Origin of the sequence: Aliivibrio sifiae (assembly GCF_002954705.1) — a bacterium.
In the GTDB taxonomy this organism is placed as follows: domain Bacteria; phylum Pseudomonadota; class Gammaproteobacteria; order Enterobacterales; family Vibrionaceae; genus Aliivibrio; species Aliivibrio sifiae_A.
In genome coordinates, this window is sequence record NZ_MSCO01000002.1 from 673,950 (window position 1) to 731,620 (window position 57,671).

The window sequence follows — 57,671 nt, forward strand, 5'->3', positions numbered from 1 at the left end:
AATTGTTGGATAATCAGAAAAAGTAATCAGTCTTTGATACATAACTTCTGATGATTCAATATTTGGTTTGTTATAAAAAAGAACAGCAAGGACGATTAAGAAAATAATGCATATTGGGAAAGCAAAATATTTATTATAGACTTCACGATCATTCATGATTAAAGATCCAAGCTAGAAGCAATCGAAACAGGAGAGCATTCAACAGTATGAACAAATACTTCTTTATTTAGCGATTGAAGCTTATCAAAACAAGAACGCGCGTCCTCAAGTAGAAACAACTTAGCTCCAGACAAACACCAAGCAGTAAGAACTCTATTTTTCTTTCCAAAACCAGAAAAGAAACGAAGACCTCTAGATGTATTCACCATGATTACTTTTGATGAGTAAACGAATTTGCGAACACTTGGATGTTCTTCGGTTGTTTCTACTAATTTCCTAACAGTTATTGTTGTCATGATTAAACCCCGTAACAGATTGTGTAAGTTTGGAGGCCCAGCTCAACCGAGTAGTTACGGTACAGAGCCAAGCCGAGCCAAATAAAAACCGAAACGCTGAATGTTGACAAGATTGTGTTTGCGAATCGGCAATAACCAGATTTGGTTAGTAGATTAAACACCAAAGTTGGTTAGCGCAAGACACCAAAACTGGTTAGTAATGAGCTATTATTAGGGAAACGGAGGATTTGCCATGTATCAAAATGAACTGTTAGATGCCTACAAAAAGGCGCAGAGCTACGTACAAGACAAGCAAATAGCTATGGATATGAACATTCCACAGCAAAGAATTACTGATTTCAGAAAAGAAAGACGCCATCTATCTGATTCACAAGCTATTTTTCTTGCTCAAGGTGCAAATATTGAACCTGAATTAGCATTACTAGGTTGTCAGGCAGATCGAAATGAAAATCCCATAATCAAAAGCATGTGGGAAAGCATTGCAAAAAAGTTGAATAGCCACGGATTACAAAGAATATCAATGGCTTGTGGCGGTTTAGCGATGTGGGTCGGCACCCCTAAAGAAGCCATGGCCAAGTGCGCATTATATATCTTATGTTAAATATGGTTTGCGTGGCTAGATAATATCTATATATATGCTTCCCCATTCTCTATTTCATCTATCTATTTAACCGTAATAGTATTTACCATAAAATAGCTAATAATCATTAAATAATACTTCGTATTTATCCATTGATTATTAGCGTTCATTTAACTCTTTAAATTAACCGCCAGCAAGTTTAACGGTATGGCCTTGCTTAGTTAAAAAGTCTTTAATCTTTTCACGGTTATCACCTTGGATTTCAATGTCGCCATCTTTTATAGCACCGCCACAACCGCATACTTTTTTAAGTTGTGCGGCCAGAAGTTTAAGCTCTGTGTCTTCCATATCAAGTCCAGTAACTACGCAAACTCCCTTGCCTTTACGGCCTTTGGTTTCACGTTGAATACGAACAATACCATCACCTTTAGGGCGTTCTTTTTTTACTTCTTCTTGTTTAATTCGACCGACATCCGTTGAATATACTAAAGACATAATTAATCTCGTTTTTTTTAATGATGTGGAATTGTAAATTATTTTTCGTGTTTATCCAAAAACCTTTTTATTGCAGGTAATGAGCCCTTGGCTAATTTTCCATGATATAAACAATACCAATTCTTTGCTTCGTCAGTATCATTTTTAATAGCAAAGCCTTTGTATTCTTCAACTTGGCTTTTACTTTTTTGCTCATTAACTGCAGTTTCGCCCATATCACCGAACTCTTTAGGCTCAATGATCGATCCGGTATCGTTCCACCAATCTATGCTTTTTTTTACTGCACTTAAGTGACCATGTAATACTTTGTTTTTTATCAATACTTTCCAATCATCAGGAATGTCTGTTTTATTCTCAATAAAGAATCCTCTGTATAATGATTTCTTCATACTTATTACTCTTTGTTGTGTCCTGATTACTAGTACTAGGTTCAATTATTTCATTCTTTTATACTAGTTAAAAACTTAAGTTTCGTGATCTTATGTCAATTTTATTATGGTATAGTTTAGCGTATAAAGCTAAGTTATGGTGCATTAGAATGGTAAAAGACATATTCCTTTCAACTGAATTAGATATTGGGACATTAGAGGCTCATTTGAGCAAACGGTATTCACATAATAGCTTGCTTTCATTTAAAAATGATTGGAATAACTTTGTTCTATTTTGTCAGTTACATCATGTAGTTGCTCTGCCCGCCTCTACAACAGCAATTAGAATCTTTATAGAGAAACAAGCAAAAGAAAAAAAACTTGCCTCGATTAAACGTTCACTCGTTTCCATCTCAAATATACACACTGCATTTGATTTTAAAGACCCAACCAAAACCGCACAGGTAAAAGTCGCTTTAGGTAAAATCCGTTTAGATAAAAAAGATGACAACAAGCAGACTGAAGGTATTACAGTGCAGATGCTTGATAAGTTAGAAGCTTTGCTTTTTCATTCTATTGAGCTAAAAGATATTCGTGACTTGTGTATTTGGCATTTAATGTTTGAATTATTACTAAAGCGTGGAGAACTCCGAGATTTACAATTGGATGATGTGTGCTTCGATGAATCTAACAATGGAATGATAAAATTACAGCAATGTTATTACCCACTCTCAGAAAGCACAAACCACCTTCTTTCCAATTGGATTGATGCATCACAAATAAGGAATGGGTATTTATTTAGAGCGATTGATCGTCACCAAAACGTATCAGATAAGCATTTAAACGATTCGTCAATTTATCGTGTTTTCCGCCGTGCAAATGAATTACTGAATTTAGACATTCAGTTTTCAGGATTATCTGCACGTGTAGGAGCAACCAAAGAACTTGCTAAAAGTGGTTATTCAATCCATGAGATCCAAGAAATGGGGCGCTGGGTAAGTCCTGCGATGCCAAACCAATATATAGGTAATATTGAACGCTCTGAGAGGCAAAAGTCGCGTTTTAAAACTAAAAAAGCCTGATTAAGTATCAGGCTTTAACTATAATTAAAGCAAATTAGTCTTATTTTATTGCGTTTAAAATCGCTTTTTCTAAGAAAGTTTTGAAGCAATCACCGTTATGTTCTAATAATTTCGGGAACATAGAAATCGGCGTCATCCCTGGGAAGGTATTCACTTCATTCAAGAATATTTCGTTATCTTCAGTTAAAAAGAAATCAATACGAGATAAATCTTTTAATTTCATTTTAGTGAAGACTTTCTGGCTGTACTTATTAATAAGAGTTACTTGCTCATCAGATAAGTTAGTTGCTGTTAAGCTTGTTGTTGAATGACTGCCACTGCCATATTTCTCATCATACGTATAGAATGCGCCATCAGGAGCCATTACTTCACCTGGAGGTGTTGTGAATAACTGCCCATCAATTTCATAAGCGGCAACTTCCAACTCTCTTGGTTTTATTGCTTTTTCAACTAATACTTGGTGAGAATAACCAAATGCATCATCGATTGCTTGTGATAGTTCACATTCAGAAGTTACCTTGTAACAACCAACTGACGAACCTTGGCAAGCCGCTTTAACAAACAACCCGCCCCATTTCTTAAATGCTGCTAATGCCGAGCTATGTGTCTCTTCATTATTTTCAGTTAAGAATAAATAAGGCGTATTTGGAATACTAAGTGCATCATACCAAAGCTTAGATGTGATCTTATTAAAACTGTTCGTACTTGATTCTGCGTCACAACCTAAATAAGGAATGCCAAACATATCAAGCATTGATTGAATGTCACCAGTTTCCCCCGGATAGCCATGAATACAAGGAATAACATAATCAACCAATCCCAAATTATCATCACCACAAAGTAATGATTTATCAGAGCGTAACTCATGTTTTAAACCTGATTCAATATGGTACCAAGCGCCATCTTTGATTTCTAGATGCGTAATTTGAAAGGTATTTAATTCTGAAAGTTGTTGAGAAATGTATTTTGAAGAAACCAATGAAACTTCGTGTTCAGTACCACTACCGCCACAAAGTAAAAGGATATGAGTCATAATATTCACTATAAAAATCAATCGGTGTACTTAGTGCACACCGATTCAATATTAATTTAATTTATGTAGCTCAGGGTTATCTGAACTTTTAATGCTATTAATGCTGCGGACAAACGGGCCATATGCTTGGATGTCTGCTGGCAATTGTTTAATTGCTTCACGAGCTTCTGCTGGCGTAGCGAAATCACCGTATAAAATAGTATACCAAGGCATATTATTTACTGTTTTACGGTTCATCCATACAGGCTGTTCACCTGCAAGTTTTTCTGCATAAGCAGTAAGATCTGTTTTACGGCTTAATGCTAAAATTTGTAATGTGTAACCATAACGGCTATGCATTTCTTGTTGTTTTTGCGTTGGCGGTAAGATCTTAATTGCAGCATCAGATTCAGCAACGGTTGTTGTCTCTTCTGGTGTTAATTTAACGACTGGTTTTTCTGCATCAATTTGCTCAACTACAGCAATTTCAGTTTCTTGGAAAGTAGTGTCTTCTTGCTCAATAGGTTGAGTTACTTGATACACTTCTTCCGAAGATTCTGCCGTAATGTTTGTGGTATACGAACTGCTTGAACATCCTGCTAGCAGTGCGGTTAACGTAATAGGAATGATTCTTTTCATTTTTAATTCACAATTTATAGTCCTGCTGATTTCCTAATTCTGCACCTGATATAACTGACAATCAAGTCTTTAGCCTTGTAACTGTTCAATTACTCCAGAATTTATACTCAATAAGCGATAAATGATGTGTTTTTGTGCGCTAGCTTTTGTTTATATTACTCCAAAGAGCCAAATTATTTGATCTCGGCTATCTTATTCTTATATAAGGATTAAGGGAGTCACAATGTCTGATTTGAAAACACTGTTACGGCCTCGCTCTATTGCGGTAATTGGCGCATCAATCCATCCAGATCGAGCTGGGCATATTGTTATGCGTAATCTACTTGATGGGGAGTTTGATGGTCCTATAATGCCAGTCCATCCACATTATCATTCTATTTGTGGAATATTAGCGTATAACGACATTGAATCACTTCCAATTACTCCTGATTTTGCAATCTTGTGTACTCCAGCAAGAGAGAATATAAAGATACTTGAACAATTAGGAGAGAAAGGCGTCAAGCTTGCCATTATTCTCTCCTCTGATATGAATTTGCATTGTAGTGGTATTGGAGAACCCTTACCTTACGAAGCTGCTCGTATTGCAACTAAATATAAAATGCGTATTTTAGGACCGAACAGTCTTGGTATCATCCTTCCTTGGGTTAATCTTAATGCCTCTTTTTCACCTATTAATGCGAATAAAGGGAACATTGCTTTTATTTCACAATCCGCAGCAGTTTGTACCACTATCTTAGATTGGGCTAAAGAAAAAGAAATTGGGTTTTCAGCCTTTGTTTCTCTTGGTGATGGGATTGATATTGATTTTAGTGAATTACTCGATACCTTATGCACTGATTCTAAAACCGATGCTATTTTACTTTATATTGATTCAATAAAAGATGCGCGTCGCTTCATGTCTGCAGCAAGAGCTGCAGCTCGAAATCGACGAATTCTAGTTGTAAAAAGCGGCCGCTCTATTGCAGGAAGTAAGGCTGCGCAACTGCATACCAATGGTGAAATAAGTTTAGATGCTGTTTATGATTCAGCAATAAGACGGGCTGGGATGCTAAGAGTATCTAATACACATGAATTATTTGCTGCAGTAGAAACCCTTGCTCATCCCATACCTTTTCGAGGGCGTCGTTTAGCCATCGTTACAAACGGTGGCGGACCTGCAATCATGGCCGTTGATAGTTTAATGCAACAAGGTGGGAAATTAACACAATTAACAGAATTATTAATTGAGCAACTTAATCAAAAATTACCACAAAATTGGTCGCATTCAAATCCTATTGATATTGGCGGTGATGCTGATGCACAGCGTTATTGTGATGCCGTCAATGCTCTATTAGGCAGTGACGATTGTGATGCGATCTTAATAATGCACAGCCCTTCAGCAATATCTAATGCAGCGAGAACTGCCTCAAAACTGATCGAATTAATTAAAAACCATAAACGAAAATCAAAGTTTACTATATTGACTAATTGGTCTGGAGAAACCTCTTCAAAAGAAGCGCGATTAAGCTTTACTCAAGCAGGAATCCCTACTTATCGAACACCAGAAAGTTCGGTATCTGCTTTTCTGCATTTAGTGGAATATCACCGAAATCAAAAACTATTAATAGAAACCCCCGTTTCCTCTGGTCATATTAATAAACATGATGCGCAAATGGCAAGAGAATGGCTAGATGATTGTGTGTCTCACGATCTTGTTGAATTAGACACGCATGAAACACAAGCACTTTATTCGTGTTATGGGTTTAAAACTCTAGATACTTGGATTACAGAAGAACCGGTCGAAACTGGCTATATTTCTGAAAGTATTGGCTATCCCGTTGCAGTCAAGCTTCGTTCACCTGATATTGCTCATAAATCTGATGTTCAAGGGGTAATGCTCAACCTAAATACTAAAGAAGAAGTCATCTCAGCTGCACAGTCTATTGTTGATCGTGTTTCTCTAAGTTATCCAGCAGCAAGAATCTCTGGGCTTAGTGTACAAAAGATGGCTCAACGAGCAGGATCACAAGAATTGAGAATTAAAGTGTGTCAAGATCCCGTCTTTGGTCCTGTGATCTTGTTGGGTGAAGGTGGATCCGAGTGGGATCTCAATAATAATGCTGCTGTAGCCTTACCACCACTGAACATGGCACTTGCTGAAAATCTAATAAAATACGCAATTAAAGAAAATATAATTCAAAACAGAAACTCTCCAACTAAGATGAGTCTATTTGATTTGAGTGCCTTTCTTGTGCGTCTTTCCCAAATGATACTTGATTGTCCTGAGATCGTTGAGCTTGATATTCATCCATTGCTCATTTCTGGTATGGACCTCACTATTATTGATTCATCAATGAAGGTACAACACTTTACGGGAGATATTCATAAACGTTTAGCGATTCGTCCTTACCCTAATGAACTCGAAGAGCTTACATTGTTAAAAGACAGCAGCACGATATTATTGCGCCCTATTCTTCCCGAAGATGAACCAAAACACGCTGATTTTATTTCTCAAGTATCACATGAAGATTTGTATAAACGATTCTTCTCTGATGTTGGGGAGTTTAATCACGAAGCGTTAGCAAACTTTACGCAAATTGATTACGATCGTGAAATGGCTTTTGTCGCGACAAAACAAATTGATGGCGAAGAGGTAATATTGGCAGTCGCACGTGCATTATCTGACCCTAATAATAACAATACTGAGTTTGCTGTATTAGTTAGATCGGATCTAAAAGGATTAGGCTTAGGCAAAATTCTGATGGATAAAATCATCCGCTACTGCCGTGAGCAAGGCATTAAAGTAATGACTGGAATGACAATGCCATCAAATCAAGGAATGATAGGTTTAGCTCAACACTTTGGCTTTGATATTGATGTTCAAATGGCAGATGGTGTTGTAGAGATGTACCTTCGATTAAATGATTAATCTTAAATAAAAAAACCAAGATAAACATATGATTTATCTTGGTTTATATATAGATATAAAGTGTTTAAAAAAGGGTTATCTATATTATTTAGATTGCTCAGATTTTTCTTTTTTTACCATAATTGCACCAGCAATAACGAATGCAACTAACAATAAAATTTCCATTAACCTATCCTAATTAAGTGTAAAATAATCAACCTGCTTAATATACCATCAATAAAAATAAGTTAAATAGATTTAATTCAACTTTGTAAACATTTTTTCACTATTATGAAAAACGTATTGACCTTTACCTGCAAGTTTTGCTTGATACATAGCACTATCTGCTTCTTTTAATAGACAATCGACCCCTTTTTCATCGCTATATTTCGCAATAGTCATGCCGATACTTGCACCAACAGACAATCTATTATCTTGATAATAAATAGGTTGTTTAATTGATTCTATAACTCGATTTGATAATTCAATAAGTTGAGTTTCATTAACAACTGAATTTATAAAAAGAACAAATTCATCCCCTGCTAATCGGCACGCTAGGCCTTTTTCTTTTATAGAGTGATCAAGACGTTTTGCGATCGCTTTTAGTACTTCATCTCCCGCATCATGGCCGTAAGTATCATTCACATCTTTAAATCCATCTAAATCTAAATAGCACAAGCCAATATGCCCTATTGACTCTTGATTCATCGTGATGATTTTATTTGCTGTTTGATAAAATTTAGAACGATTAGGCAAACCTGTTAATGTGTCATGATGCGCTAAGTAATCAAGTCGTTCTTTTTCTTTAGAATCAAATAAGCTCGTAAAGATGAAAATGTAACTCTCTTCTCCATACTGCTCTTCATCAATAATTTTACTTGCTTTGATATACAAGGGAACCTCGTCACCTTGCTTATCTTTTTCTAATACCTCCCCATGCCATTGTTCAAAACGATAAATCGATTCTGTTATCAATTCCTTGGACATCGTAAAGTGGTGGCCATCAAATAACTCTTGCATCGATAAATTAATCAATTCTTCTGGTTCATAACCAAAAATTTCTGTAAACGCAGGGTTAATTAACGTTAAGTTGCCTGATGAATCAAAAATTAGCACACCATCTTGGCTATTTTTAAATACATTAGCAGCCAATTTTTGCTGAGTTCTACTTTTAACTGATTCAGTCACATCAACGACTGAGAATAATAATTGGTCTTTGTTTGATAACACTTTAGCTGTAATTTGTAATGCATAATTATCAAGTGTTTTTACGAGTAAATCGTCCACTTCATTAAATGTTTGAAGAATACCGGATAACGTATTTTTTTCTAACGGATTTAAAATATCCAGAAAAGAAACATCAACTCTATTCTCTCTCGTTAATCTAGGAAATAATTTTTTAGAGGCATCATTAGAAAGAAGGACTTTTCCTTCCTTATCAACAACAAAAAGTCCATGCTGAACTGCTGCAATAATTTGCTTTCCAAAATCTCGTTCGTGTTCAACTTTATTAAAAACAAAGCGTAGCTGATTTTGACGCTCTTCTAATCTATCAGCCATTCTATTAAATGAGAATGTAAGATCACCTAACTCATCTTTAGTCATTACTTCTGGACGTTGATTAAATTCACCACGTTCAATAATCCCTCTCATTGCGTGATTAAGGTTTGTTACGGGTGTCGTAATCAAATGTCTAATTTTTGATATGAAGAAATAACAGAATACGATAATGAGGCAACATAAAATAAAGGTTACCTGTAAGGCTTGTCTACTTGTCGTATCCAACTCTGATTTTGAGACAATTAACCGTATCTGAGCGACTTTTTTATTCCCTAGCTTGACTGGCATGAGTACATAAATGGCAGACTGACCAACGGCATAACCCTCCGCTATTATTTTTTTTTGTAATACCATATTAGGTTCTTTAATTACTGCCTCATTTTTACGAAATTCTGCGAATAACGAACCCTCTTTTTTAATTAAAAGCGCTTGTAAAATTTCATCATCAACACTAAAAGCATGTAGAATTTCCGTTGCTAGTACTTTGTCATTACTCAATAAAGAGGATTGCAAATTAATACTGACACCGTTAGATAACACTTTAACTCTATTTATCAGGTTCTTTTTTTGAGTATCATAAGTCGATATGTAATTATACCCTTGCAGCATAATGAATAGACTGGCGGTAAATACGATAATTGGCAGGGATAACCGCCTCCGTAGCGATACTTTTTCTATCCATTTCATTAATATTCCCTTCTAATAACAGGTAAATTATCTAAATGCATCAACATTTATGCTTTAGGAATAATATTTAATGGCATCGTAATTTATAAGAAGCCCCATCGAATCTAAAGATGCGCTATTTGATATAGCCAGCGAGGCTAATGAACAACAGTATAGCTAAAAACATCCCATACGGTTCATTTGATTTTAAGTAATTAATTGACAAAGTGATCGCTGTAACAGTTATCTTTTTATCAATTACCATTAATTTCTTGAATGTTTTATATCGAACTTAAAACAATGATAATGAAGAGATGTTTATCTTTCGAATACGATATCCTTTATCACTAACTAACTTATTTTGAGCGTAACTATGAAACAAACTATTAGTGTTCTACTCCTACTACTCTTTTCTTCGTTTAGTCTTGCTAAAAGCGTTGAAAAATATTATCAAGAGCACCAACCAAAGCGTTGCGAAACTCTCAATAGAACCCTTACTCACGTGAATAAATTACTTAGCTTTAGCGAAGGAAAAGAATACAAAGAGAGACTTAAAGAGAAAAAGGCATTAAAGAAATTACGAAAAGAAAAAAGTTGCTAATAAGAAAGCCAACAGACATGTTGGCTTTAAATTCTTTAAAAGATATGATTATTTTGCTTTTGGTCTAAAAGGTTTAATCACTTCTTCGTTACACTCAAGAAATGGACCTTCCATTAAATCAATACAATATGGGATAGCAGGGAAAACAGCATCTAAACATTCACGGATTGACTTTGGCTTACCTGGTAAATTGACGATTAATGAATCTTTACGTAAACCAGCCGTCTGGCGAGACAAGATAGCTGTTGGTACAAACTTTAGAGATTCAGCTCGCATTAACTCACCAAAACCAGGCATCATACGATCACACACTGCTTCTGTTGCTTCCGGTGTAACATCACGCTTTGCCGGACCAGTGCCACCAGTAGTTACCACTAAACAGCAACCTTTATCATCTGTTAGTTCAATCAGCGCCTTTTCAATCACATCTTGTTCATCTGGGATAACTACGTACTCTGGTTCCCATTCTGACGTTAAATAATCATTCAGTGTTGCAATGATTGCTGGGCCTGAAATATCTTCGTAGATACCAACACTTGCACGATCACTAACTGTTACGATGCCAATTTTTGCTTTTTTAGTCATAATGAATTCTTATTTAAGTAAGGTGCCCCATTATTACAGATTTAGTATTCGTAAGCCATATTGACTGAGACACCATAAGTTGAATCTACTGAATAGATTGCAGCTAAATCTAAATGAAACATATTCAATGGCGAAAAGCCAATACCTGCCGTAAATGCATCATCATATGTACCTGCTAGATCTTTCTTAAAACCACCACGTAATTGAATTTGATATAATAGGTCAAACTCAGCACCAATTCTTAGCATCTGCATATTATCGTTTAATTCAACAAAACGTTCTTGTTCATTAAGATCAACGTCAGCGGTCAAAATAAAGTAGTTCGTCATAAAGGCAATACCAGCGGTATAAATTGGTTCCATATTATAAGTATATTGAGTAATACGAGTTTGTTTTCCAGGTCCACCAGTATAACTAGGATCACCAACAAGTTTACCTATTTCAGCGTCAGATAAACCTACCGTTATTGATGATTCTTTTGTCTTAATTTCTTGAGATATTAAATTTTTACCTGCAAGAGCAAAGCGCCACGGCCCATGAAACCATACAGTACCAACATCAAAATTAAGGTTAGTTTCACCTGTTTCATAATTATCTGTGATATCTTTAAATTTAAAGTCGACAGCTGATGCACTGTAATTAAAAGTGTAACTTTGCTGAATTTTTGGCGTGATGCCGATAGTTAAATTTTGACCTAAGAAATTAGTATAACCTGCAAAAGCTACCCCAATTTCTGTAATACCAATAGCAGCAGAATCGACTGTTGCATATGATATATCAAGAACATTCGCTAATGCAGGATCCGGTAAAGCACCATAAGATTGACTTTCTACATCAGCGATAGCAACAGATTCCAATGAAGCTTTTGCATAAAAGTTCATAGATAAATAACGGTTAGGGATAGCTATTGCAATTGCAGTCCCCATTTGAATTTGTGCGGTATCTTCAGACAAATCAGACAGTGCTTTTGTTGCTCCAGGAACGTCTATCTTATCGTAAGCGTTTATTAAGCTATCAAGATCATCAATCATGTTGTCTTTATCAACAACTTGAAGACCAAAACTTGGCAGTAAAAGACCTACATCATCTTTACGACTATAAATAGCAATTAATGCGGGGTTATAAAAGACACCAGTAAGATAATCGGCAGATGCTGTACCTGCACTACCCATCGCATCAATACGACCATCAACACTAAAGTTAGTTGCTAATGCTGGTGAAGAAGCGGCTGTTGCACATGAAAGTAAGCCAATTTTTATCCACTGTTTCATTTTTTATAAGCCTAATAAAGATAGTTAACTCTTTATCGACTCTAGCCATCGTAACTTTAGAGGAATTTAAACATTTATATTAATATTTAAAATAGATAAGGAAGATACAAATAAATGATGAATGGATATAAAAAACCGAGATACTAAGATCTCGGTTTCATATTATTTCTTCGCTTTCTCAGCTATTTCTGCTCGTATTTGCTCTGAAATCATTTTAATTGCTTCACCACTACTAACACCTTGACGCATTAGTTCTTGGATTTTTTCTACCGCTTGTTGTTGCTCTTCATGAGTTAACGTTGGTAAATCTAACATTAGTTGCTCTCTACATTTTCTGATGCATCAAAATTGATGACTTTTGTAATTGCTTGTATTTCTTGAATCGAAATGGGCCCTTGAAAACGCTTATGGTTAAATGAAACACTTAAAATGTAGCTTCCAGGTAGTACATTTGTTGACGGTAAACTTTTAGGGAATTTCTCTTCATACTTCTCTTCCCATAACTTTATGTATTCATTGTCTTGATGATCATAAATAGCGACCGACATTTCAGGTAATGGACAATTTGATTTAAGCAGTCCTGTTTGTGTTGTCTTCCACTTTTCTTTACCTAGCCAAGATACTGCCATTTCAGTTTTAGGAGTACTTAATACTATCCATGTTTCCCATTGAGTCTTTTCTTTATCATCAGCGGTAATAATTAACTTATATAGACCATTCTTAACACGGTTATTAAGAGATTCACTCGCGTAGATATATTGTGTTACGGCTTCGTCTTGAGTCGGCACCCGCTTCACTGATGGATTTACCAATAACTCTTCATCTGGCCACTTTATAAAAGAGATGGATGAAATACTTTTTTCACTATCAAATTGGACGATCATTCTATGATGTAATCGACCGGGGCTTTGTATTATAACTCTTTGTACACTCAACGATGTTAGCCATTTAGGGACCACTATTGTTGAAAGATCACGACCACAATTATTTGAAATGGCCAACCCCATGAGCTGATCAATATTTTGAATAATATTGTTATCTGCTGAGCTCTGTAGCACTTCAATTACTGTAGAAAAGCCCTTTAAAGTATTACCTTCAAGGAATTGTTTATGGGCAGTAAAAAGCGCAGACTGTTCATTAAACCAGTCTGCAGAGTTAGCTACCGCTCCATGTATTAAACAAAAAAAGCCAATAATAAAAATGGCAATTTTTTGTGGAAGCTGACGCAATAGCATTATTATGCTTTCATTTTATAGCCAACACCACGCAGTGTCTCTATCTCTATCCCTACAATCTTTTGACGTAATTGAAGGATATGAGTATCAACAGTTCGTGTTGTTGGAAAATGATTATAACCCCATACTTGATCAAGCAATTCATCACGAGTAAATACTTTGCCTAAATTTGTTGCTAAGAAAAGCAATAAATCAAATTCAGTTCTCGTTAACGTGACGCTGTCACCTGAGTTAATAACGTCTCTTGTTGATGTATCTATTGATAAGTTACCTACAACAAGCTTGGTTTTTGCATCATCAGACTCTGGTGAACGTAAGTGCGCTCGTAAACGCGCTAATAATTCAGCTTCAGCAAAAGGCTTTGTTAAGTAATCATTAGCGCCCGAATCAAGACCTGTCACTTTGTCTCTAACCGAAACTAATGCAGTTAATAAAATAACAGGAACATCTTTAATTTGCTTCCATTGAGGTAACCAAGTTAATGAATCACCTTCAGGTAACTGGCGATCGAGAATAACAATATCAGCATCAAGCCATAGACTTGATACATTTGCTGCATTTTCTGAATGAAGGCAATGGTATCCCGCTTCTTCCAAGCTAACGATTAAGCCATCAGCTAAGTTTTTATCGTCTTCAACAAGTAGGATTGTCTGTTTCACAAGGTATCTCCAGTATAAAAGTCGTTGGTGGCCCCTGAAGTGTCATGGTGCCGCCCATTCTTTTGATCATTGATTCTACGATTGTTAGGCCTAAACCTAACCCTGCTTTGCTAACAAAAGGAGTTTTTAGTTCTTTCCAATTTGCTTTTGTTAGTTGTCCGCCATCAATGACTTCAATTTTTAATTTTTTATTATCAACAGTAACACTTAAAATAACGGGTTGAATACCATATTTGTGTGCGTTACTAATCAAGTTGTCTATACAGTTACCCAACCAATAAATGTTTACCTTTATGGCAGAGTCTTTATTTATCTTAAATTGTACTGGTTGGCTGTACTCCATGCATCGGTAACTTAGCCACTCTTCAACCGAAGGGATCCACTCTGTAGCAAACCCTTTATCATCTGATTGTAAATAATCTTTACTTGCTTCGGCCAATTGACGTAACCGTCTAGAATCTTCACATAATCGCCTAAATTCGTCATATAACGATTCAGGTAATGATTCAAATTGTCTTCTGAATCCTTCAACCGTTAGGCCTAAACTTGCAATTGGGGTTCTCAATTCATGCGTTAGTATTTGCAGTACTAACATTCTGCTTTTCATTTCTCTTCGCTTACCGTTCCATTGAGATATCCCCCAACCAACCGCTAAGCATAAATTTACAAAGACTAAAAATAAAACAATGTAGGAGAGCGTTTTAGAGTTACTCTCTTCTTGCCAGCACACATTACCATTTCGAACGTAACAATTGTCACCCTCTTTAAATTCAACCATATCAAGCACAAACTTATCTAAGTTCTTTTGTTTTAAGCTCATTGGATATAAGTAGTATCGACTGCCTTTTCTTATCCATAATAATTTATCAGCGATAATAGTATCTGAACCACTAATAATAGCTCTGATAGCTGTATCATCCATTTCTTGCAAATGATGTAATAATGTTCCTTCTGCACCTAATGTTCGCTCTTTGATGTGCATATAAGGTTCTAACTGACTTAATCTGTTGGGGTGACTCTGAACATAACGATAAGCATAAGTACCACCACCAGGATGGATCATACCAGATCGAGCAAACCAACTTGTTGGTAATTTTATCCCTTTACACAATGCACGGATAAGAACTAAAGGCTCTCCAACGAGCGGACTAACCGGCCATGGTCCAGTACAAGTCTGAGCATTTCGATATAATTGTTGTAATTGATTATAAGGATATGAGGCCGTTTGTGGTAACAGTGTATCGGGAGACAATAATACTGTGGGATATTCTTTTTGTATCAGGCGAATGTCATATATTTCGACAGCTTGCTCTTTTTTAAACGCTTTTTTGAAACTGTCGATTTTTGTAGCTAAGCTCACGGCATGTGAAGAGAAACTTGTCATCAACAACAGAGAAAATAGCAAGCGCTTATCTATCAACAGAAAGTCCTATAAAATACAGTAAAAATAAAGATCACTTTAATCAGTATATTATAAATCAGTTAGAATACGAATAGTTTATGTCACTTCATTGTTACTTTTCCACCAATCATCTTATAAGCAGGAGTGCCTCTTATTAACATCTCTCTGCCAAATACAACACCACACTCAGGACACGAACAGGCCGTGTTGGTATAGTCTTCAACAATACGTTCTATAAAGCACTTAACCAAAGAACCCTTTCCTCCTTTCCTGTATTTATAAAGTAAGGCTTTACATTTAGAACAGTAAATCTGCACCGTTTTTGTTGGGCCTTTTTTATTTGGTTTTGCCATCTATAATTTCAAGCTCTCAGGTTGCTATCAATAAGGACTTTATCTTACACTCAATTCATCTGACTTTTTTGATTTATTGTTTTTATAGGATCTTTCATGCGTAGTTATGCTCAACACCCTCAAGCTCAAAAAGTATTACATCTTCTGACTGGGGTTCAATCCTATTTTGAAACAGAACTAACCAAAGCCAGTAATTTGGTTTCAATTAATACTGAGTTTACACCTGTTGAATGGCTACGAGATAATGGACTTCACGGTGGAGGTAAACGTTTTGAAGCGCTTGAAGGTGGATTATTTAATCGAGCATCCATCAATGTGTCGCAAATACATTATGAAGAACAAACAGATAAGCATTACGATAGTGCTACTGCTCTATCAACGATTATTCACCCCTCACACCCACTTGCTCCTTCTATACATATGCATTTTAGCTGGACAGCACTTAAAGATGGTTCAAGCTATTGGAGAATAATGGCAGATCTTAATCCATCCCATTTTGACAAAAATGATAAAGAATATTTTGATCAAACATTAAAAGTAGCATCGAAAAATTATTATTCTCAGGGAACAAAGCTAGGGAATCAATACTTTGACATTCCAGCACTAAAAAAACGCAGAGGAGTCAGCCATTTCTATTTAGAAGGATTTAATCCTATGAATGAAGACGGTACTGAATTTGCTCATCAGTTTGCCACAAAAGTTATTAATACCTATATTCATATTCTGTGTTCACATTTTGTGTCAGCAACGCCTCCAACAGATGTTCAGAAACAGCAGCAATTGGACTATCATACTCTCTATTTTTATCAGGTATTAACGTTAGATAAAGGAACCACAGCTGGATTGCTAGTGCACGATCAGAATGATGTGGGTACGTTAGGCTCACTACCTTCTCACATCAATCATGATTTATTGAGTACTTGGCAAGCTGAATCTCCTGAGCCTATAAATGAGCTTGTGAAAGAGTTATTAAATACATTACCAAAACAAAACATTTGCCCAATAACGCCAGATACAAAAGCAAAGCTTGCTCAAGCTATTCGTAAGTTTTATCAGCAGAAAGCATACTAAAGACAAGTTAGCCAATGATGTGTTAATAGCTCATATCATTGGCAAATCGATTAAAAGTTAGGCTTTATCCACACGGTATTAAAATCAAACCACCCAAGTCCATTGCATGATGCATTTTGTATACTGTTGTTGGCATCTTCACTTATTCCCATCCAACCATGAAACAATGGTGTAATTTGCCCGCAGTCAACGAGATAGCGACATATCTCATTAACAGGAAAATGTCGTTGAGATGATGATTGCCATTCCTCAATTAAAAATGAGAGATGCTCAAACTCTTCTTCAGGCATGACTCGTTCTATTTCATTAAAGGCAAATAGCCATGACAACAATGCTTCTGGGCATTGTGTTCCTAAACTCATACCTCGTAACCAAATATCAATATTAGCCGTTTTTTCTTCATCAAGAAGATCGAGTGTATCAAATGGATGAATCTTTAAAGTTATGCCATCTTGAGCTAATCGCTGTTTAATGATCTTTCCAAGTAAAGGGTACAAAGGGTGTTCATTTTCATATCCTAAATGCACAACACTTCCTTTATCTGGTGTGATAAAGGGGTTCTTTGGGCGATTTAAGCAATGCTGTAAACCAGGTAACAATCCATAAGCGTTAAAAAGCCCAATCCCATTCATACTCGAGTTTTGTAGTTCACTCAGTAACAACAAAGGCGTAATCGTTTGTGTTAAGTAAGCTTGCCAATTCTCATCTTTCGTTATACCTGATTTTCTATTAAATAAAATATAACTACACCCTCTATCAACATCGACTTTTTCATCATATGACGTTGGTGATAACTCGGAGCCTTCATAAACTTCTAAGCCTAATTTTAATTGTATCGGGGCGACTTCAGGTAAAATCCAAACTTCAACAGAATCAATTAATGGTCGATATCCAAAATAGTTTTCATTAGCGACAAGGATCAGTTTTTTATCTGTATTTTCGCTAACTTTATAAGGTCCTGTGCCAATTGGAAGTCGGTTATAATCTTGGGTAACATGAGCTGAAACAGGTATAATTTTAGCATTAAATTGTGCCAATTTAGAATCAAAATAGTGATCATCTCTAGCTAAGATAAAATCAATAACATTAAGGTTAGGCGTTGTAACCTCTTTAATATGACTGAATACAAAGTTAGATTTTAATGAGGAAAAAGTGGTTTTGATATCATCAAAAGAGAGTAGTTTGCCATCATGAAAACTGACGCTTGGGCGAATATAAAACCGCCAATGTTGAGGCGTTATCATTTCCCAATGATGCGCTATATCCCCTTCAATATCCCCTTTCTTATTCCATTGAGTTAATCCATTAAAAATCTGTTGCACTAAATGTTGCTCTGAACGACGTATCGCTAAAGAGGGTTTAAGAATATGGAGTTGGCGATAATAAGGAAGCTTTACAACTTGCTTTCCTTTTTCGTGAGATATACCAAGCACATTATGAATAAGATCTAATAGTGCATCTTGGTTACCATCTAGGATCTCTAAAGCGACATCAAGTTTACCATCTTCAATGCTTTGCTTCGCTAGAGATAAATAAACAGAATCAGGAGTTGAAATAAACTCTAAGATCGAGCTTTTTCCTCGACCCACAGCTGGTCGCCATACAATCCAATGTTCATCAGACATTTTCTTGAGAACCATACGAGTATTTCGACGAGTACAGCATAATAAATCTGCAATATCATCGATCTGAACCCCTGAAGAAGCTCGGTGATAATGCTCATACAGTTTTTCAAATTGTGTACGTAAACGTGGACTACCCATAAAGCACCGTTCATTTGATTGATATAAGTCTTAATATGAACTCAAATATTGAGACTGTGAGCTTATGCTCTTGATTTTTCAATAAGTAAGTTTACACTAAATTCCGAGTATTTAAGAGGAAATTCAAGATGATTCCAGTTCAATTACACGAATTCAATTCTCATATGAGAAGAAAGTCTGATCGTTACCCTGTTGTTCGTAACGGTATTTTTCTGGTCAAATCTGGTGAATTTACTTATCAAGATAAAGCAGGAGAATCTATCATACTCACCAGTGGTGATTTTTTACTTTATAGCTCTGGCGATATATCTAAAATTGATATTTCATCCTCTACTGGCAACTTTACAGCTGAATCTCTCGTTATTGATAGCTCTATTTTTCAGCGTTTTATTAGCTACAGCAACGCTGAAGATCATATAAGTTCAACTCGTGAATCATTTATTTTTAATCAATCTGACACAAACCTTGTTTCTCTCCTTTCTCTTTTAAAAGAACAGTTGTCTGATAACCCATCGCCAGATACTGTTGAGTTTATGACCTTAGCTATTCTAAGTGAAATGGTTCATCAACATCCTGAGTTATTAGATTTTATACATAGAATTTCAGTGTTGACTATCTCTCAACAATTAATTCGATATGTTGAACAAAATATCGCTTCAGACTTAACGATTGATACCGTTGCTCCTAAGTTAGGAATGTCACCTTCAACCTTAAAGCGAAAACTCCAATCTGATAAGTTATCATTTGCTAATCTAGTTAAGGTTAAACGCATAAATCACGCAGCGACACAACTTAGAGTAACAAGAAAAACCATTACAGAAATCGCTTATGAAACAGGATTTAAAACAGCAGCTCATTTTAGCACTACCTTTAAAGCAGTAACTAGAATGACACCAAAAGAATTTAGAGAACAAATACAACTTTAGTAAAGAGCTGTCACAGTGGTGTAACACTCTCGTTTTATTATGCTTTTTTTCTTTAATGAGATCAGATCATGTTTAAAGCGTTATCCTACACTACTATTATGGCCAGCTTTCTTTTTAGCTCTACCACATTTGCAGCCAACACAAACACAACAATAGCAGGTTCCACTTCGGTATCGACCTTATTAGAACCTTTTATTGAGCAATATAATCACAGTTCTGATCATGATGTTGATCTTCAAAGTATTGGCTCTAGCGCGGGCATTACCATGCTAAATACTGGTGCAGTAGATCTAGCAATTAGCTCTAGGCAGCTATCTGATACTGAAAAAGAAACACTGTCTTCAAAATTAATTGCTTATGATGCGATTGCTGTTGTTGTTCATCCTGATAATCCAATAAAAACACTCTCTGCTGAAAATATTTGGAAAATTTACCACGGTGACATTTCTAATTGGAAAGAAATCGGTGGAGAAGATAAAAAAATAGCAGTAGTAACTCGAGAATTAGCCTCTGGTTCGCGCTTTTCATTTGAACGTAATCTAGGATTAACCAAAGAAATCAACTCTTTTACTGTTTCTGATATCAGTAAAAATGCGATTGTTGTCAATGGAACAAATATGGTTAAAAGTATTGTAGCTCGTAACCCTCATGCTATTGGGTATACATCTGCGGGTTCTATTGGTGACCTTGCTCAGCTACAAGTTGTTAAAATCGATAATGAATTACCAACACCTCAAGCTATTATTGATAATAAATATCCACTTTCTCGCCCTTTTCTATTTGTTTTTAAAAATGGCACTTTATCAAAACAGTCTAACGAATTTATCTCTTATATAAATTCTGAATCTACCACAAAGCAGATCCAGTCATTAGGCTATGTAAAGTAACAGTTGAAAAAAAACAATGAATAACATATTGTTAAATGGAAATTTAATTACAAGGATGCGTCATGCTAAGTGTTAATAGCTATTTTGAAGATAAAGTAAAATCAATTGGGTTTGAACAAAATAGCAATGCTATTTCTGTTGGTGTTATGTTACCGGGTAACTACACGTTTGGAACAAATGCTGCAGAGAAAATGACTGTCGTAACTGGCGCGCTAGAAATCAAACGAACAACTGACGTTGATTGGGTTTTATTCTCTTCAGGAGAAAATTTCTCAGTTGAAGGAAATTCATCTTTTGATGTAAAAGTAAGCCTTGAAACCGCTTATCTATGTGAATATTTATAATTTTATATTCTGCATAGCTTAATATAAAAAATGCCAAGTGAGATAACTCACTTGGCATTTTTATTGTTTAAGTTTTATTGTCTTAAACAAAGAAACTTAAAAGTAAGTCTTATTCGTCATCAACAACCAATTTTTTTGGCTTTTTCTTCGGCATAAACACTTGGTCACCCACTGCTACGTTAGTGTGGAATGAGTTATCACGCTTCTTAGCCGCTTTTGGTTTATGAGAACCACGTTTCGCTGTCGTTTTCTTAGCGTCGCCTTTCTTAACAAACGTACGTTTCTTCTTAGGTACAAGACCTTTGAATTTACCTTTTAGGTCTTCAAATACTGAGAACGTTAATTCTTTCTGCAGGAAATTTTCTATACGCTTAAAGCTTTCCCAGTCTTTTGGGCCCACAAGAGAAATTGCTGTCCCTTTTTTACCAGCACGACCAGTACGGCCAACACGGTGAACGTATTCTTCCATATGCTTTGGCATATCGAAGTTGATAACGTGAGTTACGCTAGTTAAATCTAAACCACGAGAGGCAACGTCCGTCGTCACTAGAATTTTGTGTGCACGACGCTCAAACTGACTCATGATGTTATTACGAGCGGTTTGGTTCATATCACCACTTAATGCTACCGCTTTAAGCTTGCGCTCATTAAGTAGTTCAGTTAGACGATCAGTATCGGCACGAGTTGCTGTAAAAATCATGATTTGGAAGTATTTTTCCGTCTCAATGATTTTATCTAATAGAGCTTGTTTATGATCTAAGTGATCACACAAGTAAAAGCTTTGTGTAATATCAGTATGTTCATCTGTTGATAAACCAACAGAAACAAACTTAGGATTATCAAGCATATTACCAGCAAACTGAGTAACGGCATCATGATCCAAAGTTGCAGAGAACATTAATGTTTGACGGCGACGGTGGTTTGCCGCTTTATGGATCTTCTGAAGGTGCTCAGCAAAGCCTAAATCAAGCATACGGTCTGCTTCATCAAGGATTAATGTCTCTAAACCATTCAAGAACAAAGATTGATGCTCTAGGTGATCAGCCAAACGACCTGGTGTTGCTACGATAAATTTAGGGAATTTACGCAGTGCATTCACTTGGTCATTGAAGTTTTCACCACCCGTAATTAGGGTAGCGTCATAGCTTAACCCACCTAACATGCTACGTAGGTGTGTATATACTTGTTTTGCTAATTCACGTGTTGGTGCCAAGATCACTGCACGAGGATCATTCTTAGAAAACGATTTTGATTTCAGTGACTTATGAAGCATTGGCAAGACAAACGCTAACGTTTTACCTGAACCTGTTTTTGATGATGCAAGAATGTCTTTACCTGCCATCGCAACAGGGACAGCTTTACGCTGAATTTCTGTTGGTTTTTTGATGTTCTGGTGAGCGAGATTTTTTAATAGGCGATTATCTAAACCTAAATCTTTAAATTGCAAAAGCTGCACTCCAATTTCGAGTATTATTGGTGGATAACCAGTGATTCTGGTCTAATGCGGCGGAGTATAGCATAAGTGTCGTTTTACCTTACATATAAATCTTCATTTGAACTTTTATACTCTCCTCCCACTTTGCTACACTATGGATAAGCTAATAAAAAGTCTTAACGCATAAAAACATTAACTTAATTATAAAAAAGTAGAACAATCTATGAGCATAGAAATTACTGGAACATTAGCAAAAATGCGAGCATCACTGCTTGATGGTACGGTTCAATACCGACTACCTGTTGGCAACGAGGAAGTGGAACTTAATAGATTCATAGGGAAAACAATTACTCTAACTCATACGGGCAACATTTTTTGCAGCTCTTGTGGTAAGAAAACCAAAAAAAGTTACTCTCAAGGACATTGCTTTGTTTGTATGAAAAAACTAGCAAGCTGCGACATGTGTATTATGAAACCAGAAACCTGTCATTTTGCTGAAGGTACTTGCCGTGAACCGCAGTGGGGCGAAGATAACTGTTTTGTCGACCATTATGTTTACCTTTCAAATACATCAAGCTTAAAGGTCGGCATTACACGTCATACCCAGCTCCCTACTCGCTGGATTGATCAGGGAGCAACACAAGGTTTACCAATAGCTAAAGTTAAAAACCGTTTAATCTCAGGATTAGTAGAAATCGAATTAGCTAAGTTAATCGCTGATAAAACCAATTGGCGTACGCTGTTAAAAGGTAATAATGAACCACTTGCTTTAAAAGAAGCTGCATTAGAATTATTACCACAAGTCGAAGAAGCCATAGCTAAAATTCAAGCAACGCATGGTGAAGATTCAGTTGAATTACTGGATGAGAACATTCTAGATATCAGGTTCCCAGTAAATGAATTTCCAACTAAAATTGTCAGCCATAATTTTGATAAAAATCCTGAAGTAACAGGGATATTGAATGGCATTAAAGGCCAATATCTTTTGTTTGATACTGGTGTCATTAATATCCGTAAATTCGGTTCTTATGAAGTCACCGTGACAGTGTAACATAAAGGCAATTGCTGTTGTACTTAGCCTCTGTGGCGATAAGTACAACGGTAACGTGATTCTCGTCGTATAATAATTTTCCATAATTTGATAAAAACTAATGATTCGGTTATCAATAGTGCATGCTATTTAATGGAGTAAAGCATGCTACTAGTCACTCAAGAGCAATTTCAAACCTATTTATTCTTAGGTAAAGATGGCTCATATTATTCAAAATATGATGGTTATTTATTACAGAGCGTTTTTCAACCTATCTTTAATACTCAACAAACCATTATTGGCTATGAAGCATTATTACGAATTTATGACAACAAAATGCTACCAATCCGACCAGATTTGTTTTTTAAAGACGCAACAAGAACCGTTGAACAAATTCTCAATATTGAGCGACTAAGCCGCATTATTCATATACGAAACTTTTCTCTTTTTTCACAAAGAAATATTCAACTATTTCTAAATATATTACCTGAATCTGCAGTCCATTTTCATATAAATAAAATACCGACTCTGAATACATCATTACTTGAATCTCGTATTCAAGAACTGGGGTTATCCCCTCAATATGTCACACTAGAACTTCTTGAATTTCATTACCATGATAAAGATAAATTATTAAGTGCTATAGAGGATATTAAATCACATGGTTTTAATATTGCCATTGATGACTTCGGCTCAGAAGCGTCATCAGAAGAGCGCGTCTCATTATTAGAACCCAACATTTTGAAGATTGATCGTTCTTTATTGCTTCAATATGAAAATGGCAACACTACTCCTATTCTGTCAGCCATCGCTTTAGCGAGAAAACAAAAAGCATTAATTGTTATTGAAGGCGTTGAAACCGCTAAACAATATGAAGATATGAAATCACTGGGTATTGATTATTTTCAAGGCTTCTTGTTGGGTAAACCTTTACCATTACAGCAACAAAATCATCAAGCAGCCTAACTTCCCTTTACTCTTTTGACTTTGCCGTTAAAATAGCGTTTTTGATTTTTAAAGGATTCACGCTATGTCCATCCAATGGTTCCCTGGTCACATGCATAAAGCTCAAAAAGAGATCGCGGAAGTGATCCCTAAAATGGATGTGATCATCGAAGTGCTTGATGCTCGTATCCCTTTCAGTAGCGAGAATCCAATGATCGCCTCTCTACGTCAAGACAAGCCTTGTATTAAAGTTTTGAACAAGCGTGATTTAGCTGACCCTGAAGTGACTCAACTGTGGATTGAACACCTTGAAAAAGAGCAAGGCGTTACAGCAATGGCTGTGACAACCAGTAACCCCGATGAAATCCATAAAATTATGGAAAGATGCCGTAAGCTGGTTCCTCACCGTGAAGCGATGGGAAAAAATGTTCGCACCATGATTATGGGCATTCCAAATGTGGGAAAATCAACCATCATTAATACGTTAGCAGGACGTATGATTGCAGTAACCGGCAACCAACCAGCGGTAACTCGTCGTCAGCAACGTATTAATTTGCAAAATGGGGTTGTTCTTTCTGATACCCCTGGGATTTTATGGCCTAAGGTTGAGAATCCACACAGTGGTTTCCGTCTTGCAGCTACTGGTGCTGTTAAAGATACAGCGATGGATTACGATGAAGTGGCTTTTTATACTGTTGAGTATTTAGCAAAACAGTACCCAGAGCACTTAAAAGAACGCTATAACTTGGATGAATTACCAGATAACGATTTAGAGTTAATGGAAGCAATTGGCCGTAGCCGCGGTTGTTTGCAAGCTGGCGGACGAATTAATATCTATAAAGCGTCTGAAATTCTGCTTCATGAACTTCGTTCAGGTACATTAGGTCAATTAACCCTAGAACTTCCTGACATGATCCCGGCTGAACTTGAAGCCGTTGAAATTGCTGCAGCACTTAAAGTTGAACAACAAATTAAGAAAAAAGAAGAACGTCGTAAACGTTACTTGAAAAACAAACGTTAATTCTTTTTAACACACTAATAAAAAGAGAGGCTAACCCTAAGTTAGCCTCTCTTTTTTATTTTTATTACTGAGCTTGCTACTCTTCAATAAGTAAACTTAATAACACTTCCTCTAACTGATCCCAAGGCAATAGTTGGCTATCAATTACTTCTAATTTTGATTCCATCCCATCAATACTAAGTAAATTAACTGAAACAACACCGTTAGCGACGTTGAATGCATAAAAGCCTTTATTGGTATTCATTACCGCTTTAACACGTTCAGCCGTTAGCGCAGATAACATTGAAAATAGTTCATCAAAATTAAATACCGATTCAGCCCCAAAGAACCAACCACAACTCACATAGCCCTGCCCTTTGTTTTCTTTACGACAGAATTTTTGTCCTGGCTCTAATATCATTTCAACAATTTCTTGCTCTGCATGATGATGGTGATGATCTTCAATCGTTAATTCAACCGTTCTATTCTCATCTAACCAATGTAAAGGCAGCTCACCATGATTAATCGTGGTGGTTTTAGGTTGGTGTGGTAATGATTTTGCCCATGAAGCAAATAAACATTCATCATAATCGGACGCAATGTCCATTTTGGTCGCAACAACCACGTCAGAAATACTTAACTGATCATTAAAATTTTGGTTGCTTGTGTATTTCTCGTTAGACAAATTACGAGGGTCAACAAGGCCAATGGTTGACTTTAAATCAATATATTTTTCATAATGTTCAGATTGAAGAATAGCTATAATTTTCTTAGGGTGACCTAAGCCTGTTGGTTCAATAATCAAACGATCTGGTTTTTGGCGTAATAATGCATTGATACCTACAGACATAGGTAAACCCGCAGTACAGCACATGCAGCCACCAGGGACCTCTTTAACCATCGCCCCACTTTCTGTTAAAAAAGCACCATCGATACCAACTTCACCAAATTCATTAACTAAAACAGCCCAAGACTCTCCTTCTGGCTTATTTTTAAGTAACTGCAAAATGGTTGTCGTTTTCCCTACACCGAGAAAACCAGTAATGATATTTGTTGGTATTTTTTTCATAACAATGCTCACAATTAATAAAATCCTTTTTATGATACCTCTACTGCGTCTTATCGTACTAATTATTTAAGAAAACTTATTGATTAATTTACAAAATAAATTACATAAATCGAACTTTTGAGTTATGTTAGCAGTATGTGGGAATACTCTGTTATTTCTCAGAAAATCAATTTCACAATAATTCGAAACAATATAATAATTAAAGGCTTAACGTATGTTTAACTTCTTTGAACGGCTCACCACCGCTTTTCCAAAGCAAGAACCAGATCAGCCTCCTAAAGGGCTCTATGCATTTTGTCGCCATTATACCAAAGGGTTTGAAACTCCATTAATTGCAATGTCATCACTAAGTGCTGTTATTGCCATCATTGAGGTCTCATTATTTGGTTTTATGGGACAATTAGTTGATTGGTTATCAACACATGATCGTGACACATTTTTAGCACAAGAAGGCCAAACTTTAATCTGGTTAGGTTTATTGGTTGTCATTGGTGTGCCTATTTTACTTCTTATACACTCTTTAATTACTCATCAAACTTTGTTGGGTAATTACCCAATGGCGATCCGCTGGCAAGCACACCGTTATTTATTAAAACAAAGCGTATCATTCTACTCTGATGATTTTGCTGGCCGTATAGCCACTAAAGTAATGCAAACCTCATTAGCCGTTCGCGAAACCGTAATGAAGCTATTGGACGTGCTTGTCTATATCTCAGTTTATTTCACCTCGATGGTTGTTATGGTCGGCCAGGCTGATTGGCGTCTAATGATTCCAATGCTTATTTGGCTTGCTGCTTATATTGCTATCCAATTCTATTTTGTCCCTAAACTAAAAGCGATTTCTGAGAAACAAGCCGATGCACGCTCTACCATGACAGGTAGAATTGTAGATAGCTATACGAACATTAACACCGTGAAGTTATTCAGCCACAGCAAGCGTGAAACTGAATATGCAGAAGAAGGGATGGAAGAGTTCTTGGGCACGGTGCATAAACAAATGCGCTTAGCGACAGGAATTAATATTTCAGTTGAGATTATAAATTACCTTTTAGTTTTCTCTATTGCTGCTGTATCTATTATGTTATGGGTTGATAACGTACTTTCTATTGGCGCTATTGCGATTGCCATCAGCTTAGCTTTACGTGTTAACGGTATGTCTCATTGGATAATGTGGGAAATTAGCTCATTATTTGAAAACCTAGGTACGGTTACCGATGGTATTAATACACTTTCAAAGCCAATTTCGATCAATGATAAGCCAGATGCAACAGAGTTAAAAGTGACTCAAGGCTCAATTAAGTTCGATAATGTTAATTTTCACTATGGTGAAAATAAAGGGGTAATTAATGACCTTAATCTTGAGATTAAACCAGGTGAAAAGATAGGTCTAGTCGGTCGTTCTGGAGCAGGTAAATCAACATTAGTAAATTTGTTGCTTCGTTTCCATGATATAGAATCTGGTTCTATTTCTATTGATGGGCATGATCTTAGAGAAGTAACTCAAGATTCACTGCGTAGCCAAATTGGTATGGTAAGCCAAGATACCTCTCTACTTCATCGCTCAATTAGAGATAACATCAAATATGGTCGCCCTGATGCAAGTGATGAAGCTCTATTTATTGCAACCAAACAAGCTCAAGCCCATGAGTTCATAGAAACATTAACCGACTCTAATGGTAAGAAAGGTTATGATGCTCAAGTTGGTGAACGTGGTGTGAAACTGTCTGGTGGTCAACGTCAACGTATTGCTATATCTCGAGTTTTACTCAAAGATGCACCATTATTAATTTTAGATGAAGCAACCTCAGCCTTAGACTCAGAAGTTGAAGCAGCAATTCAGGACAGTCTTGATGAGCTAATGAAAGGAAAGACTGTAATTGCAATTGCACACCGCTTATCAACCATTGCTGCAATGGATAGATTATTGGTAATGGATCAAGGCAAAGTCGTAGAACAAGGTACGCATAAAGAGTTAGTACAACTAGGTGGTATTTACGCCCAGTTATGGAATCATCAAACAGGTGGATTCATTAGCGACTAACTAACAACTTTAAATGAAGGCACAATTTTATGTTTACTTTTTGTGCCTTCTCTTTCTTCGTGTTATTTTTGCGAAACATTAGATAACAAACTGATTTATTGTGGATAATTATTATTTTTTCTACTACATTATGTTTATATCTTTCCAAAAGGCTTGAAACATTGCGCGGATTAAATTCTCTCTTAATTATTTTGTTATTAAATCTAGTTACAGAGAAAGCTATCGCTCATAAGTTAACGCCAGAAAGACAAGTCGAGCAAGCTTTCGCAGCCTCACTCGTTTTATCTGATAGCAACATGATCACATTCGGGATCGCCGATTTTAATCCAAATAACTACTTCGAAAGTGATAATGAAAATATTGGAAGTTCTGATTCTGTTGAGCTTCGCAATCAAATGACGGTTTACTCCCTTCCCTATACATTTACATTAACCGACGATCCTGATTCACTTTGGTCACATGAAATAACGGTTCGTGCTTCTTATGTAAATACTGATGTGGATATGGAGATCAAAGATAAATCTTTACCAGATTCAGATATTGATGAAGTTTTCGGCTTATATGCCGAATATGCTCAAAATTATGAGTTTTATGAAAATTGGACCATTTCATTGGGGAATGCTTTTCACCTAATGCATTATAAAAACACCCACAAGTATAACTCTGCATTTAGTCAGTCTTTAGCTCCCTACTTTAATGGTACTTTTTTTAATGTCTCAAGTAATACCTTCATGATTGAACCTAAAATCACCTTTCAGTATAAAAAAGAAACTGATTGGGGAGAATGGCGTTTCAATAACAGCTATCATTATGCTTATGGTCAAGGTTTTGGTGGCTCTGCTAATTTTAGCTCAGATGTAAATCCAGAAGTCTGGCGTTTTGTAAATAGTCTACAATTAAGATACAACATGGCTCATTGGAATCGTTTTGCTCAAGTTCTATACTTAAAAGCAAAGCGTGTCGATCTAGGTGGTGATGTGAACGAACCTCTTGGCACTGATTTCTATTATGAGTTCAATATTGCATGGTTAATCGATACGAGAAAATGGATATCTCTGGTTGATAATGTCGGTATTGGGTTCACATTTAACGTAGGTAGTGCGCTTCGCGGCGGCAGTATTGTTCTTTTTTACGATGAATAGTCACCAATAAACTTACATTATTCTTTAATGATAACAGCGTGTTTATATATTTTACTCCTCATTAACCCACTAGAGTTGATAAAAATGCTACTATCCGTCCCTGAAATTAGACAATATCATTCAGGATAATGCATTAAAATACATTTATTCTTCATTTTTTTTCGAAAAGCTAACTAATGTAGACGAAACTAAGAATCGATATTTCAACTTAGGAGTACTATGTCAAACACTCTATCTATTGGCGCACTTGAATCATTTTTAATTGCCATTGCGGTGCTTTTTCTCGGCCACTTGGTCAATTCAAAAGTTGTGCTATTTAAAAAATATAATATCCCAGAGCCAATTGTTGGCGGATTGATCGTCGCGGTTGCTATCACCGCTCTCCATTTTAAGGGTATTAACTTACAGTTCTCACTGCCTTTACAAAGTACATTCATGCTAATGTTCTTTAGTACAGTCGGCTTGGCTGCTAACTATAAGCAATTAATAAAAGGAGGCACGAAAGTCTTCATTTTTCTTACAGTTGCTTCTGTTTACATCATTATCCAAAACGGAATTGGCGTCAGCTTGGCAAGCATGATGGGACTAGATCCTCTTATGGGATTAATTGCTGGTTCAATTACCCTATCTGGTGGTCATGGTACAGGCGCTGCGTGGTCACAAACATTTGCTGAGACTTATCATTTAAACACACTAGAACTAGCAATGGCATCAGCAACCTTTGGTTTAATTATGGGGGGGTTAATTGGTAGCCCAATTGCACAAAAACTTATCCATAGACATAAACTAGAATCAGAGTATGGCACAGGGGTTGATACTCATAGCCGTTTCCCTGAGCTTGTTACCTATAATGAACGTGAAGAAGATAAAGTTACCGCTAAAAAAGTAATTGAAACATTATTTGTTCTTTTACTTTGTGTCGTTGGTGCCGGATACCTTGGTGATTTTGTTGCTACCTTTGATATCTCATGGCTGAAAATTCCTGATTTTGTCTATGCATTATTTATCGGTGTATTCATTACTAATATCACTGAAGTTACTAAGATCCATAAAATTGATACTGAAACAGTTGATATTTTAGGTACGGTTTCACTTGCCCTGTTCTTAGCAATGGCATTAATGAGCTTAAAGCTGTGGAATATCTTCGACTTAGCGATTCCATTACTGATTATTCTTTCAGTTCAAACCGTAGTCCTAGCGTTGTTTTCATATTTCGTTACATTCCGCGTTATGGGGTCAAATTATGATGCTGCGGTAATGGCTGGCGGTCACTGTGGGTTTGGTCTAGGCGCGACACCAACAGCGGTGATGAATATGGGCTCACTCGTCTCTCGTTTTGGACCATCACCACAAGCGTTTATGGTTGTTCCTATTGTCGGTGCGTTTTTCATTGATATCGTAAATTTGATTATTTTACAAACTTACATTAGCTTTATTGGATAATACTAATCACAGTAAGTAAGCTGATTCAGCATTTTAACCAGCTACGATGATCAGTTATTTACTAAATAAAAAGCCCGCTACATCACTGTATCGGGCTTTTTTTCGTTAAAATGATAAGTAATCTCATACAATTTAATCAGGGTATTCCTGTCTAATATCAACAAATTTTTGAATGTTATTTAAGAACATTTGGCACAAATTAGGATCAAACTGTTTACCACATTCTTTTTCAAACAGCGCTATAACTTTGTCTAGAGGCCATGGCTCTTTATAGCAACGCTTACTCATCAAGGCATCGAATACATCCGTTATCGCTGTAATACGAGCAAAAATATAAATTTCATCAGCGACTAGTTGATTAGGGTACCCTTTTCCATCCCACCGTTCATGATGCTCTAAGGCTATCCTTGCTGCTGATTGCATAATTTCGCCCCCTGAACTTAATAAGTTATAACCCATAACAGTATGTTGCTCTATTATTTTTCTTTCATCTTGGGTTAACTTACCTGGCTTATCTAATATAGCCTCTGAGATCCCTATTTTACCAACATCATGCATAGGGCTAATAACTTCTATTAATTCATATTCTGATAAAGGTAACCCATAAATTTTACCTAGAAGCCAAGACATTTTAGCAACTCTGCGAACATGACTTCCCGTTTCACCAGAACGCGTTTCTATCGCCTCCCCTAAAACTTCTATCATTTCTTTTTGTACTGTTAATGTTTTTCTCTGTAGAGCCAATATGTGCGATTTATTTTCATTTAATTCTTTCTTACGTAGTATGGCAATATATTGAGTAATGATAATGCCAAGCATCATTACTACTAATAGCGCAGAGACACTAATGATATTTCTGTGCTCATACAGATAAGAATAAGGTTCATTCACGACACTCGAAGCATGAGGTAATTCTTGTCTTTTTAAATGAAAACGCTCTACCATGCTTGAATCGAAAAGATAGCCTTCCCATGCAGAAGGAAAATTAGACACCTTTTCTGTTATCGTAAAATTCAATTTCTGACGAAGCGATAAAATCGATTGCACACCTAATGAATAAGAACGATTTACATAGCCACCAAGAACCCCATAGCCAATGTAATGCTCCCAAAATACAAAGATTGGGATAGCACTATTTTTAGATAATACCGAAGCAATAGCGGCATAATCATAATATCGGCCTTTGTTTAATTCAGTATTATAGTGCGTTAGAAAAGCAACTGAATCTCTTGGGGCTGTAGATAAGAAAGCTGTAGCTTCTTCTAATGATTTATCGTTGATAACTTTAACTGTTAATTGAGCGAACTTCTCAGCCTCAGATAAAAAATGCTTACGAATTAACTGAGAGGTTAAGCTGTCATCACTTAATAAATATATCGTTTTGACGTTAGGGAAAAGCGATTGTGCCAATTCTAAGTTTTTAGATATGTGATCCCGCTCATAATAGATTGTTAATCGATTTTTCAGGGTACCTAAATCTGGGGAAAGATTATTAATACCAACAGCTACAATAGGAATGTCAGGATAAAGGTTGTCGGCGTTTTTAATTAAAAAATTGAGTGCATTATCATCAGAGGCAATAACGGCATCAAAGTAATCTATTTTATATTTAATACTCAAATAGTACTGATACTCTGCATGATATTGCTTATTATCAATACGTTTAGAATCCATATACTCAATCGATAAACGTATATTTTTATCTGCATTTTTTATGGTGTTCTGAATCCCCTTCTCTATGTTCATCGTCCACTCATAAGACGGGCTATAAGAGTGTAGGATAAGAATATTAATGGGCTTTTCAGTCTCTACCAATCGCGCAAAAGAAATCGATGGATATAGAGATAAAAAAGCCATTAAGAATGAGAAAAAGTAACGCATATTATGGTTAGCTTATTAGTAAACAGGCTTATGTTCGAATACAAGATGTAAACGTATGACCTGTTAAAGCAGTTTGTTGCTCCATGACTGCACTTAAAAAGCTATTAATAGTCAAAACATCACTTGTTACTACAACATCCGAAACATACATGACATCATCAGAAGCTTGAGACACACATGCGGCAACAGGTTTCATACCATCTAAAGCTATAAATAGTTGATAATCGTCACACAAATCTACTTGAGTTAGAAATTCGAGTACATCGTCATACTCTGTATCCCATTGACTCGCTACCGTCATTGCCCATCGGATAGTTAAACGATGCTCAGTAACTAATAAAATTGACATGTTTTCAGGGAATACTGGCGAAAGGTAGGTGTATTCTTCCGAATCTAGAGTCTCTTGATTTAAGTAGACATCGCGACCTTTTACACTTTCAGGCGTAGGAAAGTCGACATTAACTTGATTCGCTAACCAAGTTAATTTTTGCTGATGGAATGTATTCAAATCTATAGACATAAGCACCTACAAAAAAGGATGGTTAATCCATCCTTTTAATAATCAAAAAATTATAAGTTTAAGAAAGCAAAACCCGTTTCATACGCTTCTTGCTGATAACCTTTAAGGCCAACTTCTTTTACTCGCAGCATTTCTGGTGCGCGTTTAAGGCTAGCTTTTTGATCCATTGCTGATAATACTTCAACTTCAACAGCGTCAATTAACTGAATCGCAGCTTCTAATTTAAAGCCGACAGCACCGCCAGCAAACTTACCTTTCATAACGCGTTCTTTAATTACAACCGTTTCTACTTGATAGTCTTCCATCAATTTTTTAAATTTAAACTGAAAATCACGGATAGATTCCGTTTTAGATGGCTCAGTAATATCAAATTTAGCAACACGACAATCTGGTAGGTCAATCATGCCATCTGATTTATTAACTAAACAGATGATTGCTTCATTACCTTTAAGCTCTACGCCACATACTTTCATTCTAAAATCCTAACAATGTCTTGAACTCGTTGATTATAGCCTAATTAAATTAAATAGATACGCTGAATCTAACAATAAAAATCAAGCATTAAAAATCATTGGCCCCAAATATTACAAAAGTCTGGAACACATACACTTGGTTGTGATGGAGAGGTGCAGCCACTTAATAAAATAACCATAATAGCAGCTGTAATTATTTGTTTTTTCAAGATATATCTCCACATGTGTATTTTATAGAATAGATACTAATACACTTTTGACTAATTCAAAAACCCATTTGTCATTTGAGTTCGCATATACACCTAACTACTCTATGCTAACGTCATGACATCATTTATATTTTTAGTATCGTGCCATGCTCAAATCGAATAACACTTATGCTACACTCATCTATATCGTTTAAAATCAGAGAATCTTTAATGAAAAAAATTATTTTTGCTCTAAGTCTGACCGCAATGCTTACTGCTTGTTCAGATAATGAAGTCGGTGACGTATCACTAGGTATGTTCACCATGAAAGATATCAAAGTTTCAAACTTGGATGATGACAAAATCCCAGGCATTACTTGTCACATTGCATCAGTTGAAGCTGACTTCAGTCTTGCAGATCCGAGTGATAGCTCTATTTCATGTCGCCAAACGGGTGATATCACACCTGAGATGATTGCAACAATCAATAAATCTAAATCAGGTGAAGTGGTATTTAAACAATCTAAGAGTATTTTCTTCAAATCAATGAAGGTTAGACGCATCTACGATGCTGAAAATCAAACCCTACTCTACCTGTCTTACACAACAAAAGAGACCGAAGGCAGCTTTAAACATAGTCTTTCAACTGTTCCACTGTGGGGTACTAAGGCGTACCAAGAGCAACCAATATCTGCTCAGTAAAATGCAAATAAACCAGATAGGGATATATCCTTATCTGGTTTACACTATCTTTAATCTTATCTTTACCAATGAATCTTTAATATTGTAATTTCAACACGACGATTACACTTACGGCCTAACATCGTTTCGTTATCGCATAATGGAAGATACTCACCAAACCCACGAGAATACAATTGACCTGCATCCAGTCTATTTGCTAATAGGTAACGTCGAACTTCGTTAGAGCGCATTTCTGACAGGTTCTGATTACTATCCGGATTACCAGTTTTATCTGTGTGTCCATCTAAAACTAAAGCAAGTTCCGGCTTCGTAGCCATAACAGATATCAGTTTATTTAATAAATTTTTAGCAAACGGCGTTAACTCTGCCTTGGCACTTGAGAAATGTACTTTCTCTTGAATACTAATAACAAGCTGGTCACCATTGACTTCATGATAAATAACACCAAGCTCAGAAAGCTGATTGGCCACTTTTCTCATATCATCGTCTTTCAATTCACCATTCGGTCCTGTTAATGGACTTGTTACCTCAGCATCAACGGATTCACCTTTTTCTAATGTTTGATTAGTAGGATCTTCAAATGTTGGAAATGGTGTATCATCTTTAGTCTTAGGAGCGGTATCTAATAAATTGTTCCCCATTGGAGCACAACCGATCAGTAACAATGAAGTACATAGTGATAAAATTTTAAGCATGATTAACCCGAGTAATAATATTCCTACCTCTTTTAGCGACCTAGATGACAATATCTTTACTTTAAACCCTTCTTTTGTGACCTTTATTCCTTATTTTTGCTTCTAAATAGAACAATTAGGACGCTATTTTCCTATACAGCAATGAATAGAATTGACATTTTTTGTGGTCTGGTTACCATTTATTTTTTATATGACGAGAAATGCCCATGTCTGAAGTTGAAAACACACAAAAAGAGGCTATTGATTTAGCAACTATCTCTCCAGAACTTAAAAAAGTAATTGAGTTTGAAAGCGTTCCTGAAGAAATGTGGCACATGCTTGTTTCTGTTCATGAAGTAGCTGAGATTGCTGTTCGTGAATCTTGGGATGAAATGCCAGCAAGTGCTCAAAAAGTATTAGACAATTTTGAGCAATTTCACGCATTAGTTTCTTTAAGCCAAAGCTACGCTGGTTATGATTTCATGGCGGAATTCGAAACTATCGAACTTCCTGAAAACATGGATGAAGATGCACAAGCGGAATACCGCTCTCAGCTGCTTGATCAAGTTTTACACAACTGTGTTAAAGACCTTGTTAAACAGATTAAAAAAGCACGTCGTGATCCAATCATGAAACGTGAACTTGCTGAAATATTCAAAAAGTAATTAATAGAAAGGATGGTTACGGCCATCCTTTTTTGAGGAATAATAATGGCTCGTACCGTTCGTTACACCTACAAATCAGAAACGAAAGAAATTGCTTTCTCGTTCCGTGAATTTCACGGTCCATTTGAGGCAGCAGCTGCTGCTGAAGGTATTGATATCTCTAAATTTGATACCATGCTAAAACAAGTAGAAATGGCATCAAGCAATCCTGGTGCAGTGAAGGACTTCCGTCACAGCTACTTCACTAAATTAGGTTTTAGTAAAGTTCGCTTTGTGAAAGATGGGGAATAACGCATTATCTGATTTGCGTTAATCTACCTAGCATTGATGGATGATAAGACCATGTATGATCAAACATCGCCATTAATGCTGGATTACCATATTTAGATAAACAAACCGCATGAAAACGATTCTGATATTGTTTAACTTCTTGAACCATTGCATCAATATGCTCTGATTGCGTCGGGGCGATAAAGTCAGACAATACGACCAAATCTGCGTTTTTATACTTATCACCATGCATAAGTTGAATCGACTGCTCAAGTACCGGCTCTAAATCTGTACCACCGTGAAATTTATACGATAAAAAATCCGCAACCTCTTTCAAACCATCTTGCTTTGTTAACTCATAGGTAATTTGTTGGGTAGAAAATAAGATGACATAACAATCTCTTTCTTCCGCTAATGCGATTTGCATTAACCCATACGCCAATGCTTTAGCGCATTGTTCAGGAAAGCCACTCATTGAACCTGATGCGTCAACACAAACAACAAAAGGCCCCTTTTCAATTAATGCGTCACTTGCAGCTCTAGAGTGTGCGGTAACTTTCCGCAATTTTCTATCAGCCCCTTCCATTCGATAATTCATCAAACGTTTGTCTACAAGATGCTGATAAAAAATAACCTCAAGTTCAGGGTGAGATAAAAATAGGGTTTCATTGGGTAATAGACGACTCAGATCATCCCCTTCTTGTATACCTACAATATCATCAGTAACAAAATCACTTTTCTCTTCCACCACTTTGACTTCTTCAGCCAAAGCTTGAGAGCGATCATGATTTTGTGCTTCATTCGCCATGCGTCCAAGTTTGGAAGCAATATCTTGTAGCCCTTTATTTTTGCTTAAAAAACGTGCGTGAAGCTTCATAATATCAACATTGGATTTAGTTAACTTGGCTGATGCCATGTCCCATAACTTTCCAATCTTAGCCTCATCCCCTTCAGACGTTACTGATTCCATTGTTTTTAAGGTCTCAATACGCTGATACAGGTCGGCAAGTAGTTTCTCTTTATCTTCTTTTAATTCTGTCAGCTGTGCTTTCTTAATTGCATCAGAAAGGCTTTCATACCAACGTTCACAAAAGAAACGAGGAAACATTGGATTAATTAACCCCTTGTTGTTGTTAATCAACTTACTCGCTTCAATATAAAATGAAGAGTGCCATTCTAACTTAATAACAACACTATCTATTTTCTGATAAAACTCATCTTCAGTCCAATGAATGACTTCTTGATATAATGCCAACTCTTCTTGAATACGTTCAGTCTCACACACTTTTGTCATTTTGTGTTTAACCTTACCTCTCCATTTTAAAATATGATTTTTAATGGTAGGCTTAATGTTAGGGTTTGATTTCGCTGCAGTTAAAAATTGAGGTCTAGATAAAACCTCCGCGATCGAAGAATCTATCATTCCTGATTCTGCAACCATCATAACTAAATTTAACGCGTCAGCACCTAACATATATTTCCTTGTGAGTAATAATACATAATTATACTAAGAGTAATATTCACTAAAATTTAGCACTCTACGGCTTGTGCTCTCAAATTGAGTTTTACAATCTTCAATTCGTTGAGCTAATAACTGTAGACTACTTTCAATAACAGACGGTAAATTCTCTTCAATAAAATTATGTGGAAGCGCCGCATGGAATTGAGTTCTACTTTTTCTTAACTGATGATCAGCCTCATTCAATTTTGAATTGTTTAAAGCAATACTCTGTTCCCACTCTTCAAATTGGCTTTGCTCTGGATTATTATGACCGACCATACCAACAAGAACAGAGCGATTTGCGATATCTTTGATTACCAACCTGGAATCTGCATCCAATTCTAAATTCAACGCGCATAAATTTGGATTTTGATTCACATAACCATAAACAACCGCTTTGCCTTCTTTCATTTGCTTTGATATGTCATCAGGATTTACATAAACCCAACGGCTATCGCCCTTTTCACTCTCTGAAACAGACATATTCGATTGCAGCATAACTAACTTAATTAATTGATGAGCAGAACCTACGCTGTATCTTTTACCTTTATGGAAATCAAATTCAAAGCTTTCTTTTTTCATTAATCGATTACCCGTAGCTTCGATATGAAAATTAATACTTTGTTCAACTAATATCGCCGCTTCCATCTCAATAACATCAGCTTGTATCATCTCAATATTCATCGATACATTTTTTTGATCAAATGCTTTTTCTGAAGCAAATTTTCGAATGCTGTCCCTTACTTGGTCACGGTTTTCAGGCGTAGTCCATAAACAGTCTTGCAGCAACAACAGATCCATTGGATTAATTTCATCACGTCCACTGAAAAATGCCGATGCTTTCAGTAGTTTTACTGATTTTTTCCAACGGCGATCGGATACATAAAGATCATCATCATAAGCTGAGTTATGTTTCTCTAGCATTGATTTAAGTTCAAAAAGCTTTTCGAATACTTCTTCAGATAGAGTTAAGCCATCAAACTCTTTTTGCCATTGATGATACTCTGTATCTGTAACGACTAATAACGGATCTACTTCTGTTTCTTGAATCGTCCCAGTCATTAACATCGACTTAAAATTGTTTTTATTTTGAATACGATTCACGAACACGCGAACTAACATTCGATCGTAAAGTGCATCCAAACCGCTGTCTTCATCTGGTAGTTCATTAGATGCAGAAATCAATAATCGCATAGGAACGGGAAGAATTTCACTGCCATTTTTAAATGTTTTTTCATTAACAACGGTTAGTAAAGTATTTAAGATTGCAGGGCCTGCTTTCCAAATCTCATCTAAAAATACAACCTGAGCATTAGGTAAATAACCTTCAGTCAAACGTACATACTTACCATTGTCTTTTAATTCTTGAATTGATAATGGACCAAATACTTCTTCTGGTGTTGAGAACCGTGTCATTAAATACTCAAAATAACTGCTGTTATCAAAAGCCTTAATTAAACGCTTTGCAATTAAGCTTTTTGCTATACCTGGAGGACCAAGCAAGAAAACACTTTCTCCTGCAAGCGCGGCAAGCAAACACAGCCTCATTGTGTCTTCTCTCTCATATACACCATCAGACAAGGCGGTTGTCAGTTTTTGGATTCTTTCTGATAACAATGCGCGCTCTGCACTGGTTCTTATTGAGTTACCTTGCATTACATTCCCTTACAATTCTGATCGTATATAATATTGAGTATAATGTAATTCCTTTACTCATTATAGTTACATATTTTCATAATCGCTTAATAAACAATCACTTTAACTAATCAATTAGTCGTAATTTAGAAATTTTGCTCTTTTTGATATGCATTTTTTTATCGTTACCTTTAACTCTATCACTAAGATCTTTTAACCAGAAGTGAGTCATATTAGTCGCTGGCGTATGTAAAAAGATGTGGTCGGCATTATTTTCACATACATAAACACTATGCTATCGTCTATTAAAAATAGCACTAAAATAATAACAGACTAATGATATTTTAAACATTACGGTTAACGCAAGGAAGTAACATGATTGATTTTCGCTCAGATACAGTAACAAGACCAACCCAAACCATGCGTGATGCAATGGCAAACGCCTTAGTTGGCGATGATGTGTATGGAGATGACCCAACAGTAAATGAACTTGAAGCATGGACAGCAGAGCGACATGGCTTTGAAGCGGCTCTTTTCACCTCATCAGGTACTCAAGCGAACCTTTTAGGTTTGATGGCCCACTGTGAACGTGGTGATGAATATTTATGTGGCCAACAAGCGCATAATTACAAATATGAAGCCGGTGGCGCAGCAGTTTTAGGATCAATCCAACCTCAACCAGTAGAGAATAACCCTGATGGTTCATTATGCTTTCAAAAGCTAGAAGCTGCAATTAAACCAGATGATTTTCATTTTGCACGAACCAAGCTGCTCAGCTTAGAAAATACCATTAATGGTAAAGTCCTCCCTCTTAGCTATTTAGCCGAAGCTCGTGAGTTCGTAAATAAGCATAATTTACAACTTCACCTTGATGGCGCCCGTGTATATAACGCAGCAGTCGCACTAAATGTCGATATTAAAGAGATTGCACAGCATTTTGATAGTATGACTATTTGTTTATCGAAAGGCTTATCAGCACCTGTTGGCTCTTTATTATTAGGCACTAAAGAGTATATCCAAAAAGCACGGCGCATTAGAAAAATGTTGGGCGGCGGCATGCGTCAGGCAGGAATTCTAGCTGCTGCTGGTAAACTTGCTTTAACTGAACAAGTTCCACAACTCTCGGTCGATCATAGCAATGCTAAATATTTAGCAGAACAACTTAATAATGTTAGTGGATTTTCGGTCAATGTAGAGCACATTCAAACTAACATTGTATTTGCTCGTTTAGATAACAAAGTCGATATACATACAATTGTTCAACACGCTCAAGAGAAAGGTATTTTAATTTCTGCTGGTAACCCTATTCGTTTTGTTACTCATAAAGATATTTCAAAACAAGATATTGATACGTTTGTTGAGTTTCTAAAAAGCGAAGTCTAGTTGCAGATTAATACTAATTCTTTTAGGCAATCATTAGAAACTTATCTCAATGGTTTGAAAAGATAGTCAAATAAAAAGAGCAGCTTAGTGGCTGCTCCTTTGTTTCCATACATACAGTAATATTTTAGCCTTCAATCACTTTCATCAGTAATGACCCATCAAACATTGCTTGCTTAACAAGCGCAGCTCCCGGCATTGTCGCTTGTGTATAAAAACGGCTTTCAACTAACTTTGTATCTTTAGCATACAAAGGTAATACTTGATTTTGTATTGCATCCATTATGACAGGATAAAGAAGTTCTTTAGAAAGATTTATCTCACCACCAATCAATACAATTTCAGGGTTAAACAAGTTCACCATAATGGCAATCGCTTCACCAAGATTATGCCCTAACTCAGTAATGACTTGTTTTGCTAAAATATCGCCTTCATTAGCAGCTAGACAAATATTTTCTATCGTAATCACATTGCCTTTTAATGACGTTTGGTGCCCATTATTAATCAGGTTTGTTACTTGATCTCTAAGCGCTTTAGCACTGGCTACGGTTTCAAGACAACCTGAATTACCACAATGACAACGAGCGCCTAATTTATTGATTTTGATGTGCCCCATCTCACCAATATTACCCGTTCTACCTTGTAGGACTTCACCATTCATTATGATACCAGCACCAACACCGTGATGAATGGAAACAAGAATTGAATTATCATAACTTTGAGAATTACCAAACAACTTTTCAGCTAATGCCCAACTACGAGTGTCGTTACCAATAAAGACAGGCAAGCCTGTAGCTTCATAAATTTTAGGACCAAGAGGCAAATTATCCACGTTGTAATGTGGCATTTGAATAACAAGCCCTTCAGAAGAAATAACTAACCCCGGTAAAGAAACTGAAATACTTGTTATCCTGCCTAAAATACGAGAATGTTTTTGAAAGAATAGTTCAATCTCGGCAAGTAACTTCGCGAGTAACTCATCTTGTTCTATTTCTTTAATCGTTTGTCTTTCTTCAATAATTTGCTCACCGCCAAGACTGTGCAACGCGATAGTAAGGTAGCCTCGTCCTAACCGTAAAGACAAAAACTGCCAGCCTTCATTATCAACTTCTAAACCAATCGCAGGTCGACCACGACTATTTGCTTCTTGTACCTGCATTTCTTTGATAAGGTGTGCGTCAAGCAATTCGCGTGTAATTTTAGTAATACTAGCCGGAGCTAAATTACTTTGTTTAGAAAGGTCTATTCGAGAGATAGGACCAAGTTGGTCAATAAGCTTATAAACCCGTCCAGCATTTACTTGTTTTAAGTGATCAATGTGTCCGGGTTGGGCCACGTACATGTGTATCTCCAGTAAATAAATTTGTGTCTAATTTCATTTTTTTACTTTGCGAACAAATTGTGAAGTCTAAGTATTAACCTACGTGATAAGTATCACGAAGATTATGAAATATTTACTGAAAATGCGACTTTTGCACGTATTTCACCTACGATTTTTTATAGTTTTTTATTTGAGTAAAATAATTATGTCAGCGCCATCATTTAAAATTAATGAGTTATTCGAAACCATTCAAGGTGAAGGTACATTCACCGGAGTTCCTTCTATTTTCTTACGCTTACAAGGCTGTCCTGTTGGTTGCTCTTGGTGTGATACCAAACAAACGTGGGAAGTTGAGCTAAGTGATAAAACAGATTTAGCAACGATTTTAGCGAAAAAAGAAGATGCGCCAAGCTGGACAGAGCTAACAAGCACTCAAATCATAAACATGCTTAATGAACAAGGTTATACAGCAAAGCATATCGTTATAACGGGTGGTGAGCCATGCATGTATAATTTAACACCATTAACAGAAGAGTTAGAACAACATGGTTACCGTTGTCAGATAGAAACCAGTGGTACCTACCCTATTTTGACCTCAGTTAGCACGTGGGTGACAGTGTCACCAAAAATCAATATGAAAGGTAAGCTTCCTGTATTAGAACAAGCCTTAATGCGCGCAAACGAAATTAAACATCCAGTGGGAACAACAAAAGACATTGAGCAACTAGATACCCTGCTTGAGAATATAAAATTATTGGACGATGTTACGATTGCCTTGCAGCCTATCAGCCAAAAACCACGAGCTACCGAACTTTGTATTGAAACCTGCATCAAAAGAAATTGGCGACTTTCTATACAAACACACAAATATTTAGCGATTGCGTGATACTTTTTTACAATTTCCTTGTTTGAATCATGGAATTGTCATCATTCTCGATATATGTTTAGTGGATCACAGAATAAACACAATAACATCCATTTTGGAGATAATATGTCTAACAGACTACGTAGAACAAAAATCGTTACCACTCTTGGCCCTGCAACTGATCGTGATAATAACCTTGAAAAAATCATTGCCGCGGGTGCAAACGTTGTTCGAATGAACTTTTCACACGGTAGCCCAGAAGACCACATCATGCGCACTAAGAAAGTACGTGAAATTGCGGCTAAACTAGGTACTCACGTTGCTATTCTTGGTGATCTTCAAGGTCCTAAAATTCGCGTATCTACGTTCAAAGACGGTAAAATTCAACTGGCTATTGGTGATAAATTCACACTAGATAGCGATTTACCAAAAGGCGAAGGTAATCAAGACTCTGTAGGTTTAGATTATAAAGAACTTCCACAAGATGTTGTTACTGGTGACGTACTGCTTCTTGATGATGGTCGAGTTCAATTAAAAGTAACTTCTGTTGAAGGTAACAAGGTTCACACTGAAGTAACCGTTGCTGGTCCTTTATCAAACAACAAAGGTATCAACAAACAAGGCGGCGGTCTTTCTGCTGACGCACTGACTGAAAAAGACAAAGCTGACATCATCACAGCTGCTGCGATGAAAGTTGATTACCTAGCAGTTTCTTTCCCACGCAACGGCGAAGACATGAACTACGCTCGTCGTTTAGCTCGTGAAGCAGGTCTTGAAGCAAAATTAGTCGCTAAAGTTGAGCGTGCTGAAACCGTTGCTACAGAAGAAGCAATGGATGACATCATCATGGCATCTGACGTTGTAATGGTTGCTCGTGGTGACCTGGGTGTTGAAATTGGCGATCCTGAGTTAGTGGGTGTTCAAAAACAACTTATCCGTCGTGCTCGTAGTCTTAACCGTACCGTTATTACTGCAACACAAATGATGGAATCAATGATCACAAGCCCAATGCCAACTCGTGCTGAAGTAATGGACGTTGCTAACGCCGTACTTGATGGCTCGGATGCGGTAATGCTTTCTGCAGAAACAGCTGCGGGTGACTTCCCTGTTGAGACAGTAATGTCTATGGCAAGTGTATGTATTGGTGCAGAAAAAGTACCTACAGTAAATGTGTCTAACCACCGTTTAGATCGTCGTTTCACGACTCCAGAAGAAACGATTGCAATGTCTACTATGTATGCAGCAAATCACATGGAAGGCATCACAGCGATGATCACGTTGACTGAATCTGGTCGTACACCATTAATGATGTCACGCCTTAGCTCTGGCCTACCAATCTTTGCATTATCACGTAACGAAAGTACACTAAATCGTGCTGCACTTTACCGTGGTGTTACTCCAGTATTCTTTGATGAAAGCGCAGGCTCTGGCTTACCATCAACATATGCTGCAATTAATGCATTAAAAGATAAAGGCCTATTAAGTGCTGGTGACCAAGTTATCATCACTCAAGGTGACGTGATGGATATCGTTGGCTCTACTAACTGCATGCGTATTATTACGGTTGAATAAGAGTAAGGTTAATCACTTAATCTTTATCTCTATTAATTAAACAAAAAGCCCTGAAAATCATTATGATTTCAGGGCTTAATTTTTATAATAAGCCACTTTATTTACAGTGCCATTCCCACCAAAATAAGAGTTACTTTTGAATCAATATCACTCGACACTCGTATGGGCGCAGTATCATTTCTTTTTGAGGTTGCGTGAATTCTACATCACCATAATTCGCTAAAATATACTTAACGTCCTTCCCTTTTAAATCAAAAGAGACAGGCGCTTCATTCGCATAAAAGTTATGAACAGCAATTAAACGATGCGTATTACTTTCTCGTTGATAACAGAATAACTCCTTATGCTCAGGCATCAAATCATAGTAATCCCCCGTGGTTATTACCTCTACCTCTTTACGAAGTTGGATGATTTTCTGATAGAAATAAAACACAGAGTTTTGATCGTTTACTGCATTTTCTGCATTCACATCTTGATAATTGTTAGCCACGGATAACCACGGAGTACCTAAGGTAAAACCAGCATTATTGCTTCTATTCCATTGCATTGGTGTTCTAGAATTATCACGAGATTTTTGTTCTAAAATTTCAAGCATTTCAGACTCAGAAACAGATTTCTTCTGGTTCACCATGATATCGAACATGTTAGTACTTTCAAGGTCTCGATATTGCTCGATTGAAGTATAATGTGGGTTGGTCATTCCAATCTCTTCACCTTGATAAATATAAGGCGTTCCTTGCATCATATGCACTGATGACGCGAGCATTTTAGCGGATAATTCACGGTACTCTTCATCATTACCTAAGCGGCTTACCACTCTAGGTTGATCATGATTACACCAAAACAGTGCTCCCCAGCCCTTGCCATTTAAACCGGTTTGCCAGTGATTAAAAATCGACTTCAGAGATATAAAATCAAACGGAGCTTTGGTCCACTTTTCACCATTTATATAATCAGCTTTAAGATGATGAAAGTTGAATACCATCGATAGTTCTTTGCCATCTCGTGCTGAGTATTGTTGACAATGTTCTAACGTGGTTGATGACATTTCACCTACAGTCACAGAACCATACTTTTGAAAAACAGCTTTGCTTATCTCTTGTAAATATTGATGAACTTTAGGGCCATCAGTATAAAAACGGCGCCCATCTCCAACATCATCATTCAGAAATTCTTGCTGCTTTGAAATAAGGTTAATAACATCTAAACGGAATCCATCAACGCCTTTCTCTGCCCAAAAGCTGATTATTTCTTTTACTTCTTGACGAACTTTAGGATTGTCCCAATTTAGATCCGCCTGCTCTTTAGCAAATAAGTGTAAATAATATTGCTCTGTTGCTTCATCTAATGCCCACGCGTTACCTCCAAACTTAGATTCCCAATTAGTTGGCTCTTTGCCATTAACTGAATCTTTCCAAATATAATAATCTCGGTATTCACTGTCTTTGTCACCAAGAGCAGACTTGAACCAATGATGTTCTGTCGATGTATGATTAACCACAAGATCCATAATAATGCGTATGCCACGAGACTTTGCTTCTTCAAGTAATTCATCAAAATCTGCCATGGTGCCAAAATCAGGATTAATTGAATAATAATCAGCAATATCGTAGCCATTATCAATCATTGGGGATTGATAGATAGGAGTTAACCATAATGCATCCACACCCAATTTTTTCAGGTAATTCAATTTAGAAATAATACCTTTAATATCACCTGTGCCTTTATTACCGCTGTCGCAAAAACTTTTTGGGTAAATTTGATAGATAGTTGCTGTACGCCACCACTCTAAATTTGTCATTTTATATCTCTAAACTACTTAAAAAGAGAACACCTTTACTTATATTATCCATGTGAAGGTGTGTACTGTAATGATAAGAATTACTTAACCTAGGCTGCAGAAACGGCTAACTGCTCTTAAGTTTCTGCACGCTTATACATAATCAATGTTAAAATGGCAGGAACAAAAATTGCGACTAACATAGCAACACCATAAATTCCCCAGAATTGCGGTTGAATAGAAAGAATTCCCGGCAAGCCACCTACTCCAATGCCATTCGCCATGACACCGGCACTACCACAGATAGCTGCTGCCATTGCTGAACCTATCATTGCACTCAACATTGGAAATTTATATTTCAAATTAATTCCGTACATTGCGGGCTCTGTAACACCAAGATAAGCTGAAATAGCTGCTGGGACTGAAATGTCACGCTCACCACTTTTCTTACTGATAATGATAATCCCAACCACCGCTGAAGCTTGGGCAATATTTGATAATGCGATTAGAGGCCAAATTGGGGTGCCGCCCAACTCTTGCATTAATTGCAAATCGACAGCGTTCGTTGTGTGGTGAATACCCGTAATTACTAATGGTGCATAGAAGAAACCAAAGATCACTGACCCAACAATCGCAAAATCTCCAGTCATTGCGGCTTTTGCAGCCACTGCAACGCCATCACCGAGCACTCTGCCAAACGGTCCAATAAATGCGTGAGCCAAAATGACAGACACAATAATAGAAACAAAAGGCACAACAACAAGATACAGATAAGAAGGAACAATGCGCTTTAAATTTGTTTCAATAAAGGCTAATGCAACACCGGCAAGCATGGCAGGAATAACTTGTGCTTGATAACCAACTTTTTCAATAACAAATAAACCGAAATCCCAAACTTCAGGTACTTGTTTACCAATAAGGTACGCATTCATCAATTGAGGAGAGACTAGAGTAACACCGAGTGTAATACCTAGAATCGGAGTACCTCCTAATTTTTTCACCGTTGACCAACACACACCAACAGGTAAGAAAAAGAATATCGCTTCACCAATCAACCATAAAAATGAATGTACTGTTGCCCAAAACTGACTCGTTTCTACTAATGTTTGACCATCAAGCATTCTTAGATCGCCGATGACGTTTCTAAAACCTAAGATCAAACCACCTGTAATAATCGCAGGTAATAATGGGACAAAAATTTCAGCTAGATGAGAGATCCCACGCTCTAAAATATTCATATTTTGTCGAGCTGCAAGTTTGGCATCTTCTTTGGATGCTCCTTTCTCTCCTGAAAGCTCATTTAAAATGGAAAAAACTTCATCCACTTCAGTACCAATAACAACTTGAAATTGTCCGGCATTAGTAAAGCAGCCTTTAACCATAGGTATTTTTTCTATTGCTTTTACGTCAGCACCATTAGTGTTGTTTAATACAAAACGTAAGCGCGTCAAACAATGACTTACACTAGCAATATTCTCTGTTCCCCCGATCAACTCTATCAAACGTTGTACGTCCTTTCTCTCTATTTTACTCATACCTTTGTCCACGTTGATTATAATTTCGCACGAACTGGGAATGTTCCCAATGAATTTCGAAGCATACTTGCAAATATGACCGGACAAATAAATGGGAACAATCCCATAAATTGAATTAGATCACAATAAAGTGTATTATTTACGATAATTTAGAAAGATAAAGGCTGAGTTAAATGAGTAATATTTGCGCTACCATCTAATTGTTGTAAAAGCTGTTTCGCAGCAATTTCCCCTGCACGCTGATAGCCAGGATTAATGCTGATAATATTAGGGAATAAGAAAGAAAGTAGCTCATTACCACCAACCCCTGTAATTTGAATATCATCACGTTGTAACTCTTGAAGACGCTTAGCTACGCCAAGTGCCAATGTATCACTTGCGCACACTATGGCTTCAATATCATCATCTAATACTGAATCAACTAACGCATACGCACTCTGGTGATCTAACTGCCCTGTTGCAAATCGAGATGGTAATTCACGCTCCTCACACCAACTCAAATAAGCATCTAAACGTAATTTACCGGTTGTTTTATCACTAGGATCAACACCAATATAAGCAATGTTAGTAAGACCCAGTTCTGATAAATGATAAAGAGCTTGCTTTATCACACCTTGGTTATCGTAGTTAATTGAACTGACTTTATCGGTATCCATAGCAATGACAACCATGCGCTCATCCCAACGTTCAACTTCACTCATATCACACTCTGTAAAACCAAATAGAATAACACCGTCAACACTGCGTTTTCTCAGTACTTCTAAATGCTCATTGGTTTTTTGAGTATCAAATTGACTTTCCATAATCACAGCATCATAGCCGTGACGATAAATTACCTCTAAAATTGCACTCACCGCTTTATTTTCTGAAGGCGAATCAAGACGAGACGTAATAATACCGATGACTTTTTGACTGCCACCACGCATGCTTTGGGCTGACTTTGAAGGAGTAAACCCAGACTCTTTAATGATCTGCTCTACTTTGAGGCGAGTTTCTAATTTCACTTTTGGATCATCGGTTAATACACGAGACACCGTCGACTTTCCAACACCAGCCATTTTAGCTATATCAAGAATCGTCAATTTTTTCGTCATGTGTAAATCATCCATTAGTGAGAGTGCCATTTATTGAATTCGAATATGCATTTTTAATACGTTAATAGTTTACTCATTCTCTAATAAAAACGCATGAAAAATATCATGCGCTTTTATTCTACAAAGTTAACTATATTATGGTTTCCAACGATCATAAGCACGGGTAATGCTCTCATTCGCCGTTTTCCACTCTTTACTGTTTAATAGCGTTGCTCTATCAAAATGCTTAGTTTTCAATAATGCGTTTGCTTTTTCTACGGTTTGAATTTCTAAGTTATCTAACACTTCTACCGCAGATTGGCGATTGTTACACATAAGAACCATATCACAACCGGCATCAAGGGCTTGCTGAGAGCGTTCTGCTGGTCCGCCCATAATGGTCGCACCTTCCATACTCAAATCGTCTGAAAAAACCAATCCGTTAAAGTTTAGTTGTTTACGTAGCACTTCTTTTAACCAATAAGAAGAACCACTGGCTGGTGATGAGTCGTATTCAGGATAAATAACATGCGCTGGCATCATCGCATCTAGAATACCTGCTTCAATTTGAGCTTTAAAAATCGCCATGTCTAACTCAAAAATATTATCACGGTTATCATAAGGTGTTTCTAAATGAGAATCAGCAATCACACCACCATGACCAGGAAAATGTTTACCTGTCGTAGAAGTACCTGCTGATTTCATTCCCTTCATGAATGCGGTGCTGTATTTAACAATGGTATTAATATCATCACCAAATGCACGGTTACCAATGGCTTTACAATCAAAACCGCTATCAAGAACAGGAGCAAAGGTAAGATCTATATCATGAGCAACTAACTCTGAACACAATAACCAGCCTGCCATTTTTGCCAATTCTAAACCGTTATCCATTTCGGCATAAGCTTGCGCTGGGGGAATAAGGGTAAATTCATCTCTAAAACGTTGAACACGACCGCCTTCTTGGTCAACACCAATCAAGATAGGACGGCCAGCCGCTTTACGAATTGACGCGGTTAGTGCAGCGAGCTGCTTTGAATCATGATAATTTCGAGCAAATAAGATCAAGCCCCCTACCGTTGGGTGCTGTAATAATTCACGCTCTTCAGCATCAATCTCGTATCCTTCAACATCTAACCATAACGGTCCCATAAATTTCTCCAAATCATCTTAATTTTTATAGGCTTAAAGTATCATGCTCTTTATGAATTTAAAATCTTATATCTAGAACTTATTACTCAAAATACGTTGAATTGTTTAAATATTATCTCTCCGCTTTATGGCACAATATCTTAGTATTACTATCTTGGTGTAAATTAAATGCAGTTGGAGAAATGAGAATGGAAAAATACATAGGTTTAATGTCAGGAACGAGTTTAGATGGTGTTGATGCTGTTTTAGTTGAGACAAATGGCACAACCATAAACTTACTTGGCCATGCTGATTACCCAATGGATGCTCAATTAAAATCAGATATTTTATCTTTCTGCACAGGCCAAGAAACCAATTTAAAAGTTGTTGGTGAAATTGAACATCGCTTAGGGCATTTATTTGCTGATGCCTCTTTACATCTTCTCAATACCCTCTCAGTTGCTCCAGAAAGTATTACTGCAATTGGTAGTCATGGGCAAACAGTTTTTCATTCACCAGATACACAGTATCCATTCACAATGCAACTGGGGGATGCCAATATTATCGCAGCAAAAACAAACATAGATACTGTAGCTGATTTTCGTCGTAAGGATATGGCACTAGGTGGCCAAGGAGCACCACTGGTTCCAGCCTTCCATCACACTTTATTTGGTAAACCAAATAGCACTCATATCATCCTAAATATCGGGGGGATTTCTAATATATCTATCTTACAAAAAGACACTTCCGTAATTGGCTATGATACAGGCCCTGGTAATATGTTGATGGACGCTTGGATCTATAAACATAAGCAAAAAAGCTATGACCATAATGGCGATTGGGCTCGTGATGGTGTCGTGATTCAAGAGTTATTAGCTCAACTAAAACAACACAGTTACTTTGCTCGTCCTTACCCTAAAAGCACAGGACGTGAATTATTTAATTTAGAATGGTTTGCTCAATTTATTGAAAATAAACCATACAAACCACAAGATATACAAGCGACATTATTAGAGTTTACTGTCGTTACTATTGTTGAACAAGTCGTTAAATTTCATGTTGGTGAAGCAGCAAAACTTCTTGTATGTGGTGGCGGTGCTCATAATCAATATCTAATGGAAAAACTGCAACAACATTTATCTAATTGGGCAGTTGCTACGACTAACGACTACAATGTAGATAGTGACAACATGGAAGCAATGGCGTTTGCATGGCTTGCACATCAACGAATTCATAACAGACCAAGCAACGAGCCAGATGTAACAGGTGCTTCACGTTACGCAAGTTTAGGTGTAATCTACCCGGCCTCTTAAATACAAATAAGAATAATTAAGAAGTATTTTATTATGCATATTTCAGCTCAACTACAGCCACTTTGGCACAGTAAAAAAACCTCAGAACCATGCCACTCTTTAAAAGAACAATTGGCATGGTTACACGATGCTGACGATAATTTTAAGCTTAAAGCAATTAATAAAGAGCAACTTGATGATAAACACCTCCTATTAAATGAGTGGCTGCCTTCTAGTTTATCTAATGCTATTGAATTGTTTGGTAAAAAGAATGAAGTAAACCAAAATGTTGCCGCATCAATGTGGTTAAAATCATTCAATAATCAATTTTTTACCAGTTTAACCGCTTTACGTTTAAAATTTAATCGCGTACCTATCGTTCAATTTAATGACATTTTCATTTCGACACCTAATGGTGAAAAAATAAAATCATTACAAATCAATAATAACTGCCATTTTGTTTGCCTTGAAAACGATCCTTTAGCAACAAGTCCTCAATCTACAGTAGTCGCTACCCACGAGCAGTTAGATGAAGCCTTTACTCATTTAATACAGCAAATTGGTGGTGGATTAAGTCTGTTATTTGAAAAAGAAAGATTAAAGCATCGTCCATTTTGGGGAAGTATCTCACTGGCTGTCAGTGTCTTCTTTATGCGTTTAACCGAAAAAGGGCTTTCTGCAGATCTCGCTAAGCAAATACTTCCTAATGCCCAGCAATGGTTATCAAATACCATGCCTAATATAGGAAAAGAACTGGCCCATATCCATGTAGCAGAAAAAGAACAGCGCGCTATCTTATATGTCCAACGTGAAACCTGTTGTTTAAAATACAAAATTGATGGCAAGAAAAATTGTGCTACGTGTCATTTACTTTCCGATGAAGAACGCATCAAGAAAAACACCAAACGTATCCCCTCTTCACTGTAATACGCAGTTTATCAATTGTAATGTGTCGGTAACACTACCGACACATTAGCTTTGTAAATATTAAATAAAACTTACATCAATTCTTAATATATTTTTTCTATCTTAGATCCCAAGCAAATAACTAGACTAAAACGGATTGTTTTAGTTCATTTTAAAGGTATGGGATCTAATGAAAAAATTACTACTATCAACCGCTATTTTATCGTCTTTTGTATCTGCACCGCTTCTTGCTGCAACCGTTTATGATCAAGATGACACTCAATTAAAAGTTGGTGGCAGAGCCGAAGCTCGAGCAAATATTTCTGACAATAATGAATCAGCAACAGACAGTTCATTTGAAGATAAAAGTCGTGCTCGTATTAATTTAAAAGGCAAAACAAAAATTAATGACAGCTTAGGCGCATTTGGTACCTATGAAGTTGAAATTGGAAGCGGTAAAAATAACACGGTAAACACTCGATACTTGTTCGCTGGTTTAAGCACAACTGTTGGTAATTTCTCTTACGGCCAGCAAGACTCAGCGCAAGTCATGCTTACTGATTATACTGATATCCTAGCGACATTCGGCGGTGATGCAGCCGACTTAACCGCTGGCAACAAAGACAAGCGTGAAAATAACTTCTTATACTCAGGAGAGTTTGATGCACTAACCATTCAAGCCAACTACATTGCAAGTAATACCAAAAAGAATGATAGTTTTGGTATCTCTGGTATGTACGCATTACCTATGGGCTTAGATATCGGTTTAGGTTATACGTCAGGTGAAGAGTCTTCAACAGGACTAACAACAGCAGATGCAGATCAAATCAACTTGGCACTTCGCTACACATTAGATGCATTCATGGTATCTGGTCTCTTTACAACTGGAGAAGTAGATAAAAATGATGCAAGTGGTTACGAATTAGCCGCGGCCTATAAACTTGACCAATGGGTATTCCAAGGCGTTTATAACTTCCAAGAAGTAGATAATACCGATACTGAAAATAATGTTGCAATTGAAGCTATTTATAAATTAAATAAAAGCTTCCGTACTTATGCAGGCTATAAATTTGAGCAAATCGATAACAAAGATGACCAATTACAATTCGGCCTTCGTTACGATTTCTAAATAATTTAATTACAAAAAACTAATTTAGCGCTCTGGGTGGAGGGCTAAACCCCAATCCGGAACAGTTATTTTGCTGTTTCGGATTTTTCACTTTGGCACATTATCTTAAGATCTGTTATAACGTACCTTCAAATCACTATTTAACGGTTAATCATGAAATTACTAGTTCGCAACCTACCTCGCACAATGACTGAATATGAATTAAGAGAGATGTTTAAAGCTCACGGTTCACTTGATTACTGCACACTGGTTTTAGATGAAACAACTGGCGAATCTAAAGGTTTTGCTTTTGTTGAAATGCCAAACGAAGAAGAAGCTCTAGCGGCTATTGAAGCAGAAAATGGTAAAAAGTTTGGTAAAGATAAAATCCGTGTAAAAGCGGCAGAATAACCCCTGCTTTTGTAAACCAAGCACATTCAGTGATTAGAAAACATCGGTCTCAACCTGTTTCTAATTACTATACCAATCGTATTTGCAACAAGGGTACGATTGGTATTGCTTTGTGTTGTTTAAAACCATCGCCCCACTTCACCTCTCTGTTAATTAGACATTATTATGCCAATTTCTGATCCTTGCTTTACTTCTTTTACACAATCCATTAATAGCTATGCCTTGCCTGAACGATTCACCTTCCCATTTTATTATGAACCACATCCACTATGTGAATTAGCGGCAAATCAGTTACAACGTCACTTAGTATCACAAACCGATTGGCAGCATAACTTTGGTGTAGAGCAAGATATTATTGTAGGAAGTAACGAAAAAGCCATTGGTAAAATGTTTGGGGTCTTGTTAGTTCAGCATTCATCAGGAGAGATCGGATACTTATCTGCTTTTTCAGGTAAAGTAGCGGACAGTAATCATCTTCCGGGTTTTGTTCCTCCGGTATTTGATATGTTAGAAGAAGATGGATTCTTCAAAGCTGAATTGGCTGAAATTACAGAGATAAATGCAACGATAAAACTGCAACAAGCCAATCCTCAACTCGCAGAATTAACTGCAACCCTACAAGCAGAAATTAAATCCTCTCAAAAACAACTTGAAGCACAACGACAAGTAATGATTGAAGGAAGAAAATCGCGTAAAGAGCAACGAGCAGCAGCAGACAATAAAGCTCAAGATGGCACTCAAAAATCTCAAATAGCCCTAGAGCAATTAATCATCCAGCTCAGTAAAGAAAGTATTAAAGAGAAAAATACATTAAGAGATCTTAAGATCTTTTGGGATGAAAACGTAAATAATATTCAGCATCAGTTAGATCGGCTAAATACAGAATTATCACAATTAAAAACAACGCGTAAAAATCTATCTAATGCTCTACAAAAAAAACTATTTCAGCAATATAAATTCTTAAATACTCATGGTATTGAAAAAGATCTGAATGATATTTTCAAAGATACACCGAATCACATTCCACCAGCCGGTTCTGGAGAATGTGCTGCGCCTAAATTATTACAATACGCTTTTGCCCATGAGTTAACACCACTAGCCTTAGCTGAGTTTTGGTGGGGAGTTGCACCTAAATCAGAAATACGTCAACACAAGAAATTCTATGCTTCTTGCCAGAGTAAATGCCAACCAATTTTAGGTCATATGCTTGAAGGTATAGAAATGGATGAAAACCCTTTGCTAACTAATCCAGCAGAAGGCAAAGACATTGAAATCATTTATGAAGATGAGTTTATGCTTATCGTCAATAAACCTGCTGACTTTTTATCGGTTCCCGGTAAGAACATTCAAGATTCGGTCTACACTCGTATTCAGCAACGCTACCCTAATGCAACGGGAGGCTTAATCGTTCATCGTTTAGATATGGCGACCTCAGGGTTAATGGTGCTAGGGTTAACGAAAAAAGCACATAAACGACTTCAAAAACAATTTATTAGTCGTACTGTTGAAAAACGCTACACAGCATTAATTGATGGTGTATTAACCCAAAATGAAGGAATGATAACCCTACCATTACGTGGTGACCTTTATGATAGACCTCGTCAGCTAGTTTGCTTTGAACATGGAAAACCAGCAGAAACAACCTACCAAGTTCTTGAGCGTAATGACGGGAAAACTAAAGTGTACCTTTATCCAAAAACAGGTCGCACACACCAGTTACGCGTTCATTGTGCTCATCACCTTGGCTTAAACATACCAATAATGGGCGATGACTTATATGGTAAAAAAGCCGACAGACTCCATCTGCATGCTGGGTATTTATCACTAACCCACCCGATGACAAAAGAGTCAATGGAATTTAACGTTGAGGCAGAATTTTAGAATGACAAATATTCATATTGCATCGCAAAAATTTACGCCGTTTTCTCATTTAACAGCGCATCAAGACTTGCCACAACGTTTTACGTTTCCATATTACTACACGCCTCACCCATTAACGTTACAAGCGATAGAACAGTTACAACATTATTTAGAGAATCAAACCACTTGGCTGCATGATTTTGAACAACAAGGCGTCATGTTTGGTGTGTTAGTCGTGAAGAATCAAAAAGATGAATTAGGTTACCTTTCATCTTATGCTGGTTGTCCTTTGTATTCTTTTGATAACGAACAAATTCCGCCATTTTTTGTTGATGCTATTTTTGATGATTCAGCACATCACCACCATTTTTCTCAACAAGAAAGTGAGATTAACCAACTCACCCGTCATATCAACGAATTAGAAAATTCCTTTGAGTTTATTGAACTGACAAAAAATTTAGCCGCTAACATTGAGCAATCAGACAAAGAAATTACAGAACAACAACACGCAATGTCTTTAACAAAAACACAGCGTAAACAAGCACGAAAGGAAGCCGAATTACAAACTGAGCCCTCATTAACACCAGAAGTTCTGAATCTATTCATTCGTGAGCTAGGTAATCAAAGCAGTCGTGAAAAACGTGAGTTAAAAGCATTAAAACAACATTGGAAAGAAACGGTATCTGAGTTTTCAGAGCGACATAACAAACTGCTTAGTATTATTAAATCAAAGAAAAAAGAACACTCCGAATTAATAAAAGAATTAAAACTAGCATCATTGAAATCATGCACCTTTCTGAATCAGAATGGTATTTCAAAAAGTCTATTTGAGCTGTTTAATATTAATGATTTAAAAACAACGACTCAAGATCCAATTTTATATTCAAGTGAACAAAATTTACCAAAACTCTTACAAACCGCATTTCAAATGAATTACGAACCATTAGCCTTAGGCGAGTTTTGGTGGGGTGCTTCCCCTTATGATCAAATCCGTCAACATAAAAACCTCTATCCTGTTTGCCAAAGTAAATGCTTTGAGATTATTCAACACATGTTAGATGGTATTGAAACGGATGACAGCCCTTTAGAGCTAACCCCTTCTTATGGGAAAGAGCTTGAAATCGTTTATGAAGATGATGTCATGGTTATCGTTAATAAACCTGCCGAGTTTCTATCCGTATCGGGCAAGTATATTACGGATTCTGTTCATGCTCGTATCCAAGAACGCTATCCAAATGCAACGGGACCATTAATTGTTCATCGATTAGATATGTCCACCTCTGGTTTACTGGTTCTTACATTAACAGCAGAGACGAATAAACACATACAAAAGCAGTTTATTGAACGCACTGTTGAAAAGCGTTACACCGCTCTTCTTGAAGGTAATATTGAATCAGAACACGGCGTGATCAATCTCCCTTTAGCGGGAGACATGGAAGACAGGCCTCGCCAGATGGTATGCCATAGGCATGGACGAAGTGCTGAAACGACTTATGAAGTAATATCACGTAACAACAATCGAACTAAAATTTACCTTTACCCTAAAACCGGTAGAACTCATCAATTACGAGTGCATTGCGCCCATCAAGCTGGTTTGAATACACCTATCGTTGGTGATGACCTATATGGTTTTAAAGAAACGCGATTGCACTTACATGCTGGCTATTTGAAACTGCGCCATCCAATTACAAATAATGAGATAGAATTTGAAGTTAATGCTGAGTTTTAAGATCTTTATCCCGTTAATAATATAAATATCATAACGAGTATTTTCAATGCTCGTTTTTTATCGTTTATCGTAAGTAAAAGATTGCTTTTTTCTATAAAAACGTTATTTTCTCTGTCTTATAAATTGGTTGTATAGCCATAATTTCAGTACCTAAACTTAGATACTCTTTGTAGACACTCTCATGATACATAACAACTCATTGCCACTATCTATTAGTCTTCACTGTAAAGCATTCGTCGAAAGTTCATAACTT

The 57,671-nt window shown here is 36.7% G+C and carries 53 protein-coding genes; 26 read left to right on the top strand and 27 right to left on the bottom strand.

Annotated features, from left to right (window positions below; translation table 11 throughout):
* Window positions 1-158: 158 nt before the first annotated feature.
* On the bottom strand, window positions 159-455 hold the full coding sequence (locus tag BTO22_RS14115) for a hypothetical protein (RefSeq protein ID WP_061030439.1): 297 nt from the start codon (window positions 453-455) through the stop codon (window positions 159-161).
* A gap of 232 nt (window positions 456-687) precedes the next feature.
* On the opposite strand from BTO22_RS14115, the gene BTO22_RS14120 reads away from it, so the two are divergent.
* A complete protein-coding gene (locus BTO22_RS14120) occupies window positions 688-1,056 on the top strand; it encodes a DUF3693 domain-containing protein (RefSeq protein WP_105056024.1) in 369 nt (122 codons plus the stop codon).
* A gap of 162 nt (window positions 1,057-1,218) precedes the next feature.
* Here BTO22_RS14120 and yciH read toward each other — a convergent pair whose 3' ends face one another.
* Both yciH and BTO22_RS14130 read right to left on the bottom strand, forming a co-directional pair.
* Complete coding sequence (gene yciH / locus BTO22_RS14125) at window positions 1,219-1,530, bottom strand: stress response translation initiation inhibitor YciH (protein WP_105056025.1); 312 nt, start codon at window positions 1,528-1,530, stop codon at window positions 1,219-1,221.
* Between the two features lie 38 nt (window positions 1,531-1,568).
* Entirely contained in the window at window positions 1,569-1,919 is a 351-nt protein-coding gene (locus tag BTO22_RS14130; protein WP_105056026.1) for a DUF3319 domain-containing protein, read from the bottom strand.
* Between the two features lie 149 nt (window positions 1,920-2,068).
* Here BTO22_RS14130 and BTO22_RS14135 point away from each other — a divergent pair, with 149 nt between their 5' ends.
* Window positions 2,069-2,980: a tyrosine-type recombinase/integrase gene (locus tag BTO22_RS14135; RefSeq protein WP_105056027.1), complete on the top strand. Its 912-nt coding sequence runs from the start codon at window positions 2,069-2,071 to the stop codon at window positions 2,978-2,980.
* Window positions 2,981-3,020: 40 nt separating this feature from the next.
* Here the strand turns inward: BTO22_RS14135 and BTO22_RS14140 are convergent, their stop codons facing one another.
* Both BTO22_RS14140 and BTO22_RS14145 read right to left on the bottom strand, forming a co-directional pair.
* A complete protein-coding gene (locus tag BTO22_RS14140) occupies window positions 3,021-4,013 on the bottom strand; it encodes a D-alanine--D-alanine ligase (RefSeq protein WP_105056028.1) in 993 nt (330 codons plus the stop codon).
* 51 nt (window positions 4,014-4,064) lie between these two features.
* The gene (locus BTO22_RS14145) at window positions 4,065-4,631 is read right to left on the bottom strand and encodes an SPOR domain-containing protein (protein WP_105056029.1); all 567 of its coding nucleotides are present in this window, start codon (window positions 4,629-4,631) and stop codon (window positions 4,065-4,067) included.
* Window positions 4,632-4,854: 223 nt separating this feature from the next.
* On the opposite strand from BTO22_RS14145, the gene BTO22_RS14150 reads away from it, so the two are divergent.
* The gene (locus BTO22_RS14150; protein WP_105056030.1) at window positions 4,855-7,539 is read left to right on the top strand and encodes a bifunctional acetate--CoA ligase family protein/GNAT family N-acetyltransferase; all 2,685 of its coding nucleotides are present in this window, start codon (window positions 4,855-4,857) and stop codon (window positions 7,537-7,539) included.
* A 237-nt stretch (window positions 7,540-7,776) separates the two neighbouring features.
* Here BTO22_RS14150 and BTO22_RS14155 read toward each other — a convergent pair whose 3' ends face one another.
* Window positions 7,777-9,765 carry a diguanylate cyclase domain-containing protein gene (locus tag BTO22_RS14155; protein ID WP_105056031.1) on the bottom strand — a complete coding sequence of 663 codons (1,989 nt, stop codon included), beginning with the start codon at window positions 9,763-9,765 and terminating at the stop codon, window positions 7,777-7,779.
* Window positions 9,766-10,117: 352 nt separating this feature from the next.
* Here BTO22_RS14155 and BTO22_RS14160 point away from each other — a divergent pair, with 352 nt between their 5' ends.
* Complete coding sequence (locus BTO22_RS14160) at window positions 10,118-10,345, top strand: hypothetical protein (RefSeq protein WP_105056032.1); 228 nt, start codon at window positions 10,118-10,120, stop codon at window positions 10,343-10,345.
* Between the two features lie 48 nt (window positions 10,346-10,393).
* On the opposite strand, the gene mog is transcribed toward BTO22_RS14160, so the two are convergent.
* The 7 genes from mog to BTO22_RS14195 all read right to left on the bottom strand — a co-directional run bounded on the left by mog (window position 10,394) and on the right by BTO22_RS14195 (window position 15,850).
* On the bottom strand, window positions 10,394-10,930 hold the full coding sequence (gene mog / locus BTO22_RS14165; protein ID WP_105056033.1) for a molybdopterin adenylyltransferase: 537 nt from the start codon (window positions 10,928-10,930) through the stop codon (window positions 10,394-10,396).
* A 41-nt stretch (window positions 10,931-10,971) separates the two neighbouring features.
* Window positions 10,972-12,201 carry a conjugal transfer protein TraF gene (traF, locus tag BTO22_RS14170; RefSeq protein ID WP_105056034.1) on the bottom strand — a complete coding sequence of 410 codons (1,230 nt, stop codon included), beginning with the start codon at window positions 12,199-12,201 and terminating at the stop codon, window positions 10,972-10,974.
* Between the two features lie 162 nt (window positions 12,202-12,363).
* A complete protein-coding gene (locus BTO22_RS14175) occupies window positions 12,364-12,516 on the bottom strand; it encodes a YoaH family protein (RefSeq protein WP_081091621.1) in 153 nt (50 codons plus the stop codon).
* The gene (locus BTO22_RS14180) at window positions 12,516-13,436 is read right to left on the bottom strand and encodes a DUF2861 family protein (RefSeq protein WP_105056035.1); all 921 of its coding nucleotides are present in this window, start codon (window positions 13,434-13,436) and stop codon (window positions 12,516-12,518) included. Before BTO22_RS14180 ends, BTO22_RS14175 begins: the two co-directional genes overlap by 1 nt.
* 2 nt (window positions 13,437-13,438) lie before the next feature.
* A complete protein-coding gene (locus BTO22_RS14185; RefSeq protein ID WP_105056036.1) occupies window positions 13,439-14,095 on the bottom strand; it encodes a response regulator transcription factor in 657 nt (218 codons plus the stop codon).
* Window positions 14,070-15,479 carry a sensor histidine kinase VxrA gene (vxrA, locus tag BTO22_RS14190; RefSeq protein WP_181044687.1) on the bottom strand — a complete coding sequence of 470 codons (1,410 nt, stop codon included), beginning with the start codon at window positions 15,477-15,479 and terminating at the stop codon, window positions 14,070-14,072. Before vxrA ends, BTO22_RS14185 begins: the two co-directional genes overlap by 26 nt.
* 119 nt (window positions 15,480-15,598) lie before the next feature.
* Entirely contained in the window at window positions 15,599-15,850 is a 252-nt protein-coding gene (locus BTO22_RS14195) for a hypothetical protein (RefSeq protein WP_105056038.1), read from the bottom strand.
* 96 nt (window positions 15,851-15,946) lie between these two features.
* On the opposite strand from BTO22_RS14195, the gene BTO22_RS14200 reads away from it, so the two are divergent.
* The gene (locus tag BTO22_RS14200) at window positions 15,947-16,921 is read left to right on the top strand and encodes a coproporphyrinogen III oxidase (RefSeq protein WP_105056039.1); all 975 of its coding nucleotides are present in this window, start codon (window positions 15,947-15,949) and stop codon (window positions 16,919-16,921) included.
* 50 nt (window positions 16,922-16,971) lie between these two features.
* Here BTO22_RS14200 and BTO22_RS14205 read toward each other — a convergent pair whose 3' ends face one another.
* Window positions 16,972-18,684, bottom strand: coding sequence for an SgrR family transcriptional regulator (locus BTO22_RS14205; protein WP_105056040.1), 1,713 nt, complete (start codon window positions 18,682-18,684; stop codon window positions 16,972-16,974).
* Between the two features lie 128 nt (window positions 18,685-18,812).
* Here BTO22_RS14205 and BTO22_RS14210 point away from each other — a divergent pair, with 128 nt between their 5' ends.
* From BTO22_RS14210 to ppnP, 3 genes are all read left to right on the top strand, one after another.
* A complete protein-coding gene (locus BTO22_RS14210; RefSeq protein ID WP_105056041.1) occupies window positions 18,813-19,610 on the top strand; it encodes a helix-turn-helix domain-containing protein in 798 nt (265 codons plus the stop codon).
* 68 nt (window positions 19,611-19,678) lie between these two features.
* Window positions 19,679-20,497, top strand: coding sequence for a phosphate ABC transporter substrate-binding protein (locus BTO22_RS14215; RefSeq protein WP_105056042.1), 819 nt, complete (start codon window positions 19,679-19,681; stop codon window positions 20,495-20,497).
* A gap of 62 nt (window positions 20,498-20,559) precedes the next feature.
* The gene (gene ppnP, locus BTO22_RS14220; RefSeq protein WP_105056043.1) at window positions 20,560-20,841 is read left to right on the top strand and encodes a pyrimidine/purine nucleoside phosphorylase; all 282 of its coding nucleotides are present in this window, start codon (window positions 20,560-20,562) and stop codon (window positions 20,839-20,841) included.
* Window positions 20,842-20,950: 109 nt separating this feature from the next.
* Here ppnP and BTO22_RS14225 read toward each other — a convergent pair whose 3' ends face one another.
* Window positions 20,951-22,288: a DEAD/DEAH box helicase gene (locus tag BTO22_RS14225; protein WP_181044658.1), complete on the bottom strand. Its 1,338-nt coding sequence runs from the start codon at window positions 22,286-22,288 to the stop codon at window positions 20,951-20,953.
* Window positions 22,289-22,499: 211 nt separating this feature from the next.
* Between BTO22_RS14225 and BTO22_RS14230 the strand changes: the two genes are divergently transcribed.
* The 3 genes from BTO22_RS14230 to ylqF all read left to right on the top strand — a co-directional run bounded on the left by BTO22_RS14230 (window position 22,500) and on the right by ylqF (window position 25,272).
* The gene (locus BTO22_RS14230; protein ID WP_105056045.1) at window positions 22,500-23,327 is read left to right on the top strand and encodes a DUF2797 domain-containing protein; all 828 of its coding nucleotides are present in this window, start codon (window positions 22,500-22,502) and stop codon (window positions 23,325-23,327) included.
* Window positions 23,328-23,471: 144 nt separating this feature from the next.
* Window positions 23,472-24,272: an EAL domain-containing protein gene (locus BTO22_RS14235; RefSeq protein WP_105056046.1), complete on the top strand. Its 801-nt coding sequence runs from the start codon at window positions 23,472-23,474 to the stop codon at window positions 24,270-24,272.
* A gap of 64 nt (window positions 24,273-24,336) precedes the next feature.
* Window positions 24,337-25,272: a ribosome biogenesis GTPase YlqF gene (gene ylqF, locus BTO22_RS14240; RefSeq protein ID WP_105056047.1), complete on the top strand. Its 936-nt coding sequence runs from the start codon at window positions 24,337-24,339 to the stop codon at window positions 25,270-25,272.
* A 76-nt stretch (window positions 25,273-25,348) separates the two neighbouring features.
* Here ylqF and BTO22_RS14245 read toward each other — a convergent pair whose 3' ends face one another.
* Window positions 25,349-26,320 (bottom strand): CobW family GTP-binding protein, encoded by a 972-nt coding sequence (locus tag BTO22_RS14245; RefSeq protein WP_105056570.1) that lies wholly within the window; start codon window positions 26,318-26,320, stop codon window positions 25,349-25,351.
* Between the two features lie 214 nt (window positions 26,321-26,534).
* Between BTO22_RS14245 and BTO22_RS14250 the strand changes: the two genes are divergently transcribed.
* The 3 genes from BTO22_RS14250 (at window position 26,535) to gltS (ending at window position 30,946) form a co-directional block, all read left to right on the top strand.
* Window positions 26,535-28,361 carry an ABC transporter ATP-binding protein gene (locus tag BTO22_RS14250; protein WP_105056048.1) on the top strand — a complete coding sequence of 609 codons (1,827 nt, stop codon included), beginning with the start codon at window positions 26,535-26,537 and terminating at the stop codon, window positions 28,359-28,361.
* Window positions 28,362-28,522: 161 nt separating this feature from the next.
* Window positions 28,523-29,503, top strand: a complete 981-nt coding sequence (locus tag BTO22_RS14255) for a Solitary outer membrane autotransporter beta-barrel domain (protein ID WP_105056049.1) — start codon at window positions 28,523-28,525, stop codon at window positions 29,501-29,503.
* Window positions 29,504-29,722: 219 nt separating this feature from the next.
* Complete coding sequence (gltS, locus tag BTO22_RS14260) at window positions 29,723-30,946, top strand: sodium/glutamate symporter (RefSeq protein ID WP_105056050.1); 1,224 nt, start codon at window positions 29,723-29,725, stop codon at window positions 30,944-30,946.
* 132 nt (window positions 30,947-31,078) lie between these two features.
* Here gltS and BTO22_RS14265 read toward each other — a convergent pair whose 3' ends face one another.
* The 3 genes from BTO22_RS14265 to BTO22_RS14275 all read right to left on the bottom strand — a co-directional run bounded on the left by BTO22_RS14265 (window position 31,079) and on the right by BTO22_RS14275 (window position 33,820).
* Window positions 31,079-32,692 (bottom strand): HD domain-containing phosphohydrolase, encoded by a 1,614-nt coding sequence (locus BTO22_RS14265; RefSeq protein ID WP_258132600.1) that lies wholly within the window; start codon window positions 32,690-32,692, stop codon window positions 31,079-31,081.
* 163 nt (window positions 32,693-32,855) lie between these two features.
* The gene (locus BTO22_RS14270) at window positions 32,856-33,347 is read right to left on the bottom strand and encodes a hypothetical protein (RefSeq protein ID WP_105056052.1); all 492 of its coding nucleotides are present in this window, start codon (window positions 33,345-33,347) and stop codon (window positions 32,856-32,858) included.
* A 50-nt stretch (window positions 33,348-33,397) separates the two neighbouring features.
* A complete protein-coding gene (locus BTO22_RS14275; protein ID WP_060993783.1) occupies window positions 33,398-33,820 on the bottom strand; it encodes a DUF3010 family protein in 423 nt (140 codons plus the stop codon).
* Window positions 33,821-34,239: 419 nt separating this feature from the next.
* Between BTO22_RS14275 and BTO22_RS14280 the strand changes: the two genes are divergently transcribed.
* Window positions 34,240-34,710: a CreA family protein gene (locus BTO22_RS14280; protein ID WP_146107549.1), complete on the top strand. Its 471-nt coding sequence runs from the start codon at window positions 34,240-34,242 to the stop codon at window positions 34,708-34,710.
* A gap of 62 nt (window positions 34,711-34,772) precedes the next feature.
* Here BTO22_RS14280 and BTO22_RS14285 read toward each other — a convergent pair whose 3' ends face one another.
* Window positions 34,773-35,405: an OmpA family protein gene (locus tag BTO22_RS14285; RefSeq protein WP_105056054.1), complete on the bottom strand. Its 633-nt coding sequence runs from the start codon at window positions 35,403-35,405 to the stop codon at window positions 34,773-34,775.
* Between the two features lie 206 nt (window positions 35,406-35,611).
* Between BTO22_RS14285 and BTO22_RS14290 the strand changes: the two genes are divergently transcribed.
* Both BTO22_RS14290 and BTO22_RS14295 read left to right on the top strand, forming a co-directional pair.
* A complete protein-coding gene (locus BTO22_RS14290) occupies window positions 35,612-36,049 on the top strand; it encodes a DUF3069 domain-containing protein (protein ID WP_105056055.1) in 438 nt (145 codons plus the stop codon).
* Window positions 36,050-36,094: 45 nt separating this feature from the next.
* On the top strand, window positions 36,095-36,340 hold the full coding sequence (locus BTO22_RS14295; RefSeq protein WP_105056056.1) for a DUF2960 domain-containing protein: 246 nt from the start codon (window positions 36,095-36,097) through the stop codon (window positions 36,338-36,340).
* A 4-nt stretch (window positions 36,341-36,344) separates the two neighbouring features.
* Here BTO22_RS14295 and viaA read toward each other — a convergent pair whose 3' ends face one another.
* Window positions 36,345-37,793, bottom strand: coding sequence for an ATPase RavA stimulator ViaA (gene viaA, locus BTO22_RS14300; RefSeq protein ID WP_105056057.1), 1,449 nt, complete (start codon window positions 37,791-37,793; stop codon window positions 36,345-36,347).
* A gap of 33 nt (window positions 37,794-37,826) precedes the next feature.
* Window positions 37,827-39,476, bottom strand: coding sequence for an ATPase RavA domain-containing protein (locus BTO22_RS14305; protein WP_105056058.1), 1,650 nt, complete (start codon window positions 39,474-39,476; stop codon window positions 37,827-37,829).
* Between the two features lie 357 nt (window positions 39,477-39,833).
* Between BTO22_RS14305 and ltaE the strand changes: the two genes are divergently transcribed.
* Entirely contained in the window at window positions 39,834-40,838 is a 1,005-nt protein-coding gene (gene ltaE, locus BTO22_RS14310; RefSeq protein WP_181044688.1) for a low-specificity L-threonine aldolase, read from the top strand.
* Between the two features lie 124 nt (window positions 40,839-40,962).
* On the opposite strand, the gene mlc is transcribed toward ltaE, so the two are convergent.
* A complete protein-coding gene (gene mlc / locus BTO22_RS14315) occupies window positions 40,963-42,177 on the bottom strand; it encodes a sugar metabolism global transcriptional regulator Mlc (protein WP_105056060.1) in 1,215 nt (404 codons plus the stop codon).
* Window positions 42,178-42,361: 184 nt separating this feature from the next.
* Here mlc and queE point away from each other — a divergent pair, with 184 nt between their 5' ends.
* A complete protein-coding gene (queE, locus tag BTO22_RS14320) occupies window positions 42,362-43,042 on the top strand; it encodes a 7-carboxy-7-deazaguanine synthase QueE (protein ID WP_105056061.1) in 681 nt (226 codons plus the stop codon).
* Window positions 43,043-43,147: 105 nt separating this feature from the next.
* A complete protein-coding gene (pyk, locus tag BTO22_RS14325; RefSeq protein WP_105056062.1) occupies window positions 43,148-44,593 on the top strand; it encodes a pyruvate kinase in 1,446 nt (481 codons plus the stop codon).
* Window positions 44,594-44,723: 130 nt separating this feature from the next.
* Here pyk and treC read toward each other — a convergent pair whose 3' ends face one another.
* From treC to nagZ, 4 genes are all read right to left on the bottom strand, one after another.
* Window positions 44,724-46,394, bottom strand: coding sequence for an alpha,alpha-phosphotrehalase (treC, locus tag BTO22_RS14330; protein ID WP_105056063.1), 1,671 nt, complete (start codon window positions 46,392-46,394; stop codon window positions 44,724-44,726).
* A gap of 116 nt (window positions 46,395-46,510) precedes the next feature.
* The gene (gene treB / locus BTO22_RS14335; RefSeq protein ID WP_105056064.1) at window positions 46,511-47,908 is read right to left on the bottom strand and encodes a PTS trehalose transporter subunit IIBC; all 1,398 of its coding nucleotides are present in this window, start codon (window positions 47,906-47,908) and stop codon (window positions 46,511-46,513) included.
* A gap of 149 nt (window positions 47,909-48,057) precedes the next feature.
* Window positions 48,058-49,002 carry a trehalose operon repressor TreR gene (treR, locus tag BTO22_RS14340; protein ID WP_105056571.1) on the bottom strand — a complete coding sequence of 315 codons (945 nt, stop codon included), beginning with the start codon at window positions 49,000-49,002 and terminating at the stop codon, window positions 48,058-48,060.
* A 135-nt stretch (window positions 49,003-49,137) separates the two neighbouring features.
* Entirely contained in the window at window positions 49,138-50,133 is a 996-nt protein-coding gene (gene nagZ, locus BTO22_RS14345) for a beta-N-acetylhexosaminidase (protein WP_105056065.1), read from the bottom strand.
* Between the two features lie 188 nt (window positions 50,134-50,321).
* Here nagZ and BTO22_RS14350 point away from each other — a divergent pair, with 188 nt between their 5' ends.
* From BTO22_RS14350 to BTO22_RS14375, 6 genes are all read left to right on the top strand, one after another.
* Window positions 50,322-51,425, top strand: coding sequence for an anhydro-N-acetylmuramic acid kinase (locus BTO22_RS14350; RefSeq protein WP_105056066.1), 1,104 nt, complete (start codon window positions 50,322-50,324; stop codon window positions 51,423-51,425).
* A gap of 33 nt (window positions 51,426-51,458) precedes the next feature.
* Window positions 51,459-52,331 carry a (2Fe-2S)-binding protein gene (locus BTO22_RS14355; RefSeq protein ID WP_105056067.1) on the top strand — a complete coding sequence of 291 codons (873 nt, stop codon included), beginning with the start codon at window positions 51,459-51,461 and terminating at the stop codon, window positions 52,329-52,331.
* A 169-nt stretch (window positions 52,332-52,500) separates the two neighbouring features.
* Window positions 52,501-53,439: a porin gene (locus tag BTO22_RS14360; RefSeq protein WP_105056068.1), complete on the top strand. Its 939-nt coding sequence runs from the start codon at window positions 52,501-52,503 to the stop codon at window positions 53,437-53,439.
* A gap of 153 nt (window positions 53,440-53,592) precedes the next feature.
* Entirely contained in the window at window positions 53,593-53,829 is a 237-nt protein-coding gene (locus BTO22_RS14365) for an RNA recognition motif domain-containing protein (protein ID WP_105056069.1), read from the top strand.
* A 165-nt stretch (window positions 53,830-53,994) separates the two neighbouring features.
* Window positions 53,995-55,710, top strand: a complete 1,716-nt coding sequence (locus BTO22_RS14370; protein WP_105056070.1) for an RluA family pseudouridine synthase — start codon at window positions 53,995-53,997, stop codon at window positions 55,708-55,710.
* 1 nt (window position 55,711) lies between these two features.
* Window positions 55,712-57,418, top strand: coding sequence for an RluA family pseudouridine synthase (locus BTO22_RS14375; protein WP_105056071.1), 1,707 nt, complete (start codon window positions 55,712-55,714; stop codon window positions 57,416-57,418).
* Window positions 57,419-57,671 lie beyond the last annotated feature (253 nt).

Coding starts and splice junctions, on each gene's coding strand:
- BTO22_RS14115 (WP_061030439.1), bottom strand. CDS start 455: ATGACAACAATAACTGTTAGGAAATTAGTAGAAACAACCGAAGAACAT.
- BTO22_RS14120 (WP_105056024.1), top strand. CDS start 688: ATGTATCAAAATGAACTGTTAGATGCCTACAAAAAGGCGCAGAGCTAC.
- yciH (WP_105056025.1), bottom strand. CDS start 1,530: ATGTCTTTAGTATATTCAACGGATGTCGGTCGAATTAAACAAGAAGAA.
- BTO22_RS14130 (WP_105056026.1), bottom strand. CDS start 1,919: ATGAAGAAATCATTATACAGAGGATTCTTTATTGAGAATAAAACAGAC.
- BTO22_RS14135 (WP_105056027.1), top strand. CDS start 2,069: ATGGTAAAAGACATATTCCTTTCAACTGAATTAGATATTGGGACATTA.
- BTO22_RS14140 (WP_105056028.1), bottom strand. CDS start 4,013: ATGACTCATATCCTTTTACTTTGTGGCGGTAGTGGTACTGAACACGAA.
- BTO22_RS14145 (WP_105056029.1), bottom strand. CDS start 4,631: ATGAAAAGAATCATTCCTATTACGTTAACCGCACTGCTAGCAGGATGT.
- BTO22_RS14150 (WP_105056030.1), top strand. CDS start 4,855: ATGTCTGATTTGAAAACACTGTTACGGCCTCGCTCTATTGCGGTAATT.
- BTO22_RS14155 (WP_105056031.1), bottom strand. CDS start 9,765: ATGAAATGGATAGAAAAAGTATCGCTACGGAGGCGGTTATCCCTGCCA.
- BTO22_RS14160 (WP_105056032.1), top strand. CDS start 10,118: ATGAAACAAACTATTAGTGTTCTACTCCTACTACTCTTTTCTTCGTTT.
- mog (WP_105056033.1), bottom strand. CDS start 10,930: ATGACTAAAAAAGCAAAAATTGGCATCGTAACAGTTAGTGATCGTGCA.
- traF (WP_105056034.1), bottom strand. CDS start 12,201: ATGAAACAGTGGATAAAAATTGGCTTACTTTCATGTGCAACAGCCGCT.
- BTO22_RS14175 (WP_081091621.1), bottom strand. CDS start 12,516: ATGTTAGATTTACCAACGTTAACTCATGAAGAGCAACAACAAGCGGTA.
- BTO22_RS14180 (WP_105056035.1), bottom strand. CDS start 13,436: ATGCTATTGCGTCAGCTTCCACAAAAAATTGCCATTTTTATTATTGGC.
- vxrA (WP_181044687.1), bottom strand. CDS start 15,479: ATGACAAGTTTCTCTTCACATGCCGTGAGCTTAGCTACAAAAATCGAC.
- BTO22_RS14195 (WP_105056038.1), bottom strand. CDS start 15,850: ATGGCAAAACCAAATAAAAAAGGCCCAACAAAAACGGTGCAGATTTAC.
- BTO22_RS14200 (WP_105056039.1), top strand. CDS start 15,947: ATGCGTAGTTATGCTCAACACCCTCAAGCTCAAAAAGTATTACATCTT.
- BTO22_RS14205 (WP_105056040.1), bottom strand. CDS start 18,684: ATGGGTAGTCCACGTTTACGTACACAATTTGAAAAACTGTATGAGCAT.
- BTO22_RS14210 (WP_105056041.1), top strand. CDS start 18,813: ATGATTCCAGTTCAATTACACGAATTCAATTCTCATATGAGAAGAAAG.
- BTO22_RS14215 (WP_105056042.1), top strand. CDS start 19,679: ATGTTTAAAGCGTTATCCTACACTACTATTATGGCCAGCTTTCTTTTT.
- ppnP (WP_105056043.1), top strand. CDS start 20,560: ATGCTAAGTGTTAATAGCTATTTTGAAGATAAAGTAAAATCAATTGGG.
- BTO22_RS14230 (WP_105056045.1), top strand. CDS start 22,500: ATGAGCATAGAAATTACTGGAACATTAGCAAAAATGCGAGCATCACTG.
- BTO22_RS14235 (WP_105056046.1), top strand. CDS start 23,472: ATGCTACTAGTCACTCAAGAGCAATTTCAAACCTATTTATTCTTAGGT.
- ylqF (WP_105056047.1), top strand. CDS start 24,337: ATGTCCATCCAATGGTTCCCTGGTCACATGCATAAAGCTCAAAAAGAG.
- BTO22_RS14245 (WP_105056570.1), bottom strand. CDS start 26,320: ATGAAAAAAATACCAACAAATATCATTACTGGTTTTCTCGGTGTAGGG.
- BTO22_RS14250 (WP_105056048.1), top strand. CDS start 26,535: ATGTTTAACTTCTTTGAACGGCTCACCACCGCTTTTCCAAAGCAAGAA.
- gltS (WP_105056050.1), top strand. CDS start 29,723: ATGTCAAACACTCTATCTATTGGCGCACTTGAATCATTTTTAATTGCC.
- BTO22_RS14265 (WP_258132600.1), bottom strand. CDS start 32,692: ATGAACATAGAGAAGGGGATTCAGAACACCATAAAAAATGCAGATAAA.
- BTO22_RS14270 (WP_105056052.1), bottom strand. CDS start 33,347: ATGTCTATAGATTTGAATACATTCCATCAGCAAAAATTAACTTGGTTA.
- BTO22_RS14275 (WP_060993783.1), bottom strand. CDS start 33,820: ATGAAAGTATGTGGCGTAGAGCTTAAAGGTAATGAAGCAATCATCTGT.
- BTO22_RS14280 (WP_146107549.1), top strand. CDS start 34,240: ATGAAAAAAATTATTTTTGCTCTAAGTCTGACCGCAATGCTTACTGCT.
- BTO22_RS14285 (WP_105056054.1), bottom strand. CDS start 35,405: ATGCTTAAAATTTTATCACTATGTACTTCATTGTTACTGATCGGTTGT.
- BTO22_RS14290 (WP_105056055.1), top strand. CDS start 35,612: ATGTCTGAAGTTGAAAACACACAAAAAGAGGCTATTGATTTAGCAACT.
- BTO22_RS14295 (WP_105056056.1), top strand. CDS start 36,095: ATGGCTCGTACCGTTCGTTACACCTACAAATCAGAAACGAAAGAAATT.
- viaA (WP_105056057.1), bottom strand. CDS start 37,793: ATGTTAGGTGCTGACGCGTTAAATTTAGTTATGATGGTTGCAGAATCA.
- BTO22_RS14305 (WP_105056058.1), bottom strand. CDS start 39,476: ATGCAAGGTAACTCAATAAGAACCAGTGCAGAGCGCGCATTGTTATCA.
- mlc (WP_105056060.1), bottom strand. CDS start 42,177: ATGTACGTGGCCCAACCCGGACACATTGATCACTTAAAACAAGTAAAT.
- queE (WP_105056061.1), top strand. CDS start 42,362: ATGTCAGCGCCATCATTTAAAATTAATGAGTTATTCGAAACCATTCAA.
- pyk (WP_105056062.1), top strand. CDS start 43,148: ATGTCTAACAGACTACGTAGAACAAAAATCGTTACCACTCTTGGCCCT.
- treC (WP_105056063.1), bottom strand. CDS start 46,394: ATGACAAATTTAGAGTGGTGGCGTACAGCAACTATCTATCAAATTTAC.
- treB (WP_105056064.1), bottom strand. CDS start 47,908: ATGAGTAAAATAGAGAGAAAGGACGTACAACGTTTGATAGAGTTGATC.
- treR (WP_105056571.1), bottom strand. CDS start 49,002: ATGACGAAAAAATTGACGATTCTTGATATAGCTAAAATGGCTGGTGTT.
- nagZ (WP_105056065.1), bottom strand. CDS start 50,133: ATGGGACCGTTATGGTTAGATGTTGAAGGATACGAGATTGATGCTGAA.
- BTO22_RS14350 (WP_105056066.1), top strand. CDS start 50,322: ATGGAAAAATACATAGGTTTAATGTCAGGAACGAGTTTAGATGGTGTT.
- BTO22_RS14355 (WP_105056067.1), top strand. CDS start 51,459: ATGCATATTTCAGCTCAACTACAGCCACTTTGGCACAGTAAAAAAACC.
- BTO22_RS14360 (WP_105056068.1), top strand. CDS start 52,501: ATGAAAAAATTACTACTATCAACCGCTATTTTATCGTCTTTTGTATCT.
- BTO22_RS14365 (WP_105056069.1), top strand. CDS start 53,593: ATGAAATTACTAGTTCGCAACCTACCTCGCACAATGACTGAATATGAA.
- BTO22_RS14370 (WP_105056070.1), top strand. CDS start 53,995: ATGCCAATTTCTGATCCTTGCTTTACTTCTTTTACACAATCCATTAAT.
- BTO22_RS14375 (WP_105056071.1), top strand. CDS start 55,712: ATGACAAATATTCATATTGCATCGCAAAAATTTACGCCGTTTTCTCAT.